Below are 56738 nucleotides of genomic sequence, written 5' to 3' on the forward strand. Positions count from 1 at the left end.
CACGTCGCAGGCGGCGGCCAGCTCGCGCGGGGTCGCGCAAGCGCGGACGTCGCCGGCCAGCGCCGCGACCCGCTCCGGCGAGCGGTCGTGGGCGTGAACGGTCAGGCCCGCGGCGGCCAGCCGCTCGGCGATCGCGCCGCCGAGCGCGCCGACCCCGAGCACCCCGCAGACCGGCGCCGCGCTCATGCCGCGGCCCCGACGCCGTGGAGGCCGGCCGCGAACGCCGCGCCCCGCTCGCCCTCGTGGACCGCGAACGCGCCATAGGCGTCGACGTCGAGCACGAACCCGTCGGGGACGACGATCGTGGTGCTCGGCAGCTCGACGATCGCCGGGCCAGTCAGCCGCGCGCCCGAGGGCAGCGCGGCGCCGTCGTGGACCGGAGTCGGGACCAGCGCACGCGCCGCCGCCGACCAGACCGGCCGCGTGTCGAGCAGCGCCGCCTCGACGCTGCCGGTGTCCGGGCCGGCCTCGGTCAGGCCGGGCTTCTCGGTCCGGCCGATCGCGACCAGGCGGACGGCCAGCAGCTCGACCGGCTGCTCGGGCGAGCTGTGGCCGAAGAGCGCGTCGTGCTCCTCGTGGAACGCGGCGGCGACCGCCTGGCGATCGACCGGCAGGTCGATCGGGACGGTCAGCTCGTGCCACTGCCCGACGTAGCGCAGGTCGAGCGCTCCCCGCACCTCGGCGCGGTCGGCCGGCACGCCCTCGCGGGCCAGCGTGTCGCGGCCCGCGCGCTCCATCTCGTCGATCAGCGCCGCGATCCGGGACTCGTCGGCCATCGCCAGCGGCGTCTTGTACGCGCGCACGCCGTCATGCTTGAAGTCCGACATCAGCATCCCGGCGGCGCAGAAGATCGACGACTCGCGAGGGACCAGCAGCGCCGGGATCTCCAGCTCGCGGGCGATCGCGGCGGCGTGCAGCGGGCCGGCGCCGCCGGCGACCACCAGCGGGAAGTCGCGGGGGTCGAGCCCGCGGCGGACGCTGATGTCGCGGACGCCGGTCGCCATCGTCACGTTGACCAGGTCGTAGACGCCGGCCGCGGCCTGCTCGACGCTCAGCCCCAACCGCTCGGCCAGCGGCGCGAAGGCGTCGACCGCGGCCTGGCGGTCGAGCGTCATCCCGCCGTGGCGGAACGACGACTCGCCGAGGAAGCCGAGCACCAGGTCGGCGTCGGTGACGGTCGGCGCGCTGCCGCCGCGGCCGTAGCAGGCCGGTCCCGGCTGGGCCCCGGCGCTCTGCGGCCCGACGTGCAGCAGCCCGCCCTCGTCGAGCCAGGCGATCGAGCCGCCGCCGGCGCCGATCGTGTGGATGTCGATCGTCGGCAGCGCCAGCCGCCAGCGGTCGACGGTGCCGTCGTTCATCAGCAGCGGCTCCCCGTCCTTGACCAGCGCGGCGTCGAAGCTGGTCCCGCCCATGTCGACGGTGATGCACTCGCGCAGCCCGTGCGGAGCCAGCTGCCAGAGGCCGGCGGTCGGGCCGGAGGCAGGACCGGAGAGCAGCGACAGCGCCGCCCGCTCGCTGATCTCGGCCGGGGTCGCGACGCCGCCGTTGGACTGCATGATCAGCAGCGTGCCGCCGAACCGCAGCTCGGCCAGGCGGCCGGTCAGCGCGTCGAGGTAGCGCGAGATGATCGGCCCGACGTAGGCGTTCAGCACCGTCGTGCTGGTGCGGTCGTAGTAGCGGACCTGGGGCAGCAGGTCGCTCGACGCGGTCACGTAGGCGTCGGGCAGCAGCTCGCGCAGCAGGTCGCGGGTCCGCCGCTCGTGGGCCGGGTCGGCGGGGGAGTGCATGAACGAGATCGCCACCGCCTCGACGCCCTCCTCGCGGAAGGTCGCGGCCGCGGTCGCCACGTCGTCCTCGACCAGCGGCGCCAGCTCGCGGCCGGCGTGGTCGGTGCGCTGGCCGACCGGCAGCCGCAGGTAGCGCGGCACCAGCGGGGTCGGCGGCTGGAGCCGGTTGTCGTAGGGCTCCTCGCGGGTGCCGTCGCGCAGCGCCAGCACGTCGCGGAAGCCCTCGGTCACCAGCAGGCCGGTGCGTGCGCCGCGGTGGGTCAGGACCGCGTTGGTGGTGACCGTCGTGCCGTGGACGATCAGGTCCAGGCGGGCGACGAACGCCTCCAGGTCCAGGCCCAGCTGCTCGGCGATCTCGGCCAGGCCGGTCACGAACCCGCGCGAGGGGTCGTCGGGGGTCGAGCTGGTCTTGTGGACCAGCCGGGTGCCCTCGCCCAGCAGCAGGAAGTCGGTGAACGTGCCTCCGACGTCGATCCCGATCCGGTAGCTCATGCGCGCTCCTCCTGCCGCAGGCGGCGGGTCGTCTGCTCGTCGATCGTGCGGCCGTCCGCGGCGATCGCCACGCCGTAGTCGCGGCGGGCCGCCTCGGCGCTCAGCAGGCCGTCGCGGACCTCGGCCAGCACCAGCTCGGGCGGGCGCTGGCGAGCGTCGCCGTAGCCGCCGCCACCGCCGTTGCGCGAGACGCAGACGGTGCCGGCCGGGATCCCCTCGACGATCTCCTTCGACCCCCACGCCTTGGTCGTCCCGTCGGGGAAGCGCAGGGTCAGCTCGTTGAGGCCGCCCTCGCCGCCGCCGAAGAGCCCGTGCGGCGGATCGGCGCCCTCGCTGGCGACGTCGTCGCCGATCGTCGTGCCGGCCTCGTCGACGCCGAGGAAGGTCCAGCTCGAGCGGGTGCCGTAGCCGCCGCGCCACTCGCCGTGGCCGGCCGAGTCGGGCAGGTACTCGTAGTAGTGCATCAGGTGCGGCGTCGACAGCTCGAACATCTCCATGTCGGGCGAGCGCATCGAGCCGGGCGTGCCGCTGAAGCCGAGGGCGTCGTAGCCGTCGGCGCCGCGCATCGCGCCCGGGCCGCCGCGCTGGAAGATCGTCAGCGAGACCGACGGCTCGTCCGTCCGCGGGTCGACCCCGTTCAGCGCCGTGCACAGGAACTGGTTCCAGCCGGCGGTGACCCGGTCGGGCAGGGCATCGGAGAGGGCGAGCATGATCGCCTCGACCACCTCGTCGCACATCTGGTTGCCGAAGATCGTCGAGGCCGGGAACCGCGGGTCGATCAGCGAGCCCTTGCGGAAGACGGTCCGGATCGGGGCGAAGACGCCGTGGTTGGCCGGGATCGAGAGCCCGCCGGCGGTGACGAGCATCAGGAACGCGATCCGGATCGCGCCGATCGCCGACGCGGCGGGCATGTTGGTGAAGCCGGGGGCCTGGTCGTCGGTCGCGCTGAAGTCGAACGTGATGTCCGAGCCGGCGACGGTGATCTCGACCGCCACGCGGTAGCGCGCGGTCGGGTCGAGCCCGTCGGACACCATCCAGCTCTCGCCGCGGTAGACGCCGTCGGGCCAGCGCTCGATCTCGGCCCGGACCTGGCGCTCGGACGCCTCGATCACGTAGTCCATGTGGGCGTCGAAGGTCTCGGCGCCGTAGCGGTCGAGCAGGTCGACGATCCGCCGCCGGCCGATCGTGCAGGCCCCGATCATCGCCTTGATGTCCTCGGCGACGATGTCGAGCCGGATGTTCGCCCGCACCAGATCCCAGACGTCGCGGCGCAGCTCGCCGCGGTCGTGCAGCTTCAGCGGCGGGATCCGGAAGGCCTCCTGCCAGACGTCGCGGGCCCGCGGGTCGTAGCCGCCGGCCGTCATCCCGCCGATGTCGGCGACGTGGCCCTTGCTCGCCGTCCACGCGACGAGCTGGTCGCGCCAGAAGATCGGCACGAAGACGCCGACGTCGGCGTTCTGGTTGCCGCCGCTGTAGACGTCGTTGTGGAGGATCACGTCGCCGTCGTGGACGTCGCCGGCGAAGTACTCGATGATCCGCTGCAGCGGCGGCTGGGCGCCGTTGGCGATGATCGACGCGTACTCGGTCTGGGCCAGGGTGCGCCCGTCGCGATCGAAGACGACGGTCACCAGGTCGCCGATCTCGTTGAAGATCGGCGAGCGGGAGGACCGCATCAGCACGGTCGCCATCTCGTGGGAGATCGCCTGGACCCGTCGCTGCAGGACCGAGGCGAGGATCGGATCGGGGGTCGTCATGCGACGCTCCAGATGTCGCGGGAGAGCGAGGACACCGCGGTCGTGGCGTCGGCGCCGACGACCAGCGAATCGGCCATGTAGCCGACGGCCCGGTCCTCCGCGTCGACCACGTACGGGTGCAGGGCGAGGGTCATCCCCTCGGCGATGGTCATGGCGCCGGTGGCCCGGTCCTCGACGACGTCGAGGCCGATCCACGGCTCCTCCAGCACGTCCTGGCCCAGGCCGTGGCCGGACCAGTAGGCGCAGCGCGCGCCGTGCTCGGCGACGGCGGCCTCGATCGCGCGCTGGGCGGCGGGGGGGTCGGCGCCGGGCCGCAGCGCGACCGTGCCGGCGTCCATCCCGGCGACGACGGCGGCGTTCATCCGCTGCTGCAGCTCGCTCGGCGGGCCGATCGTCACCATCCGCGACAGCTCCATCCAGTAGCCGAGCGGACCGACGATCTCGAACGAGAAGATCTGCAGGTCGCCGGGCGCCAGGAGCCGGTCGACCGCCTGCCCGAAGTGGCCCTCGACGGTGCCGTCGCCGCGGTCGCGGCCGTACATCGTCAGGAACAGCAGGTCCTCGCCGCCCTCGGCCAGCGCGACCCGGGCGACCTCGGCCCCGATCGTCCGCTCGCTGACGCCGGGGCCGGCGACCTCGAGCAGCCGTGCGAAGCACCGCTCGGCGATCCTCGTCGACTCGACCACGCCGGCCCGCTCCTCGTCGGACTTGATCGCGCGGACGCGCTCGAAGGCGGGGCCGGCGTCGACGATCTCGGCGTCGGGGTGGGCGGCGGCGATCGCCAGGTAGTCCTCGATCTTCATCACCTGGCCGAGGCCGACGACGCCGATCCGGCGCGGGGCGGGGCCGCGGCCCAGCTCCTCCAGCAGCCCGTCGGCGACCCGCCGGGCGTAGCGGACGGCGACGTCGCCGCGGCCGCGCGGGTTCATCGTCAGGTTGACCGGGAGGACGAGCACGGGGTCGCACCCGGGGGCGATGACGGCGTAGCCGTAGCGGTGGGCGAGGTTGTAGTCGCCGACCCAGCGCAGCGTGCCCTTGTGGCCGCGGTAGTCGTTGGCCGCGAGCACCAGGGCGTCGAGGCCCTCGTCGTCCAGGAGCTGGTGCAGCAACCCGACGCGACGCTGATGCTCGGCGGTAGAGAGTCCTGCCATGCACGCCATCGGACCACAGCCGTCGAGCGTTCGTCAACGCAAGATATTTGTTGTTTGACACTATGGCGCGCTGTCATGCAGAGTATGGCCAGCGTGCTGTTCGAGCATCCGGTCCTCTCCGCACCGCAGCAGCTCCGGGCATGCCTGGAGGAGCTGGTCCTCGACGGCACGCTCGCCGCCGGCGACGCGCTGCCCCGCGTCGACGTGATCGCCGAGCAGTTCGGCGTCTCCGCCCCGACCGCCCAGATCGCTCTTCGCGCGCTTCGCGACGACGGCGCGCTCTCGGTCACCCGCGGCCGCCACGGGGGCTACCGCGTGACCGGCGACGCGATCGCCGTCGCGCGCGAGCGCCACCAGCGGGCCGCCGCCCGCGGCGCCGGGCCGCCGACCGACTACGCCACGCTGCTGGAGCTGCGCCGCTCGCAGGAGGTGCTGACGGCGCGCTTCGCCGCCAGCCGCCGGACCGCGCACGAGCTGGGCAGCCTGGCCTCGGCGCTGCCGGCGCCGGACGGGCTGCCGGAGAGCGTCGAGGAGGCGTTCGACCTGGACCTGCGCTTCCACCGGCTGCTGGCCGAGTGCACCCACGACGCCTTCCTCGTCCGCGCCACGCGCGAGACGGTCAAGGCGATGCGGGGGCTCGGCCGGGCGACCTCGGCGCTCGGGCCGGCCGACGTCGTGGTCGCACTCGACGGAGTCGTCGACGCGGTCGACCGGCGCGACCCCGCGGCCGCCGCCCACGCGATGCGGCGCCACCTGCGCCGCTCCTCCGACTTCTTCGCCGCCGACGGGGCCGTGGCCCGATGAGCGACCGCCCCGACGGCCCGTCGGCGCCCGCCGGCAGCCGGCGGGTGGCGATCGTGACCGGAGCCGCCCGGGGCACCGGCGAGGCGATCGCCCGCGAGCTGGCGCGGCGCGGCGACCACGTCGTCGTCGCCGACCTGGCCGGGCAGCGAGCGCGGGCCGTCGCCGACGAGATCGGCGGCAGCGCGGCGGTCCTCGACGTCCGCGACTGGGACGCGGTGCGGTCGCTGGTCGACGCGACCGTCGCCGAGCACGGGGCGCTCGACGTGCTGGTCAACAACGCGGCCCGCTCGGTCGCGCGCTCGCTCTGGGAGATCGAGCGCGAGGAGTGGGACGACGTCCTGGGCGTCAACCTGGGCGGGGTCTTCGCCGGCTGCCGGGCCGCGGCGCCGCACATGCGCGACCGGGGCCGCGGCCGGATCGTCAACGTCTCGTCGATCGCGGGCCAGCAGGGCGGCGTCAATGGCGGCGCGCACTATGCGGCGTCGAAGGCGGGGATCGGCGTCCTGACCAAGGTCGTCGCCGCCGAGCTGGCGCCCCACGGCGTGACCGTCAACGCGGTCGCGCCGGCCGCGATCGCCGGCCCGGTGATGGACGCGCTCGGCCCCGAGCGGCAGGCGGTGATCGCCGCCTCGATCCCGGTCGGCCGGCTGGGGCGCCCGGAGGAGGTCGCCGCCGCGGTCGCCTACCTGGCCTCCGACGAGGCCGGCTTCGTCACCGGCGCCACCCTCGACCTCAACGGCGGCCTGCTGATGCGCTGAGCGCGCGTCGTCGCCGCCCGTTCCCCGGAGACCCATGATCGAGCCGACCCCCGATCGCCGCGCCCGCGGGATCGCCATGTACGCCCGCCAGTTCGGCGTCCCCGAGGACGAGGTCCACGACCACATGGCGCGGATGCTCGGCGCGCGGATGGCCGAGGAGGCCCAGCACGCCAGCGGCGGCGCCTGGAGCGGCGACGGGCTGACGATGCGCGAGCGCAGCCTGGTCGTGATCTCCAGCCTGGTCACCCAGGGCGGGGTCGAAGGGCGGCTGCGCGGCCACCTGCGGTGGGCGGGCGAGAACGGCCTGGCGCCCGAGGACCTGGAGGCGGCGATCGTGCTGCTGGCCGGCTACGTCGGCTACCCGCGCGCGTCGACCGCGATGGAGCTGCTGCGGGCCGAGCTGGGGCCGATCGAGGGTGACGCCGGGCCGTCCGGCCCCTCGACGCCAATCCGCTGACGACCCGAGACCCCGACCCGGAGCCGAACGTGCCCCCGAACGATCCCCACGCCCACACCGCCAGCATCGCCGTCGACGCGTCGCCGGACGACGCCTTCGCGTTCATGGCCTCCGGCCGGCTCCAGACCCACTGGGCGCTCGGCAGCTGGGATCGCGAGCACGTCGAGGGGGACGTCTACCGCGGCACGTCGCTGTGGGACGGCAGCGACCTGTACGTCCGCGTCACCGGCCACCCCGAGCTGCGGCTGGTCGACTACGCGGTCGGCCCGGACCCGGACGCGCTGCGGCGGGTGGTCGAGGCGCGGGTCGTCGATCGCGCCGAGCTCGGCCACGACGACGGCGGGTCGGTGATCACCCTCACCGTCTGGCGCACGCGCGACGAGCGGCCAGACAGCTGGGCCCGCACCTTCCACGCCTTCCAGACCGAGGTCCACCTGATCCGCGGCCGGCTGGACTCGAGCAGCGCGCTGGCCGTCGGGCGCCGGGCGCGGGAGGCCAGCGACCATGGCGCGTGAGGTCGACGCCGTCGTCGTCGGCAGCGGCCACAACGGGCTCGTCGCCGCCGCCTACCTGGCGCGCGCGGGCTGGTCGGTCGAGGTCCTGGAGCAGGCCGACCGCGCCGGCGGCGCGGTCGCCACCGAGGAGCTGACCGTCCCCGGCTACCGCCACGACACGTTCTCCAGCTGGCACCCGCTGTTCCAGGGGTCGCAGGCGTGGGCCGAGCTGGGGGACGAGCTGCGGGCCCACGGACTCGACTACGTCAACGCCGACGACGCGGTCACCGCCAGCGTGCTGCCCGACGGCAGCGCCGTGGTCGGCCACCGCGACCCGGAGCGGACCGCGGCCGGCTTCGGCGACCGCGACGGCGCCGCGTACCTGGCGGAGCTGGCCGACCTGGGCCGGCACATCGAGTCGATCGGCGGCCTGCTCGGCGTCGAGCTGCACGGCCTCGGCGCGCTGCGCCAGGCGGCCGGCCTGCGGCGGGCGATGGGCGGCCGGGCGTTCGCGGCGCTCGGGTCGCGGGTCGCCGCCAGCTCGCGCGCGTGGCTGGAGTCGACCTTCGAGGGCCGCGCGGTCGGCGACCTGCTGGCGCCGTGGGGGCTGCACACCGGCCTGACGCCGGACGACGCCGGCGGCGCGTTCTCGCTGCTGGCCCTGGCCGGCGGCCTCCACGCCGGCGGCTTGCCGGTCGTCCGTGGCGGCTCGGTCGGGTTCGTCGACGCGTTCGTCGGGCTGATCGCGGCCCACGGCGGCACCGTCCGCACCGGCACCGCGGTCGAGGAGATCGTCGTCCGCGGGGGTCGCGCGGTCGCCGTCCGCGCCGGCGGCGAGGAGATCGCCGCCCGCCGGGCCGTGATCGCCAACGTCACCCCGACCCAGCTCTACGGCTCGCTGCTGGCGGCGGGCAGCGCGCCGCGGCAGGCGACCGACGAGGCGGCCCGCTTCCGCTACGGCCGCCGCGCCGGCACCCAGATCCACCTGGCCCTCGACGCTCCGCCCCGCTGGCGCGGCGACGCCCGCCTGGCGCGGGCGCCGCTGATCCACCTGACGTCGGGCGTCGACGGGGTCACCCGCGCCTGCGTCGACGCGGCGCTCGGGCTGCTGCCGGCCGAGCCGACGATCGTCTGCGGCCAGCCGACGGTGATCGACCCCAGCCGCGCGCCCGCCGGCGGGGCGATCATCTGGATCCAGCTGCAGGAGGTGCCCTACCGGCCGACCGGCGACGCCGCCGGCACGATCGACGTCGGTGAGGGCAGCTGGACGCCGGAGCTGGAGGCGGCCTACGCCGACCGGATCGTCGAGCGGCTGGGCGTCCACGTCGAGGGGCTCCAGGAGTCGATCGTCGGCCGGGCGATCCTCAGCCCGCGCGAGCTGGAGCGCCGCAACCCGAACCTGGTCCGCGGCGACATCTACGCCGGCGCGACCGACCTCGACCAGTCCTACCTGTGGCGACCGCTGCCGAGCTTCGGCTCGCACGCCACGCCCGTGGCGGGCCTGTACCAGTGCGGGGCGAGCACCTATCCCGGCCCGGGCCTGAACGCCGCCTCGGGCCGGATCGTGGCCCGGGCGCTGCTGGCCCCGACCGCCCGCGAGCGGCTGCGGTCGCGGCTGCGGCGCGGACGCGGCTGAACCTGCGGGAGCGTGCCCGGCCACGGCGGCCCGGCACGCCGCCGGCGCTCAGTGCGCCGGCGCCTTCGGCAGCTTCGCCTCCAGCTCGTGGCCGTGCTCGTCGGCCAGCGCCGCGTCGCGCAGCGCGGCCAGCCGCTCGGCGGCGCCGTCCTGGCCGGCCAGCTCGTCGGCGGCGTCCATCAGCCGGGCGAAGCTCTCGCTGCCGTGCTCGTAGGTCGCGCCGTAGCCCTTCAGCACCCGCTGGCACTCGACGATCTCGCGCGCCAGCTCGCCGTCGGCCGGCGCGACGCCCAGCGCCCGCTCGATCCAGCGGTCGATCGCCTCCTGCTCGCGCACGAAGCGCAGCGTCCGCGGGCGCAGCGGCCGCATCCGGGCCAGCAGCGACAGCTGCGTGTAGCCGAGGATCGACGTGGTGTTCAGGATCATGCCCTGGCGGGTGGCCGCCTGGACGGTCCGGCGCACGATCCGCGACCGCCGCAGCCGCTTGGCCATCCCCGCGGGCATCGAGTCGGTCAGCTCGTCGAACTGCGGGTGCAGGTACTCGCGCACCTGGAGCAGCTGGTCCGGCTTGGCCTTGGCCTCCTGGCGGATCCGGTCCATCCGCGCCCGGCGGGTCTTCTGCTGGGCGACCTGGATGATGTCCTGGAAGCACATCCAGAGCGCGACGTGGCGGGCCGCCTCGCAGGTCAGCCGGGCCTCGCCCTCGCGGTCGGGGTCGACCGCGGCGAATCGCCGCACCCGCTCCAGGTAGCGCTCGGCGTACGAGGCGTCCTGGTAGACGGCGGTCCGCACCAGGCCGTGCAGCGTCATCGAGCGGGCCGCCTCGGGCAGCTCGCGAACCTGCTCGGCCAGCGGTCGCAGGCCAGGTCCGACGAGCGACCCCGGGTCCTCTGCGGCAATCCGCCGCCGCTCCTCCTCGCGATGCCCCTTGCGCGCCTCGACGGCCCGCGAGGGCCGCGCCGGTCCCGCGTCGGACGCCCCCGACCAGCTGCTCATCGGCAGCTCGACCGGGGCGGGCGCGGGTGCGGCGGGGGGCTCGGTGGCCGCGTCGTAGCCGGCGGCGAAGGCGGCCAGCGAGGACTCGACGCCCTTGCCGAAGGCGCGGATCGGCGCCTCGAACGCCTCGCGCGTGAACGGCAGCGCGCCGCAGCCGGCGACGGCGCCGAAGAGCGAGGCGCTGATCACGCTGCCCGCGTCCTCGGCCATCTGCATGAAGTCCGCGGCCACCAGCCGCTTCGACGCGCGGCCGGCGGCGGCCAGCAACTCTGCGTCGTCGACCCGGCCGTCGCCCATCGCCATCTTCTCGTCGATCGAGTAGACGCGGCTGGTCGAGGTGATCAGCGTGGTCCGGTCGGCGGTCGAGAACCCGCGCTGGATCGCGCGGCCGCTCTCCATCAGCTCCGACGCGACGACCACGTCGACCTCGCCGGGGGTGGGGAAGATGCTCATCACCGGCTCGCGGCGGACGCCGCCGGTCGCGGCGTCGCCCTCGGCCGGCGGGAACAGCTCGACGTAGTAGACGGTGGCCCCGGTGCGCTGCGCGACGCCGGCGACCGAGGTGTTCTGGGCGTACCAGCCGCCCTGCTCGGCGACCGCGACGACCCAGTCCGCCAGCACGCCGCCGCCCTCGCCGCCGAGGGCGAGGATCGCGAGCGTCAGCGGACGCCGCCCTTCCGACCAGCTCGACATCAGGCGGCGACCTCGAATCGCGCGGCGCGGCGCTCCAGCCCGCGGGAGAGGGCGCGCATCCACCACGAGCGGATCCGCACCAGGACCTTGTCGCGCGCTGTCGGGTTGTGCACGACGTCGGTCCGGTAGAACGACGGGCAGAGGACGGCCGCGTGGGCGTTGTTGCCGCAGACGCCGCAGCCGACGCAGCTGTCGAGCACCTTCGCGACCGGGTCGGTCCGCATCGGGTCGGGGTTCGACGCGATCGTCAGCGACGGGCAGCCGGAGATCCGGATGCAGGCGTGATCGCCGGTGCAGGTCTCGGCGTCGACGCCGAAGCGCTCGCGCACGACCCGCTTGCCGTCCTTCAGCGCCTTGCGCATCTCGGGCTTCACGCGCCGCTGACGGTTCAGCTGGCACTCGCTCTGCATCACGAGCACCTTCGGGCCGGCGTCCTTGGCCTCGAACGCCTCGACGAACGTGTCGCGGACCTGGGTGACGTCGAAGGTGTTGTCGATCGTCTTCGCCCACTCGACGCCGATCCCGCGAACGGCCTTCTCGATCGGGTGCTGGGTCGAGCGCAGCGGCGTGTCGGCGTGCGAGGAGAGCACGTCCTGGCCGCCGGTGGCGGCGCTGTAGTCGTTGTCGACCACGACCAGCACCTGGTCGTTCTTGTTGAAGACCGCGTTGCCGACGCCGCTGGTCAGGCCGTTGTGCCAGAAGCCGCCGTCGCCCATGATCGCGACGGTCGAGCGGTCGGCGCCCGACGCGTTGAGCGCGGAGGCGCCGGCCGAGCCGAGGCCGTAGCCCATCGTCGTCGCGCCGAGGTCGAAGGGCGCGTTGATCGCGAACAGGTGGCAGCCGATGTCGGCGCTGACGTGGTGCTGGCCGGTCTCGCGCTCGGCGAGCTTCATGCCGCTGAAGATCGGGCGCTCGGGGCAGCCGGTGCAGAGGCCCGGGGGCCGGGGGAGGATGGCCGCCGGATCGACCGGCGACGCGAACGGGCTGGCCGGGTCGTCGCGGTCCAGCAGCAGGGCGGGCTCGTGGACGACCAGGTCGGGCTGGTAGCGCTGGAGGAACGCGGCGATCCCCTTCGTCATCGCCGCCGACGTGTACTCGCCGGCGACCGGCAGCAGGTCCTTGCCGTGCAGCGCGGTGTCGACCCCGGCGCGGCGCAGGATCGCGTTGAGGTTCTGCTCCAGGTAGTCGGGCTGGCCCTCCTCCAGCAGCAGCACCGCGCGCTTGCCGGAGCAGAACGCGACGATCTCGTCGTCGACCACCGGGTACGTCACGTTCATGACGTAGAGCGGCACCTGGGTGTTGCCGAACGGGTCGGAGCAGCCGAGCAGCTCCATCGAGCGGTTGAGCGTGTTGTACAGCCCGCCCTGGGTGATGATCCCGATGTCGCTGGCGCCGTCGTTGATGACCTCGTTCAGGCCCCGCTCCTTGATGAAGCGGACGGCGGCCGGCCAACGGTCGTTGACCTTCTCCTGCTCGTGCTGGAAGCTCGCCGGCGGCAGCACGACCCGGCTGACGTCGCGGGCCGGGTTCTCGATCGCGTCCTTGACGGTCATCGGCGGCCGCCGGTTGTCCTTGGCGGTGAACGCGCCGTGCAGGTGGCAGGAGCGCAGCCGCAGGTCGAGCATCACCGGGGTGTTGCTGGCCTCCGACAGCTCGAAGCCGGCCTCGACCGCGTCGACGATCGCCGTGATGTTCGGCCGCGGGTCGAGCAGCCACATCTGCGACTTCATGGCGAACGCGTGCGAGCGCTCCTGCATGATGCTCGAGCCCTCGCCGTAGTCCTCGCCGAGGATCACGAGCGCGCCGCCCTTGACGCCGCCGCTGGCCAGGTTCGCCAGCGCGTCGGAGGCGACGTTCAGGCCGACCGTCGACTTGAAGGTCACCGCGCCGCGCAGCGGATAGTGGACCGACGCGGCCAGCATCGCGGCGGCGGTCGCCTCGGACGCGCTGTTCTCGAAGTAGACGCCCAGCTCGTCGAGGATCTCGCGCGCGTCGCCGAGCACGTCCATCAGGTGCGAGATCGGGGCGCCCTGGTACCCGCCGACGTACGCGACGCCGGACTGGAGCAGGGCCTTGGTCACGGCGAGGATGCCCTCGACGTGCAACTCGGTGCCGGCGCCGTGGCGCAGCTGCTGCACCTCGGCGGTGAAGGATCGCTCGGCCATCTCCGCTTCGCCCCTTGTGGTGGAACCTCGGTCCGGCGACGCCGGACCCGGACGCGTGGCGCGCAGCGGGGAGCGCCACGGCCACGAAGCAGCCTACCGCCGCGCCGGCGATCTGTCTACATAGGAGCGAGGTGATATGTCTAGCGAGGTGATTCGGGCGCTTCGCGATCGAGCACGAGCCGCTCCTGCTGCGCGACGCCGTGGAAGTGCGCGTCGGCCGCCTCGGCCAGTCCCTCGTAGAGCGCGTCGAACAGCGCGACGACGTCCTCCCGGAGCTCGCCGACGGCGTCGACCTCCGGCGGGAGCTCCGGGTCCAGGGCGGGGAAGAACCGGAAGCGGTGCAGCATCGCCGTGCGGATCAGGAACGCCTCCCGCGGGGTCAGGGCGGCCTGCTGCTCGGCGGCCCGGAAGGGCGCGTATGCATCGATGAACGCGCGGTACTGCCGGTCGACCGCGTCGAGGTCCCAGGCCTGGGCGACGATCGCCGTGGGGGAGAGCCCGCGCGACAGCCGTCCGACGAAGACCGACGCGAAGGACTCGATGCCGAGCGACCGCAGGAGCGCCGTCGCCTCGGGCTCCCGATCGCGAGCGGCGATCCAGGTGCTGTCCTGGACCGAGCCGAAGCCCAGGAATCGCAGGCGCGAGGCCAGTCGCGAGCGCGCGACGCGCTCGGCCTCGGGCATCGCGTGCCAGACGATCGTCCAGAGGTCGTTCGCGCGGGCCGCGCGGCCGAAGCCGAAGATCCGCCGGTCGCCGTCGCTCAGCAGCTCGTCGGCGCGGTTGGTCAGCGAGTAGAAGGCCAGCCGTCCCTGCTTGTGCCGCGCGAGCAGCCCGCGGCCCGCGAGCCGGGCCAACGCGGCCCGGGCGGCTTCGATCGAGAAGCCGAACTCGGTCAGCAGCTCGACCGCGCCGCCGGACCAGACGGTGGCGCGTGGATCCCGCAGGTGGGCTCCGAGGATGGTGAGGACGAGATCCTGCGGCTGGAGCGGGGCGCCGTCGGCGGCCACCGGACGCTGATCCTGCGCGCCGCGAGTCGCGCGACGGCGGGCGGGCGACGGGTGGTGGGAGTCGGGGGACGGCATCGTTGGCACCGCGCAGCCTAGAGCGCAGGTGGCCGGCGCGCACGGCGCGCGACCCCGGTCGCGGCGGGTCCCGGCCGTCGCGTCGGCGGACGAGCCGTCGACTAGGGACGCCGGCGTGCGTCGTCGGCCGGGCGAACCGCGATCGTGACGCGCGAGATCGCGCACGGCCGGCCCTCGTCGTCCTGCAGCTCGACGTCCCAGACCCAGGTGGTCCGGCCGCGGTGGCGCGGCTCCGCGCTGCCCAGGATCCGCCCGCCGGCGACGGGTCGCAGGAAGCTCGTGGCGTTCGACAGCCCGAGCGCGAACGCGCCGCGTGAGGCCACGGCCTGGTTGGTGCCGAACGAGGCGAGCGCCTCGGCGATGCTGCAGTACACGCCGCCGTGGACGACGCCGGTCGGCTGCAGGTGGTGGGCGGCCACGTCGAGCGCGCCGCGGGTCCGCTCGGCCGAGCACTCGAGGATCCGCAGGCCGTAGAACTCGTCGAAGGCCGACGCGTTCGCCAGCGCGTCGTCGTAGGCGGCGCCGCTGCTCATCGATCCCCACCCGCTGCGTCGTTCGCCGTCAACGCTTTGCATACTTTCGCGCTGGCATGCCTACTGTCAAGCGACGCGCGAGGCGGCCTGGAGGCGGTGGTCCCGGTCGGTGGGTGTCGTACGCTGCTGGCGTACTTCGACGCGCGGCCAGGGTCGGGTCGGTGGCCCCGTGCTCGCGGTGTCCGTACTCCGATCCCCCCCCGAGGCAACGATGTCCCGATCTGCCGTCTCCGCCCGCCCTGACGACCGGCGGCGTCTCGTCAATCGCGTCCGCGGCCCGCGCCTGCGGGTCGTCGTGGCGGTGGCCACGGCGCTGGCTGCCGGGCCCGCGGCGACCGCGTCCGCGGCCGGCCCGTCGGTCCAGGTGAGCGCGACGCCGATCGCCAAGCCGCTGGCGACGAAGGCGACGAAGGCGACGGTGGCGGTCAGGAACGCCGGCAAGGGCACGATCCGCGGTCTGACGCTGACCGTGTCCCCGGCGAAGGGCGTGACGGTCACGGTCTCGGGCGCCGAGAAGGGCAGGCGGAGCCGCAAGCTGCGGTCGCTCAGGGCGGGCAGGACCGTGCGGATCGGCGTCGCGGTGCGCCGTACGAGCAAGGGCCCCAAGAGCGGCAGCCTGGGTCTGAAGGTGGTCCGCAAGGGCAGGACGGTGGCGAGGGGCAAGCTGGCCTTCGGCGTCAAGCCGGGGCAGTCGACCGACCCGAACTCGCTGGCCGGCCGCTACTTCTGGGGCTCGACGTACACGGTCTCCGGGATCCAGCAGCACACGCTGTACTTCACCGGGTCGAACCTGGTGTTCACTTCGGACGCCGAGAGCGCGTGGCCGACGTGCACCGCGGTGACCGACACGTGCAAGTCGTACTCCTACGACGCGGCGAAGAAGCAGCTGACGATCGACGGCCAGCCCGCCACCCTCGAGGGCCGCAAGCTGACGCTCGACGGCGACGCCTACCTGGAGTTCGGCTACCCGCCGGCGGGGGCGCGCTGGGACACCCAGGTCACCTACTCGAACTCGAGCGGGATCTGCCCGCTGTCCTGCAGCTACTACACGGAGAACCTGACCTTCCGTCCCGACGGCACGTTCATCCGCGACGCGGTCGCGTCCGGCAGCGGCCCGATCGTCGACTGGGCGTCGATCCCGCCGAACAGCAAGGGCACCTACGAGGTTCGCGCCGACCACACCCTGCGCCTGGCGTTCGCCGATGGCAGCGAGCGGATCGAGACGATCGGGCTGTACCTGAACGACGACGGCAGCCTCCAGGCCGCCGGCGAGGGCATGGTCCTCGGCGGCGACGGCTACTTCGACATCCGCGACAAGTAGCAGCGGCGGGGCGGCGAGCCGGTTTCAGGCATGCACGCCAGGAGCGCCCGAGCCGTGGAGGGGACGTGGTGGATGCCGTCCCTCAGGGCGGGTTGCGGCTAGTCGTCGCGCTCGAGCACCTGCACCCGGCGGCGCAGGTGCGCCGCCCACCCCGCCAGCAGGCCGGCGCCGCCCAGGCCGGCGATCCACAGCCAGGTCGCCGGCAGCCGGACGCCGTCTTGCGCGGTCGCCTGCTGTGCGAGGACCGGTGCTGCGCCCCCACCGGTCGGAGCGATCGCGCCGTCCGGCGTCTGCTGCCCGGCCGCCTCGCCCGTCGAGACGCCGCTCGTCTCGGTCGCGTCGCTGGCATCGGTCGCCCCTGCCCCGCCGCCACTGGCTCCCGCGGCGGAGCTCCCGAACGGGTTGTCGGAGCCGGGAGCGGTCGCCGGCGGGGTGGTGGAGGTCGTCGTGCCCGTCGGGCTATCGGTCCTGTCCCTCGACGGAGCCGACGGGCGAGGGCGCTGCGTGCCGCCTCCGCCGCTCGTCGCAGGGGCCGTCGGCGTCGGGGCGCCGGGCGCCACGATCGGGATCGTCGCGATGACGTTCGGCTCGCCGGACTGCACGGAGCAGGCCCAGGCGAAGCTCCAGGTCACCGTCCAGTGGACCGTGGCCCGGGCCACGTACGCGACCGTCGCCGGCGTGCCGCTGAGCGGGTTGCGCGTGAAGCCGTTGCCGGGAAGCCGGATCGTGACGGCGCCGCGGGCGTCGGCCGGGATCCGGATCGTGGGGAAGGTCACCGGGCCGCTCGGCACCAGCGGGACGCGCGCCGGCTGGCGTCCCGTCGACCAGCGGTCGGCGGGGTGCAGGAACGTCCGGTCGCCGACGGTGACCTTCGCGTTCATCGTGTCGGAGATCGCGTCGACCCACTTGACGTCGAACTGGGCGGCGCCCGCGCTGTACTCGTCCGGCACCCGAACGTCGACCGTGCCCCGCAGCGACAGCGACGCGCCGGGCGCCACCGACGTCGGGACGTTCAGGGTCATGCCCAGCCCGAGCGGCTCGTTCCGGATCGCCTCGCCGTTGCTGGCGACGCACTGGTAAGTCTGCTGGGCGCGCCGGGCCACCGTCTCGGCCTGGGCGCCGGCCGGGCTCGCGGCCAGCAGCGCGGCCGCCAGCGCGCAGGTCGGGCCGACCCGACGAACGGCGCTCGACGGACGCAGGGTGGTGGTGCACCGGGTCATCGCGGATCCCCCTCGATCTTCGCTTCCTGCAGGCGCCGCCAACCGCCGAGCACCTGCCGGCCCATCGTCGTCAGCAGCGCCGCCAGCAGGACCCCGAGCACCCACGCCGGCACGACGACGTCGCCGTCGCCGCGCGTCGCGGCGGGCACCGGCGCCCAGACGGTCGCGCTCGCGGTCTCGGCGTCGGTGAACGGGTCCGGCTCGCCGGCGACGTCGCCGCTCGTCCCCGGGCCCGAGCCCGTCTCGGCGTCGGCGGTCAGCTCCGCGCCGCCGTCGGTTGCGCCGCCCGCGTCGCCGCTGTCCGTGCCGCCCGACGTCGCCGGCGCCGGTGCGCTGCGCGTGGTGGTCCCCGGACGCTCGGGCGTCGTGGCCGTGGTCGTGGTCGCGGGCGTCGTGGCGGCGGCCGGCGGCGGCGCGGGAGCCGCGACGATCGGGATCCGGGCGACGATCGCCTTCGGCGCCCCGGCCGCGCGGCAGGCCAGCGGCGTGTCGCGGAGCAGGCCGCCGTCGAAGCGGACGGTGCCGGTGAACGCGGCGTCATCGCCGCCGCCGTCGCTGGCCGCCGTCCCGTCGCGGGGCAGCAGGATCTCGACGTCGCCGGTCGCGTCCGACGGCAGGACGATCGGCGGCAGGGTGAGCGCGGCCGCGAGCACGAGCGGCTCGCCGAGCCCGGGGATCGACGCCGGCTCGGCGCGCACGTCGCGCAGGACGACGATCCGCTCGACGATCCCTCCGGGCGTCGCGACCCGCACGGGCAGCCCGATCGTTCCGGGCGCCAGCTGGGCACTGCGCGAGAGCGTCAGCAGCCCGGCCAGGGCGGGCGCGCCCGAGGTGAGCGTCAGCTGCAGCCGGCCGCTGGCGGTGAGCGTCCCGCCGGGCACGACCGTGGCCGCCGTGCGCAGGCGGACCGCCAGCTCGCCGGTGCTCGGGGCGAGCCCGCCGAGGGTCGAGCAGGCGTAGTCGCCGGCGCGGGACCACTCGGCGTCCTCCGCCGGCGCGGCGGCTGGGCCGGCCAGCGTCGCGGCCGCGACGCCGGCGACCGACAGCAGGGTGCTCACGGGGCGGGTGCGGATCATCCTTCGGCCAGGGCGCGGGCTGGCGACACGCGCGCGGCCCGATCGAGGGGCAGGAGCGTCGCGGCGCGGACCACGAGCAGCACGGCGACCACCAGGACGACGATCGGCGGCACCGGCCATGCGTGGACGGCCGGCACGTCGAGCGCGGCGGCGACCCGGTCGACGAGCAGGACCGCCAGGGCCGTGCCGAGCAGCACGCCGATCGCCGTGCCGACGACGGTGACCGCGACGACCCGGCGCAGCAGCAGCGAGCGCAGCCGCCGCCGGTCCAGGCCGATCGCTCGCAGCGTGACGTGCTCACGACGCTGCTCGGCGACGGAGAGCGCGAACGTCGTCGCGGCGCCGATGATCGCCACCAGGATCGCGAGCGCCAGCAGGGCCGTGGCCGCCGTCCGCGCGGTCTCGATCGCGTGGGTGATGCGCGCGTCGGTCAGGGCCGGGCCGTCGATCGGCAACGGGCCGCCGAGGACCGCCAGGCCGGCGACCTCGGCGAGCGCCGCGGTCCGCTGCGGGCCGGTCCCGAGGCGGATCCAGGCGACGTGGACCTCGGTGCGCCGCGCCACCTGCCTCAGCAGCGCGGGGGTCACCAGGCTCGTCGCCGGCAGGTCGCGGACGTACTCCACCCGGAGGCCGTCGACCCGGCCGTGGGGGCCGCGCAGGCTCACGCGCGCGCCGGGGGGATAGGGCGGGTACCCGGTCCGGGGCAGCAGCACGACGTCGTCGCGCAACCGGTGGACCGCGGCGTCCGCCGGGAAGACCGCGTCGAGGGCGCGCCGGCTGACCCCGGCCACGCCGCCGGCCACCCGCACTCGTCGCCGGGCGCCCGTTCCGACGACGATCGCCTCGGGGCTGGAGCGCACGCCGACCGTCGCCTGCACGCCGTCGACCTGCCGCAGCGACCGCCGCAGCTCCGGCGCGACGACCTCCTGGCCCGACGGGGCGCCGAGCGTCAGGTCCGGCTGCGCGGTGCGGGCCAGCCGCGCCGAGGCCGTCTCGGCGATCGAGGCCGAGCCGAGCCAGGTGGCGCTGACGAGCGCCACCGCCACGACGACCGCCAGCGCCTCGGCCGCGGCGCGGGACGGCTGGTGGGCGATCGTCCGGGCGTTCAGGCGCCGCAGGACGCGACGGCCGGTCGCGCGCCGGGTGCCCACGGCCGCCACCGCACGCATCGCCGGGGCGATCGACCCCAGCGCGCCCGCGGTCAGCAGCACCGTCGCGACGATCATCCCCGGCCAGCCGTCGAGCGCCAGCGCGGCGACGATCCCGGCCGCGAGCAATGACGGCCCGACGAGCGACCCGACCGGGGTGGGGCGCCGCCCGGGCGCCTCCCGCAGGGCGTCGGCGGGCCGGATCCGGGCGACCCAGAGGGCAGGAACGGTCGCCGCGATCGCGGCCAGCAGGAGGGCCGCCCCGACGGCCGCGGCCAGCGCTCCCGGGTGGACGGTGAACGCCGCGCCGTCGATCCGGGGCAGACCGGGGATCGACGCCGTCGCCGGCAGGCCGAGGCGGGCGAGCAGCACGCCGGCCGCCGCGCCGACGATCGCCGCGACCGCGGCCAGGGCCAGCACCTCGGCGACGATCAACGCCACGGCGACCGCCCGCGGGGCCCCGAGCGCCCGTAGCAGCGCGAGCGTCCGCCGGCGCGAGCCGAGCGCGACGGTGCTGGTCGTCCCGAGCACGAGGCCGGCGATCAGGAGCCCGACCGCGGCGAACGACGCGGCGACCGAGCTCAGCGCGACCGCCCGGTCGGCGTTGACACCGAGCGACGCGCTCCGCAGGCTCGACGCGGTCTCGGGCCAGCCGACCGGGGCGCGCGCGTTGACGACGTCGACGAGCCGGTCCGGGCTCGTGCCGGGCGTGGCTCGCAGCAGCACGGCGGTCGGCCCGACGGTGCCGGCCAGCGACTGGGCGACCGCCGGCGTCACCACGCCGTAGGGCGAGCGGCCGACCTGGAGCGACCCGCGGACGTCGAGCACCCCGACGACGGTGAAGAGCGCCCGGCCGACGCCGGGCCGGCCCAGCGCGAGCCGGTCTCCGAGGCGGATCCGCAGCTCGTCCAGCGTGTCGCGCGTGACCGCGATCTCGCTGCCGCTGACCGGGGAGCGGCCCGCCTCGAGCTGCTGCCAGACGAACGAGGGATCGTCGGCCAGGCTCTCGACGGTGATCCCGCGAACGCGGTCGCCGACCTGGACGGCGGCCTCCGCCTGGACGAAGGCGGCGGCGCGCTCCACGCCCGGCAGCCCGCGCAGCCGTGCCAGCTGCTCCGGCGCGATGCCGGTGCCGGCGGCGCCGGTGGCGCCGCCGGAGGACGTCGCGCCGCCGGCCGAGTCGGAGACGGCGCTCGTGCGGACGACGACGTCGGCGCCGCGACGGCCGGGCGAGGAGCCCGCCGGCCCGGCGTACTCGACGCCGGCGCCGTCCTCGATCGAGGTCCTCGCGCTGTCCCCGAGCACGAGCGCCGCGGTCAGCAGCGCCGCGCCCAGCGCGATCGTGACGCCGGTGGCCAGCGTCCGTCCGCGGTGCGCCCGCAGCTCGGCCCGCCAGAGCCCGAGCAGCGCCCGCCAGCGCGCGCGTGGCCGTCGACGCAGCCCGGGGCGTGTCGGGCCGTCGCTCACGTGGCGACGCTCGGCAGCTGCATCGTCGGGGCCTCGGAGGAGGAGCCGCCGTGGGCGACCAGCCGGCCGCGGTCCATCCGCAGGACGTCGTCCGCCCAGCCGGCGACCCGCGGGTCGTGGGTCACGACGACGAGCGTGTGGCCGTGCTCGTCGGCCAGCGAGCGGAAGAGTCGCAGCAGCGCCTGGGAGGCGTCGTCGTCGAGGGCGCCGGTCGGCTCGTCCGCGAAGACGACGTCCGGCTCGGCGATCACCGCGCGGGCGACGGCGACCCGCTGCTGCTGGCCGCCGGAGAGCTGGGCCGGCAGGTGGTCGAGGCGGTCGGCGATCCCCAGCTGCTCGGCGACCTGCTCGAGCCGCTCGGCGGGCGCCTCGTAGCCGTCGAGCTCGACCGGCAGCGTGATGTTGTCGCGGGCGCTGAGGCTCGGCACCAGGTTGAACGACTGGAAGACGAAGCCGATCCGGCGCCGTCGCAGGGCCGCCAGGCGGCGGTCGCCCAGGCGCGTGACCTCGACTCCGCCGATCCAGGCCCGGCCGCGGTCGGGCCGGTCGAGGGCGGCGAGCAGCTGCAGCAGGGTCGACTTGCCCGACCCGGAGGGCCCGGTGATCGCCGTGATCGCGCCAGCCCGGGCGGCCAGCGAGACGTCGTCGACGGCGACCACCGGCTCGCGCCCGCGCGGCGCGCGGAAGCTGCGCGTCAGGCCCTCGGCACGGACGGGTGGTTGGGCGTCTCCTTCGGCGCGACGAGAAGTTCGGGTCACCTTACTTTTGGAGTGTACCGCCGGTATGATCGCCGCGTTGCCGAGCACTGCTCGCCCGTCGGGCGAGCTCGACGAGAGGCGGGAGCCCGGATGGCGCGGGGTTGGAGCGGGGCGTTGATGTCGATGTCGGGGGCCGGCGAGTGGGAGCTCGAGGTCCGCTCGATCACCGACGTGACGCCGCACTACCGACGGATCGCGTTCCACGCGCCGGGCTTCTACGACGGCGCGATCGAGATCGAGTTCTCGGCCGCGTCGTGGATCCGCCTCTGGGTCCCCGACGAGTCCGACCCCGGCCGCGAGCATCAGCGCGGCTACACCGTCGTCGAGAGCGACCCCGAGCAGGACGAACTGACGCTGGAGTTCGTCCTCCACCAGCCGGCCGGCCCGGCCTGCACGTGGGCGCGCAACGCGACCGTCGGCGCGCGCGTGATCGCGACGCGCTTCGGGATCCAGCAGTTCACCCCGCCCGACCCGCCGGCCGCCGGCTACCTGCTGGTCGGCGACCCCGCCGGCATCCCCGGCATCAACGGGATCCTCGAGGTCCTGCCGCCGGACGTGCCGGTCGACGTCTACCTGGAGCACGTCTACCCCGACGACCGCGAGATCCCGATCGTCGCCCATCCCCGGCGCCGCCTGACCTGGGTGCCGCGGACGGGCGAGGCGGGAGCGCTCGCCGACGCGCTGACCGAGCGCGACTACGACGGCTGGTTCGGCTGGGTCACCTGCGAGCGCGACGCGGTCCGCGCCGTCCGCGAGCGTCTGAAGGAGTGGGGCTTCCCCCGCGGGGCGGTCAAGTCGCAGGCCTACTGGACGCTGGGCAAGGGCGCCGTCAAGGAGGGCGACGTCGCCCCGGAGCTGCCGCCGCCGGCCGCGGCGCCGATCACGATCGAGCCGGAGCCCGTCGTCGCGGCGATCGGCGACGGCGAGCCGGCCCCCGCGTCGATGGACGTCGACAAGCGGGCCGCGGGCTGGGCGGGCACGGCCGGCCGGCGGCTGCTGGAGCCGATCCGGCCGCTGCTGGTGGCCGCCGCGGTCGTGCAGGCGATCGTCTCGCTGCTGCAGATCGCGCCCTACGTCGTGCTGGCCGAGGTCTGCAGCCGGATCCTCGCGGGCGACACCGACGACCTCGGCGGACTGGCCTGGACGGCCGTCGCGCTGATGGGCGCCGGCAGCCTGCTGGCGATCGCGCTGGTCGCCGCGATGCACGTGCTGGACGCGGAGCTCGGCCACCGGATCCGACGGCGGCTCGTGACGCACCTCGGCCGCCTGCCGCTGGGCTGGTTCGACGATCGCAGCTCCGGGATCGTGCGCAAGGCCGTCCAGGACGACGCCGCGCAGCTGCACTACCTCGTGACCCACGCGGTCCTCGACGCGGTCGCCGCGGTCGTCGCGCCGATCGCGGTGCTCCTCTACCTGTTCGTCGTGCACCCGGGTCTGGCCGCGGTGCTGCTGCTGCCGCTGCTGGCCCTCTACGTGCTGATGCTGCGCGTGCTGGCGATGGCCGGCGACGGCCGTCCGGTGTTCGAGCGCTACCGGGAGCGGGTCAGCGCCGAGTCCGTCGCCCTGACCGACGGCGCGGCCGTGATGCGGATCTACGACTTCGGCCCTGCGAGCCGGTTCCGGCGGCTGCTCGCCGACCGGATGCGGTTCTTCGACCAGTGGCAGGGACCGCTGACCGAGCCGAAGGCGCGCCAGGACCTGGTGGTCCGCCCGACGACGTCGATGCTCCTGATCGCCGGCGTCGGCGGCGCGTTCGTGATCGCCGGCTGGATGCAGCCGCACGAGCTGGTGGTCTTCCTCTTCGTCGGCGTCACGTTCGGCGCCCAGCTGCTGGCGGTCTCCTACGGCCTGATGGCGGTCTACGAGAGCCAGAAGGCGGCCGGCCGGATCGGCCTGCTGCTCGAGGAGGACGAGCTGCCGGTCGCCGAGCCGGAGGCCGCGAGCGCGCCGCCGCCGGCACCGGCGCCCGCGGACGGCCCGCCCGGCCGCGTGCGGTTCGAGGGCGTGACCTTCGGCTACCGCGCCGACCGGCCGATCGTGCGCGACCTCGACCTGGCGCTGGAGCCCGGGACGCTGACCGCGATCGTCGGCGCCAGCGGCGCCGGCAAGTCGACGCTGGCCTCGCTGCTGGCCCGGTTCTACGACGTCGACGCGGGGCGGATCACGATCGACGGCGACGACCTGCGCGCGCTGCCGCCCGCCGAGCTGCACCGCCGGGTCGGCTTCGTGCTGCAGGGCAACTCGGCGGTCCGCGCGAGCCTGCGCGACAACATCGCCCTCGGCCGGCCCGACGCCGCGCCGGACGAGGTCGAGCGCGCCGCCCGCGCCGCCCAGATCCACGAGCGGATCGCCCGCGACCCGCGCGGCTACGACGCGGTCCTCGGCGAGGACACCTGGCTCTCGGGCGGCGAGCTGCAGCGGCTGGCGGTCGCCCGGACGCTGCTGGCCGACCCGCCGGTGCTCGTGCTCGACGAGGCGACCGCGTTCGCCGACCCCGAGTCCGAGCACCTCGTCCAGCAGGCGATCAACGCCCTCGCCGCCGACCGCACGGTGCTGGCGATCGCCCACCGGCTGCCGACGATCGTGCACGCCGATCGGATCGTCGTGCTCGAGGACGGCGGGATCCTGGAGCAGGGGACGCATGCCGAGCTGCTGGCCGCGAGGGGCCGCTACCACGAGCTCTGGGCCGCCTGGTCGGCGAGCCACGCGCCCGCGGTCGCGACCGCCCGGGACGGAGCGGCGGCATGATCGGCACGCTGCTGCGCTTCGTCGACGACCGCGCGCTGCTGCGGCGGTTCCGCCTGCTGATGGCGGCCAGCGCCGCCGTCCGCGCCGCGACGGTGCTGACGCTGTTCCCGCTGCTGCGGGAGTTGCTCTCCGACGAGCCCTCCGGCGCCTGGCCGTGGATCGGCCTGCTGGCGGTGCTCGTGCTCGCGAGCTGGGTGGTCGACGTCCGCTATGCGCGGGCGAGCTTCGCGATCGGCTTCATGCTGCTGCGGTCGGTCGAGCAGCGCGTCCTGCACCGCTTCGAGCGGCTGGCGATCCCGGACGTCACGCCGGCGATCGCGTCCGCCACCCAGCGGGCGCTGACCGCCGCCGGGCAGGAGCTCTGCAGCGGGTTCGCCTACGTGATCGCGCCGCTGCTGGCCACGCTCGTCGCGACGGTGCTGATCGGCATCGGGCTGGCGGTCGTGTCGCCGTGGCTCGGGCTGGTCGCGCTGGTCAGCCTCGTCGCCCTGAGCCTGGCGATGGCGGTCTCCGGGACGTTGATCCGGCGGGCCGAGGGCGCCTACGACGCCGCCTCGAGCGATGTCGGCGAGCGGATCGTCGAGTTCGCGCAGGCCCAGCGGGCGCTGCGCGCGAGCGGTCGCCCCGTCGACGAGGACTCGGCGCTCGGCCGGGCGCTCGGCCGGCAGCGGCGTGCGACCCGGCGGCTGCTCGGGATGGCGCTGCCCGGCACCCTGCTCTTCGCGCTGGCCGGCCAGGCCGCGCTGGCCGGCCTGGCGGTCGTCGCCATCGCGCTCTCGCGCGACGGATCGCTGAGCGGCCCCGAGGTCGTGGCGCTGGTCGTCGTCTCGGTCCGCTTCCTGGAGCCGTTCTTCACCGCGGCGGGCCTGAGCGCGACGCTCGAGGTCACGCGCGGGTCGCTGCAGCGGGTCGAGCAGCTGCTGGCGACGTCGCCGCTTCCCGAGCCCGCCGGAGAGGAAGCGCCCGCCGCGGTGCCCGGCGCGCCGACGCTGGAGCTGCGCGCGGTCGACTTCGCCTATCCGAGCGGCCCGCCGGTCCTGCGCGGGATCGACCTCGTCGCGCAGCGCGGGCGGACGGTGGCCGTCGTCGGGCCGTCCGGGTCGGGCAAGAGCACGCTGCTGTCGCTCGCCGCGCGGCTCGTCGACCCGCAAGCCGGCGAGGTGCTGCTCGACGGGGCACCGGCGCGGGCCTATCCGCTCGAGGCGCTGAGCGCGCGCGTCGGCGCGGTGCTGCAGGACGTCTACCTGCTGGACGCGCCGCTGCTGGAGAACATCCGCCTGGCCCGGCCCGAGGCGAGCGACGACGAGGTGCGGGCGGCCGGCGCCGCGGCGCAGCTCGAGGAGGTCGTCGAGCGGCTGCCCGACGGCTGGCGCACGCGGGTCGGCGAGGGCGGGGCGCTGCTCTCGGGCGGCGAGCGCCAGCGGGTGAGCATCGCCCGCGCCCTGCTCAAGCGCGCGCCGCTGCTGCTGCTCGACGAGGCGACCTCGGCCGTCGACGCCCTGACCGAGCGGGCGCTCGTGGACGCGCTGCAGGCGGACGCGGCCGAGCGTGCGACGGTCGTGGTGGCCCACCGGCTGGGCACGATCGCCGACGCCGACGAGATCCTGTTCGTCGACGGCGGCACCGTCGTCGAGCGGGGAACCCACGCCGAGCTGCTGGCCGCCGACGGTCGGTTCGCCGCCTACTGGCGCCAGCGCGAGTCGGCCGCGAGCTGGACGCTGAGCGGCGACGGTCCGGCGCGCGTCGGCGCGTCCGCCCGTTGCTGAGGTCGACGTGGGCGAAGTCCAGTCTGCCAGCCCCTGAGTCGGCGCAGATCCAGCCGTCGTCGGTGGGCACGTCGGCGCCGGCGGCCCCGCCGACGGCTGCCGCTCGGTACCTGTCGGTTCACACAGTTCGCGTTGCCGTCGCGGCGCCCATGCGCCAGATTGCTGATCGACGTCTGGATGCACGCGGGGAGGCCGAGCCACGCCGATGTCGCTCCACGGCGACGGGAGTGGCGAGAGCGGGCGCGCGTCCTCGCAGACGAACCACCACCTCGACCCGACGGAGACCAAGACGTGCTCGAGACCGGGCTCCAGGACAAGATCTGCCTCGTCACCGGCGCGGCAAGCGGCATCGGTCGTGCCTGTGCGGAGATTCTCGAAGGCGAAGGGGCGACGCTCGTCCTCACCGACCGCGACTCCGCGGGCGTCGAGGCCGTCTGCCCCGGCGCGACGACCGCGCTTCGCCGGGCGGGGGACCTGAGCGACCCGGCGTTCGTCACGTCGCTCGCCGCGGATCTGGAGCACCGGTTCGGGAGGCTGGACGTCGCGGTCCACATGGCCGGGGTCTACACCACGACGTCCTGGGACGAGGTGGGCGACGACGAGTGGCGGTCCGTCCTCGACGTGAACCTGCACGGCAGCTTCCTCGTCGCCCAGGCGGCGATGCGCCTGATGGGCCGGGAAGGGGGACGGATCGTCCTCTGCGGCTCGTACGCGGCCCGGACCGGCGGGCTCCGGGCGAGCGCCGCGTACGCCGCGGCGAAGTCCGGGGTCATCGGCCTGACGCGGCATCTGGCGCTGCACGGCGGCCCCCTGGGGATCCGCGTCAACGCGATCCACCCGGGGATGATCGAGACGCCGATGCTCTCCGTCCTCGACGACGAGGCGCGCGAGGACGGCCGGAGCCGCTCGCCGATGGGCCGGCTGGCGACGGCGGAGGAGGCGGCGCGGATGGCCGTCGTCCTGGTGTCCGACCTCGCCAGCTGGGTGCAGGGCGTGCAGCTCGACGTCAACGGCGGAATGCACATGGCGTGACCGGTTCGCGCGGTGACGCCGCGCGGCCGGGCGCCGACGAGCGAGAGGAGACGTCATGAGCGAGGAGCGACAGGTGGTCGCGGTCACCGGCGCGACCAGCGGCATCGGCAGGGCGCTCGCGACGCACCTGGCCCAGGAGGGATGGGTCGTCGAGCTCGCGCGGCTGGAGGACTACGGCGACGGCGAGCTCGAGTCGATCCTCGTGACGAACGGCGAGCCCGGCGAGATCGCTCAGGCGGTCGCGTTCCTGCTCGGTCCGACGTCGTCGTACGCGACGGGCACGGCGCTCTCCGTCGACGGGGGCGTGATGACGGGTGTCTGACGCAGGCGGGACCCCGCGGCCGCCCGCGGCGGCCGCGCCCTCGTCTCGCCGGATCGTGGAGCTCCGCGCGTTCGGGGAGCCCGAGGTCATGTCGTGGGCGACGGGCGAGCTGCCGGACCCGGACCCGGACGAGGTGGTCGTCGACGTCGCCGCGATCGGCGTGAACTTCGGCGACACGATGGTGCGACGCGGCGAGTACCGCCGCGACCAGCCACTGAGCTTCGTCCCCGGCTTCGAGGTCGCCGGACGCGTCCGCGCGGGGCCGGCGGACGGCCCGCCGGTCGGGACCCCCGTCGTCGCGTTCCTCGAGGACGGCGGCGGCTACGCCGACACCGTCGTGGTGCCGGCGAGCCACGTCTTCCCCGTCGTCGACGGGATCCCGCTCGAGGTCGCCGCGGGGCTCTTCACCCAGGGCGTGACGGCCTGGTACGCGGCCACGCGCTACGGCCCGGTCGGGCCGGAGGGCGCCGTGCTCGTCCACGGCAGCGCCGGTGGTCTCGGCGCGCTCTGCGTCCAGCTCTACCGCGAGCGCGGTGCGCGGGTCATCGCGACGGCGTCGACCGCGGCGAAGCTCGACGTCGCCCGGCGGCATGGAGCGGCGGCGACCACGCTGGCCGACCCCGCGACGCTCACGAACGAGGTCCGGCGACTCACCGACGGCCGCGGCGTCGACGTCGTCGTCGACGGCGTCGGCGGGGCGCTGTTCGCCCCGAGCATGCGCGCGCTGGCGATGAACGGCCGCTACGTGGTCGTCGGGTCCGCCAGCCAGGAGCCCGCGAACGTCGACGTCCGCGGGCTGATGCCCCGCGGCCAGAGCATCGTCGGATTCGTCGTGGCGCGCGTCGCCGAGCTGGACCCGCGCGAGCCGGCGGCGGCCTTCGCCGCCGTCCAGGCGGCGTGGCTCGAGGGGCGGATCGCGCCGGAGATCCGCATGCTCCCGGCGGCCGACGTCGTCGCCGCCCATCGCGCGCTGGAGGCCCGGACGACCACGGGCAAGCTCGTGCTCGTGCTGTGAGCCCCGGCGGCACGTCGTTCGCGACCGGTGTCCGCTCGGACGTGCCGCCGGCCGTCGCCGCCGCGCGCCGACGAGCTCTCCGCCCCGACCGACCTGGCGGTTCCAACAGCAGCGCTTGGCACCACGTGCTCGGCGGGCGAGAGTACGCGCACCGTGGCTCGGCGGCTCCGCCCGTTCCGCCACGACGTCGAAGGCGACGCCGGGCGCGTCAGACGTCACCCGACTCGAGAGAGAGAACCGCATGAGCACCGTTGCACCGGAAACCTCGAGGGACCAGGGCCTCACGACCCTGATCGGCGTCGACGTCGGCGGCACGCACACCGACATCGCGGTATCGACCCCGACCGGCCTGGTCCGGGGCAAGGCCCTGACGTCGCACGACGAGTACAGCCGGGGGATCCTCGAGGCGATCGCGGTCGCCGGGGAACGGCTCGACCTGAGCCTCGCCGAGACGCTCGGCCAGACCGAGCAGATCGTGCTGTCGACGACGGTCGTCACCAACGCGCTGACGGAGCTCCGCGGCGCGAAGGTCGGCGTGCTCATCACCCAGGGCTTCAAGGACACCTTCCGACTCGCCGGCGGCGCCCGGCAGCCGGTGATGGACGACCAGGCGCACCGCAACCCGCCGGACCTCGTGCCGCGCTCCTGCATCGTCGAGATCCCGGAGCGCGTCCTCTCCGACGGGACCGCGGCCGTGGCGCTCGACGAGGACGCCGTCCGGATGGCGGTGCGGCAACTTCGTGACGAGGGCGTCGACGCGATCGCCGTCTGCTTCCTCTGGTCCTTCAAGGTCCCCGGCCACGAGCAGCGCGCGCGGGAGATCATCGAGGACGAGTGGCCCGAGGTCTTCACCTCGCTCTCCAGCGAGGTCTATCCCGTCATCCGCGAGCACGAGCGCTTCTTCAGCGCCGTCTTCAACTGCTTCTGCCAGCCCGCGGCGAGCATCCTGCTCGACACGCTCCGCGATCGCCTGGACAGCGAGGGCTTCGCCGGCGAGCTGACGATGTTCTCGGGCGCCGGCGGCGTCATCCCGGTGGAGACCGCGCGTCGCCTGCCCGTCCTGCTGCTGGCATCCGGGCCGGCCGGTGGTGTCGCGGGCGCGATCCACCTGGCCGAGAGGATGGGCCACGAGAACATCATCGTGACCGACATGGGCGGCACGAGCTACGACCTGTCGCTGGTCGAGGACCGCCGCGCCGCCATCACCCCGCGGATCTCGGTCGCCGGCCTCGACACCGGCATCAGCATCGTCGACGTCCTGTCCGTCGGGGCCGGCGGCGGCTCGATCGTCTGGATCGACGAGCGCGGCGTCCCGCAGGTCGGACCGCACAGCGCCGGGTCGATGCCCGGACCGGCGTGCTACGGCCGCGGCGGCGAGCGGCCGACCGTGACGGACGCGGCCGTCGTCGCCGGCCTGATCGATCCGGCCGGGTACCTGAACGGCCGCATGAGCCTCGACCGCGAGGCGGCGGTGCGGGTGGTCGGCGCGTTCGGCGCGAAGCTCGGCTGGACGCCGAACCAGGCCGCCAACGCCATCCTCGACCTCACGGTGACGAACATGGCCAACGCGACGCGCTCGGTCAGCGTCGAGCGTGGGTACGACCCGCGCGAGTTCGCGATGTTCGCCTACGGCGGGACGCTGCCGCTCTTCGCCCCCCGGATCTGCGACGCGCTCGACATCACGCGGGTCGTGCTGCCGGCCAACAGCTCCGTGTTCTGCGCCTTCGGGCTGCTGACCGCCGACTTCGTCCGGCGCTACTCGACCTCGGTCGACGTCACGCTCGGCGCGGACGTCGACCCCACGGCCATCAACGAGATCCGCCGGGGCCTCGTCGAGCAGGCCCGGACCGAGCTCGCGCAGGTCGGTCTCGACCCCGATCGCGCCGAGCTGGAGTGGGAAGCCGGCGTCCGCTTCGCCGGACAGGTGTGGGAGATCACGGTCCCGCTCGCCGACGAGGACCTGACGACCGCGTCGATGACGGCGATGGCCGCCGGGTTCCCGGCGACGTACGAGCGCTCCTACGGCGAGGGCACGGCGTGGGAAGGCTCCGAGGTCCTGCTCGCGAACCTGACCCTCCGCACCCGCGTCCCGCGACGCAACCCCACGCTCGCGACCCCGCCGCCGGGCGACCCGGACGTCGAGGCGGCGCTGAAGGGGCGTCGCCGGGCACTGCTCCCCGGCGCCGACGAGCAGACCGAGATCCCGGTCTACGACGGCAACCGCTTCGCCGAGGGGCTGACGGTCAGCGGGCCGGCGATCGTCGACGAGCACGACACGACGCTCTTCATCCCGCCGTCGTGGTCGTGCACCCGCGACCACATGTCGAACTACAACCTGAAGAAGGAGGGCTGATGTCCACCGACACCGCGCCGGCGACGGGCACCGTCGCCCCCGCCACCCCGGACTACGACGTCCTCGGGGTCGAGGTTCACCGGAAGGCGATGGACGAGATCGCCCGCGAGATCGGCATCACGCTCGTCCGGACCTCGGGCTCGCCGGTGGTCACCGAGGCCAAGGACCTCAGCTGCGCGATCCTCGACGAATCCAGCGAGCTCGTCGGCTTCTCGGGCTTCGTCGGATTCCACGTCTCGACCTCCGCGCTGGGCGTCGAGGCCGTGCTGCGCAACTACGACCTGGCGGACATCCGCCCGGGGGACGCGTTCATCGCGAACGACCCGCACTCGTCCGGGGCGATCCACCAGGGCGACGTCGGCGTGATCATGCCCTACTTCCACGACGACGAGCTGATCGGCTGGGGGTACGTCAACGCGCACCTGCTGGACGTCGGCGGCTCCTCGGTCTCGGGGTTCGCCCCCGAGGCGCGCGAGAGCTTCGCCGAGGCGCTCGCGTTCCCGGCCGTCCGCTTCGTACGCGACGGCAAGCTCAGCCATGACTGGGCGCTGTTCATCGCCAACAGCGTCCGGGTCCCGGTCCCGGTCCTCAACGACCTGCGCTCCATGATCGCGGCGCTGAACGCCGGCAAGCGGCGGCTGGATGCGGTGATCGCGTCTCACGGGCTGCAGACGCACCGGGAGTACTGCCGCATCAACAAGGCCCTCTCCGAGCAGCTGATCCGCTCGCGCATCGCCGAGCTGCCCGACGGCGAGTACGTGTCGAAGGAGTGGATCGAGTACGACGGCCACGGCACCGCCGACCTCTACGAGCTCGGCGTCGCGATGACCGTCCGCGGCGACGAGATCGACCTGCGCTTCCACGGCGTCGACCAGGTGCCGGCCTACGTCAACGGGGCCCGGCCGTCGGTCCTCGGCAACGCGATGAACGCCCTGCAGACGGTGTTCATCCCCGACGTGCCGGTGAACGCCGCGCTCTGGCGGGCGATCCACTTCGACCTCGGCCCGGCCGGCTCGATCGTCAACTCGGTCCCGCCGGCCCCGGTCTCGCAGTCGCACATGGAGTGCGGGATGCGGATCACGCGCCTGATGTCCGACGTGCTCGCCCAGGCGATGGCCCTGTCCCCGTCCGACCGCCTGCGCAGCCGGGTGGCCGGGCAGCCCAACAACGGCATCGCCACGTGCACGCTGACGGGCGCGGACCGGCGCACCGGGCAGCCGATCGTCATCTTCCCGATCGCGCCGACCGTCGGTCTCGGTGGCCCCGCGCAGTCCGTGTCCGACGGCGTGGACACGTACTCCGGGCAGTTCAACATCGGCACCCGGATGGCGGCCGTCGAGGTCGACGAGGCAGCCGGCCCGATGGTGACCCTCTGGCGCCGGATCGAGGCATCCAACGGCGGCGCGGGCCAGATGCGCGGTGGGCAGGGCATGACCAGCGCGCTCGCCATGCGCGGGATCGACTCGATGACGGGCACGGCCTTCAACAGCTGCGCCGAGGTCCCCCCGCGGGGCTCCGGCGGCGGGCAGCCGGGGGCCGGATCCGACTACCACGTGGTGCGCGGCAGCGAGGTCAACGACCTGCTCGATCGCGGTGCCATGCCGACGGTCGAGACGCTCGGCGGGAGCACGCAGCGGATGCCGTCGAAGACCGGGACGCTGACGTTGCGTGAGGGCGACGTCTTCGTGGTCGCCAGCGGCGGCGGGGGCGGCCTGGGCGATCCGCTGCTCCGCGACCCCGCCGCCGTGGCCAAGGACGTCGCCGACGGCTACACCGACGAGGCGGCGGCGCGGGAGGTCTACGGCGTCGTCCTGGACGGCGCCGGCGCGGACGAGGCGGCCACCGACGCGCAGCGCCTGAGGATCCGGACCGCGCGGATCGGGGCCGTCCCGCCGCGCGAGATCCGCGACGCCGCCCGGCGCGAGATCGGCGTCGCGGTGCGAGTCGTGGCCGGCCGCTGGACGTGCGGGTGCTGCGGCGAGGACCTCGGCGACGTGGACGACAACTACCGCGCGGCGTGCGTGGCGACGAGCGGCAGCGCCGCGTCGACGCTGGGGGCCCGCGGGACGCGCCTGCGGTCGCGCACGGTGGGGCCGGACGTCCTGCTCACCGAGTACTTCTGCCGGGGGTGCGGCCTGAGCGTCCGCGCGGACGTCGGGGTCGAGGGCGACGAGGTCGTCCCCGCGCCGCGCCTGACCGCCGAGGGGCGCCGGCTCGCGGATCGCGCCGCGACCTGACCGAGACCCGCCCGCGACATCGGCGTGCTCCGGCACCGCGGCCCTCGAGGGCCGCGGTGCTTCGGCGCGCGTTCGGGCGCCGTTCGCGCTGTCGGTTTCGGGAGTTTCGCCGACCACCGCTCGTCCGGTCTGATGACTCCAGTCCTGAGGCGTCGGTCCAACCGGCCTGACGCGCACCAGGGTCCAAGCGTCAGAGGAGAGAACACGATGAGCAATCGAGGATGGCGAGCACTCGCACTGGTGCTCTGCTCGAGCGCCGCCTTCGGGGTCACCGCGTGCGGCTCGAGCGACAGCGGCTCGGGCGGAGGGGCAACGACGTCGGGCGGCGCGGGCTCCGCCGTTCCCGCGGCGGCCGCCGCGGCCGCCGAGAAGGCGACCACCCCGGCCACCAAGATCGCGGTCGTCCAGGCCGGCCTGAAGCCGTTCAGCCCCAAGCCGGGCGCCAAGATCGTGAACATCTCGTGCGACGTCTCGATCACGGGCTGCAACGCGATCTCCAACGGCGTCAAGGCCGGGGTCCAGGCCCTCGGCTACGAGTACACCCGGTGCGACGCCGGCAAGACGCCCGACCGGGCGACCAGTTGCTTCACGAACGCCGTCAACGCGAAGCCGGACGCCATCATCGTCAACGCCGTCGGCACCAGCGTGGCGGCCGACGGCTACGCGGCGGCGAAGAAGGCGGGGATCCCGGTCGTCGGCCTGTTCACCGGGGACGGGCCGGGGGCCGGGGGCGCGGCCGTCCAGGTCGGAGCCGGCGGCTGCGTCGAGCAGGGCAAGCTGATGGCCGACTCGATCGCCGTCCAGTCCAAGGGCAAGGCGGACATCCTCTTCGCGACCGAGAGCTCGATCGGGTGCAGCGTCGCGCGCACCGAGGGCTTCAAGGCCGAGCTGCCCAAGGCCTGCCCCGAGTGCAAGGTCAAGGAGCTGAAGTTCAACTCGGCGACCATGCAGCAGTCGCTGCCGCAGCAGCTGCAGGCCGAGCTGAACCAGAACCCCGACCTCACGTGGATCGTGGGCGTCTTCGACAGCGCGGCGGCGATCGCCAACACGCAGGTCGCGCAGGCCGGCAAGCAGGACCAGATCAGCGTCGGCGGGATGGACGCGGACCCCGCGAACATCGAGGTGATGCTCAAGAAGGGCATCCAGAAGCTCGACGTCGCGTTCGCGTTCGGCGAGACGCCGTGGGCCGCGGCCGACGCCGCCGCGCGCATCTACTCCGGCGAGGACGTCCCCGACAGCGTCCCGGCGAACATCTTCGTCGTCAACCAGGACAACACCGACAAGCTGCCGCCGACCAAGGTCTGGGACGGGCCGACGGACTACCAGGACCAGTTCAAGGCGCTCTGGAGCAAGTGACCGTCGGTCGGCGGGGAGCGGTCCGCCGACCGCGCCCCGCCGACCGGTCGACGAGGAGCAACTGACATGACACCGACGACCGCGCTCCGCCCCGGCCTGCAGGCCACGGGCATCAGCAAGTCGTTCAACGGCAACCGGGTGCTCCAGGACCTCGAGCTCGAGATCCCGGCGGGCACCGTCCACGCGCTGCTCGGACACAACGGCTCGGGCAAGTCCACCTTCATCAAGATCCTGGCCGGCTACCACGAGCCGGACGCCGGCAGCGGGAGCATCACCGTGGCCGACCACGAGCTCGTCTTCGGCGACCCGGAGTCGACTCGCGCGGCGGGCGTGACGTTCGTGCACCAGACCCTCGGGGTGATCCCGTCGCTCTCGGTGCTCGAGAACCTCCGCCTCGGGCAGCCCTGGAGGACGAACGCCGTCGGGAAGATCGGCTGGCGCGCCGAGCGCGGCATGGCCCGGGAGCGCCTGGCCGAGTTCGGACTCGACGTCTCCCCGGACGCGCTGATCGGCAACCTCAACACCGTCGAGCAGACCGAGGTGGCGATCGTCCGCGCGCTGAGCGCCGGGGACGACACCCGCGTGCTCGTGCTCGACGAGCCGACCGCGGCCCTGACCGATCACGAGGTCGGGAAGCTGTTTCGCCTGATCGAGCGCGTCAAGCAGCGCGGCGTGTCGATCATCTACGTCAGCCACCGGCTCGAGGAGATCCCGCAGATCGCCGACGCGCTCACCGTGCTGCGCGACGGCCGGACGGTCGGGCGCGGGCCGGTGGCCGAGTTCCCGTGGGGGCGCTTGGTCGACCTGATCGCCGGGGAGCACCACGACGACGCCGGCGGGGACGCGGCCGCGCCGCGGGCCCCGGCCGCCGCTCGGGACGCCGCTCCGATCCTGCGACTCGACGGGCTCCGCGGCGGCGACCTGCGGGACGGCACCCTCGACGGTCGGCCGGGCGAGATCGTCGGGGCGGTGGGGCTGCTGGGAAGCGGCGTCATCGACCTCGCCCGCGTCCTCACCGGCCGGCTGCCGGTCGAGGGCGGAAGCGCCGAGCTCGACGGCCGGCCCGCCGACCTCTCCGACTTCGCGGGGCTCGCGCGCCGGGGCCTCGCCGCGGTCGTCGGACAGCGCGCCGATCGGGTGGCGATGAGCCTGAGCGTCCAGGAGAACGTGTCACTGGGCGTGCTCGGTCGCTTCTTCTCCCACGGGGTCCTCAGCCGCCGGGCGGTGACGGCGTTCGCGACGGCGGTGATCGCCGATCACGAGGTGCGCTGCGCCGGGCCCGACGTCGTGATGTCGAGCCTCAGCGGCGGCAACCAGCAGAAGGCCGCGATCGCCAAGGTCCTCGCCACCGGACCCCGGGTGCTCGTGCTCGAGGAGCCGTGCCACGGCGTCGACGAGCGTGGCCGCCGCGAGATCCGGGAGCTGCTGCGTCGCGCCGCGGACGGCGGCGCGCTGGTGCTGGTCGTCGACTCGGACCTGGACGAGGTCGTGGGGCTCTGCACGAAGGTCGTCGTCTTCCGGGACGGGACCGCGGTGGAGACCTTCGCGGGGGAGGGTATGAACAGGCAGGCGGTACTGAACGCCTGCTACGGAACGGACGAACAGGAGCAGGGCCGATGAGCACCACGACCGTCGACGTCGGGAGCCTCCCGGCCGACGAGCCCCCCGCGAAGGACCGCAACGCCGGCCGCCCCGGGGTCGGGCAACGGTACGCCGGGGTCTTCGTCCTGATCGCGATCCTGGCGCTGTTCACCGCGCTGGAGCCGGCGAAGTTCATGAGCTACGACAACGTCGTCGGCGTCCTGGGCAACAGCGCGATCCTCGGCATCCTGGCCGTGGGGCTGCTCGCCCCGCTCGCCGCCGGGGTCTTCGACATCTCGATCGGCGGCACGATGACCCTCGCGGTCGTCGCCGTCGCGTACCTCTTCCAGAGCACCGGCGGGAGCTTCCCGGTGCCGCTCGCGATCCTCGTCGTGTTCGTCGGCGCCGTCGGCGTCGGCCTCGTCAACTCGTGGCTCGTCGTCAACCGGGGCGTCGAGCCGTTCATCGCGACGATCGGGACCGGCTCCGTGATGGTCGGCATGTCGCAGCTGCTCGCCAACGGCACCACGATCACGAACGACATCCCGTCGACCTTCACCGACTTCGGGCGCTGGAGCGTCGGCCGGATCCCCGTCGGCGTGTTCATCCTGCTCGGGCTCTGCCTCGTGGCCTGGTACGTCCTGCAGTACACGCCCTTCGGGCGGCACCTCTACGCCACCGGGGCATCGCGCGAGGCCACCCGCCTGACAGGCATCCGCACCACCCGGGTCCTGAAGGTCGCCTTCGTCGTCTCGGCGCTCGCGGCGGCGATCGCCGGCGTGACCTTCGCGGCCCGGCTGGGCTCCGGGCCCCCGGACATCGGCCAGGGCTTCCTGATCGGCGCCTACTCGGTCGCCTTCCTGGGCTCGACGATCATCCAGCCGGGCCGGTTCAACGTCGGCGGCCTGATCGTCGCCCTGCTGATCATCTCGTTCGGGGTCAACGGGCTCCAGATCTCGGGCCTGCCGTTCTGGGTCGTCGAGACCTTCCAGGGGATGGCGCTGCTGGTCGCCGTGCTCCTCGGACGCCGGAAGGCGAGCCAGACCCCCTGACGGGGCCCGGAGCCCGGCGGCCGCCGCCGCGATGCGACTGTCGGTTCCGGGCGTCGCCACGCGGCGGCACCGGGACTAGCATCGGGTGCGCAGCCCCTCGCGTCCTCGGGTGCGAGGTCTGCGACGCCCGGACGCCCGCGGGCGGGCCGCGTCCGCTCACCATCCGACCTGAGGACTGCAGTGCGTCACCACACCATCGGGCACCGCACGATCGGTGCGCTCCTCGACGAGCGGGCAGACGAACGACCCGACGGGACGTTCCTCGTCTTCGAGGCTGCGGACGGCACGATCTCGGAGCTGACGTACGGCGACGTCCGGGACCGCGTCCGACGCTGCGCCCGGGGCTTCGCGGACCTCGGCGTCCGCCGCGACGACTGCGTGGTCGTCCAGCTGCGCAACAGCCCCGAGATCCTCGTCGCCTTCTTCGCGCTCGCGCACCTCGGGGCGATCTTCGTCCCCTCGAACACGGCCAACACGGCCGGCGAGCTCGGGCACGTCTTCGCGACGACCGGCGCGCGGTTCGCGGTCGCCGAGCCCGCGTCGCTCGACGCCGTCCGGGCCGCCGCGCCGGAGGGCAGCACGCTCGTGGTCGCGCGCGGAACGCCCCCCGAGGGCGCGGTCGCCTTCTCCGCGGTCGAGAGCGCCGAGGGCCCGCCGCCCGAGCGCGCCACGGACGAGCGGCGGACCGTCGAGCTGATCTTCACCTCGGGCACCACGAGCCTGCCGAAGGCCGTGATGCTCACGCACGCCAACTGCCTGCGCTCCGGCCTCGACGCCGTGAACGCCCTCTGGCTCGACGCGGGCGAGCGCTGCCTCACGGCGCTGCCGCTCTTCCACGTCAACGCCCAGGCGATGTCCCTGTTCGCCGCCCTGACCGTCGGCGGCACGCTGATCCTCCTCGAGGAGTTCCGCGCCTCGAAGTACTGGGACCAGGTCCGGGCCCACCGCGCCACGCAGACCGCGCTCGTCGCGATGCAGCTCCGGGTCCTGCTCGCGCAGCCCCCGAGCCCGTCGGACGGCGAGCACGCGCTCCGCCGCGTCTTCTACGCGATCAACGTCTCGGACGAGGAGAAGGACGCCTTCGAGCGCCGGTTCGGCATCACGCTGATCAACGGCTACGGCTGCTCGGAGGCGATGACCCTGATCGCGGCGTCGCCGGTGGTCGGCCCGAGGAGGTGGCCCTCCGTCGGGCTGCCGGCCCCGGGGCGCGTGGTCCGGATCGTCGACGACGAGGGGCAGGACGCCGCCCCGGGCGACGTCGGCGAGATCGTCGTGCGCGGCGACGTCGGCGTGACGATCATGGCCGGGTACTACGGGGACCCGGCCGCGACCTCCGCCGCGGTCCGCGACGGGTGGCTGCACACCGGGGACAAGGCGTACGCGGACCCCGACGGCTACCTCTTCTTCTTCGACCGCAAGAAGGACATGATCAAGCGGGCCGGCGAGAACGTCTCGGCGACCGAGGTCGAGAACGTCCTGAACGGGCATCCCGAGGTCGACGAGGTCGCGGTGGTCGGCGTGCCCGATCCCGTCCGCGACCAGGCCGTGGCCGCCGTCGTCGTCCGCGTCGCGGGGGCGACGTGCGGCCCCGACGAGCTCGCCGCCTACTGCCGCGAGCGCCTCGCGCGGTTCAAGGTGCCCACGGTCTTCGAGTTTCGGGCGGCGCTGCCGAGGACGTCGGTCGGCAAGCTCAAGAAGGCCGAGCTGCGCGACCAGCTGGCGATGACCCGCGACGGACGGAACGACTGATGTTCAACGCGATGGACACCGGCGACCTGCTGGTCGCCCTGGCGGACGTGCTCCGGGACGCGGGCCGGATCGACCGCCCGCTCAGCGGCTTCGAGCGCAGCCAGCTGCTCTCGGCCTCGTCGATCGCCCGCAACCTCGCGGCTGAGGAGCGCGGCACCGCCGCCACGCTGCAGGCCGCCAACGACGCGGTGGCCGCTGCCGTGGCCGCGGCGGCGGCGGAGATCCACCCCGCCCCGTTCCGTCAGGCCCGCGACGGCCGGGAGCTCGGGGAGCAGCTCGGCGCGCTGCTCGAGGGCCTGCGCCGCGACGAGCGGACCGAGGCGCAGCGGCTCCGGACGCGGCTCCAGGGCGTCCTGCGCCGGCTGGCGGACGACGAGGTCGCGGCGCTCGCCGCGGGGGCCGGACGATGACGTCGGCGCCGGCGGGCGCGACGCCGATCGACGAGCGCCTCGCGGCCTCGGCGCTCGCCGTGATGCGCGAGGCCGGGGCCGTCGGCGCGGACGCGACCGCCACCACGCTTCGGCAGCTCCACGGCGGATGGTCCCGGCACTCCTACGTCCTGGACGTGGCGGATCCCGAACGTGGCCAGCTCGCGTGCATCGTGCGGGTCCGGCCCGCGGGCGCGGTCCTCGACACCGACCTGGTGCAGGAGTACCGCACCTTCGCGGCGCTCCAGGACCTGCCGGTGCCGACGCCGGCGGTCTTCGGGCTCCACGCCGACGGGGACACCCCGTTCGGAGGGCCGTTCTTCGTCATGAGTCGCCTGGAGGGCGAGTCTCCGAACGTGTGGAACGCGCGCGAGCGCCGCGTGCTCGAGGAGGACTGGGCCGCTGGCCGCCGCATCGCGGACGACCTCGCGCGGCACCTGGCCACGATCCACGGGCTCACGGGCGAGGCGGCCGAGGCGATCGTGCCGGCCCGGTCGTTCGCGCAGACCGTCGAGCACTGGCGCGGCGTCTGGGAGGAGCAGCGCCTGGTCCGCGACCCGATCGTCGACGAGGCGTTCCACTGGGTCGCGTCACGGACGCCGGATCCGGTCCGCCCGCGACTCGTGCACGGCGACTACCGGATCGGCAACTGCCTGGTCGACCGGGGACGTCTCTCCGGGATCCTGGACTGGGAGCTGGCGCACGTCGGCGATCCGCGGTTCGACCTGGGCTACCTCGCGCTGCCCTACTCGTCCGGCAAGCTCTTCGCTCCGGGCTCCGAGCTGCTCGGCGGCGTCGCGGACCGCGACTGGTTCCTCGCCCGCTACGCGGACCTCACCGGCGACGAGGTCGACCTCGAAGTCGTGCGGACCTTCTCGGTGATCGCGGCGCTGATGCTCACGGCCATCACCGCGACCGGGATCCGGGTCTTCCGGGACGGCGGATCCACCGACGTCCGGATGCTCTGGAGCCGCTTCATCATGCCCGGGCTGCGCCAGGACATGGCCGACCTCATGGGGTGGCGCTGATATCCGACCGAGCGGTCGGATCTGATCCTGTCTCTACCGACAGTCGCGGTAGAAGCCGTGGAGATCGAGCACTAGGTTCTCCCTACCACTCGGTAGATGGGTTCTATGGTGACTTCGATCGACGATCAACTCGACGCCCTCGGGGCGAGCACGGATCCGGCGCTTGGGCGCTACGCGACGATGCAGCTGTGCCGTCGCTTCGAGGAGACGGTCCACGACCAGTTCCACAGCGAGCAGGGGGTCCCCGGCCCGTTGCACCTGGCGATCGGGCAGGAGGCCGTCGCGGTGGGGGCGTGCCACGACCTGAGGACGACCGACGTGATCACGTCGACCCATCGCGGGCATCACCACTGCATCGCGAAGGGCGCGCGCACGGACCGGATGATGGCCGAGCTCCTCGGCCGTCGTCCGGGCTACTCGCACGGCCGGGGCGGATCGATGCACATCGCGATCCCCGAGATCGGACTGCTCGGCACCAACGGCATCGTCGGCGGGGGCATCCCGATCGCCACGGGCGCCGCCTACGGCCTGCAGGTGCAGAAGCGCGACGACGTCGTCATCTGCTTCTTCGGGGAGGGGGCCGCCGCCGAGGGCGTGCTCGCCGAGGCGCTGAACGTCGCGTCGCTGTGGAAGCTGCCGATCGTCTTCCTCTGCGAGAACAACCAGTACGTCGAGCTCGCCGCCCAGGACCTGCACGTCGCGGGCGAGATCTGGCGCCGGGGCACCGGCTACGCCGTCCCCGGCGTGCACGTCGACGGCAACGACGTCGACGCGGTGACCGCGGCGGTCGGGGAGGCCGTGGAGCGGGCGCGCACCGGCGGCGGGCCGACGATCATCGAGGCGCTGACCTTCCGCTGGTTCGGGCACTACGCCGGCGACAAGGCCGCGTTCCGGACCGACGAGGAGGTCGAGCTCGGTCGCGCCGGCGACCCGATCGTCCGGGCCCGCAAGGCGCTCGACCCCGTCGTCGTCGCCGAGGTCGATCGCGTCGTGGAGGACGAGATCGCCTCCGCGCTGCGGTTCGCGCTCTCCAGCCCGGTCTCCGGGCCGGACGTCCTGTCCCTCAACCACCTGGCCTCCGTATGAGCACCGAGATCGCGACGAAGTCCACCAAGTACTGGCAGGGCATCAGCCAGGCCCTCACCGAGGAGATGGACCGCGACGAGCGAGTCGTCCTGGTGGGCGAGGACGTCGGCCGCGCAGGCGGTCCCTACGGCCTGACCCGCGGCCTGCAGGACCGCTTCGGCGCGGACCGCGTCCGCGACACGCCGATCAGCGAGGCCGTGCTGATGGGTCTGGGCGTCGGAAGCGGTGCCGTCGGCCTGCGCCCGATCGTCGAGGTCATGTTCTTCGACTTCGCGATGCTGATGATGGATCAGCTGATCAACCAGGGCGCGAAGTACCGCTACTTCACCGGCCACCCGCTGCCGCTGACCGTCCGCGCCATGTGCGGCGCCGGCGGGCACAACGGGGCCCAGCACTCGCAGAACATCGAGGCCTGGTTCTGCGGCGTCCCCGGCCTGAAGGTCGCGATGTCGTCGAACGCCCGCGACGCCAAGGGCCTGCTGAAGTCCGCGGTCCGCGACGACGACCCGACGCTGATCATCGAGACGCAGGGCCTCCTCCGCGACCGCTTCGACGTCCCGGTCGTCGACGACCTGCTGATCCCCCTCGGGGTCGCCGACGTCCGGCGCACGGGAACGGACGTCACCGTCGTCGCGACCGGTCGGATGGTCCCCCGCGCGGTCGAGGCCGCGGAGGGGCTCGCCGACGAGATCTCCGTCGAGGTCGTCGACCCCAGGACGATCTCGCCGCTGGACACCGCGACGATCCTGGAGTCGGTCGCGAAGACCGGCCGGCTCGTGGTCGCGCAGGAGGCGCTCAGCCCCTGCAGCGTCGCCGCCGAGGTCTGCTCGCTGGCGGCCGAGCACTGCTTCGCCGAGCTCAAGGCTCCGCCCGTACGGGTGACGCCGGACTTCACGAACGTCCCGACGCCGCTGCCGCTGGTGGAGGCGCGCGTCCCGCAGGCCGACACGATCGCCGCGGCGATCCGAACCACCCTCGCGTAGGAAGGCACCGTGATGGAGATCACCGTCGAGAACGGCACCGCCGACGACGAGATCGAGATCCTCGAGATCGCGGTCGAGGTCGGACAGGAGGTGGCCGAGGGCGACCTGCTCGTCGAGGTCGCCACCGACAAGGCGAACATGGAGATCGTCGCGCCGAAGGCCGGGCGCGTCGCCGAGATCCGGGTGGCCGACGGCGACGACGCTCCGGGCAACGCCGTGCTCCTCGTCCTCGAGGACCTCTAGCGATGCCGGGCCCCGCCGAGACGGGCCGGGGGGAGCCGCGGATCGAGAAGCTCTCGCTCATGCGGCGCGCCATGGTCCGCCAGATGGACCAGGCCGCGGTCATCCCGTGCTTCTACCTGCGCCGCACCGCCGACGTGACGGCGATCGTGGACGAGCGTCGGCGCGTCCGCGCCGCCGGCGACCGACCGCCGTCCGTCAACGACTACCTGGTGCGTGCCGCCGCGCTCGCGCTGCGCGCGCACCCCGAGGTCAACGCGTCCTTCGACGACGGGTTCATCCACCAGCACCCCCGGGTCAACGTCGGCGTCGCGATCGCCGTGCCGGGCGGCCTGGTCGTCCCGGCCGTCTACGACGCCGACGGGCAGGACCCGACGCAGATCAGCGCCGCGGTCCGCGAGCTCGCCGACCTGGCGTCCCGCCGCAAGCTCGGCCGGGAGGTCCTCTCGGACGCCACGTTCTCGATCTCCAACCTCGGGATGTTCGGCGTCGAGGACTTCGACGCCGTCCTCAACCCGCCCCAGGCGGCCATCCTGTCGGTCGGCGCCGTGGCGGAGCACGACGGCCGCAGCACGGTCCGCCTGGCCCTGGGCTGCGACCACCGGGTCCTCACGGGCGCGGAGGGCGCCGAGTTCCTGGGGGCCCTCGTCGAGCGCCTGGGCGATCTCGCCGCGCTCGGGACCGTCGAGCACGCGGGAGCGAGCGCATGAGCGCCGCGGGCACCCGTACCGAGCTCGTCGCCGACGCGCGGACGGCGCTGGAGTCGGTCCAGGACGGGGCGACCGTGGGGATCGGCGGCATCCTGACCAACGGGCGGCCGATGACCCTCGTTCGCGAGCTCGCGCGCCGCGGGCTGCGCGACCTGACGGTCGTCGCGCCCGTCGCCGCCCTCGATGTCGACCTGCTGATCGCCACCGGTTGCGTGCGGCGCGTCGTGACCTCGTACGTGGGGTGCGAGGGGATCGCCGGCGTGGCGCCGCTGTTCCGGAGCGCCGCAGAGTCCGGCGCGATCGAGGTCTGGGAGCTGGACGAGGCGCATTGCGGCCTGGCGCTCAGGGCGGCCGCGCAGCGGCTCCCGTTCCTCCCCTGGCGCGGCGGGGTCGGGACCGATCTGCCGATCCACAATCCGCGGCTCGTGCCGTTCGCCGATCCGATCGGCGGGGAGTCGCTGCTCGCGATCCCCGCGTTGCCGCTGGACCTGGCGCTGATCCACGGGCACCGAGCCGACCGGTTCGGCAACGTCCAGTTCTCGGGTCCGACCCACATGGACCCCGTGATGGCCTCCGCGGCCGCGCGGGTCGTGGTGCAGGTCGAGGAGCTCGTCGGCAACGACGTGATCCGCCGCGACCCGGCCGCGACCCACCGCTGGCGCACGACCTCGGTGGTCCCCGCCCGCTGGGGCACCCACCCGTACGCGGCGACGACCATCGAGGCGGACGTCGAGCATCTCACGGCCTTCGCCGCCGCCGGCAAGCGCGCCGCCCGCGGCGACCGCGACGGCCTCGAGCAGTACCTCGATGCCCACGTGCGGGGGCCCGCCGACCACGCGCAGTACCTCGACCACATCGGCCTGCGCCGGATTCTGGAGCTGAACCCGTGAGCGTCACCGCGACCCCCGACGAGCTCCAGGCCGTCCTGCTGGCCCGGGACTTCCGCGCCGACGACCGCGTGGTCCAGATCGGGGCGAACCTGCCGACGGCTCGCGCCGGGGCCCTGATGGCGGGCCTGAGCACCCACCCGGACCTGCGCGTCGTCATCGGGCTGTCCGTCGACAACCTCGCCACGGCGGCGAGCCTCCCGGCGGTTCGCGAGCTGTCGTTCCACGCGCGCAGCGCCTTCGAGGGCGAGGCCGTCATGGACCAGGGCACGGTCTTCGACGACGTCGCCAGTCCCGACGTCTTCTTCGTCGGGGGCCTGCAGGTCGACCGTCGCGGCAACGTCAACCTCGTCGGCATCCCGGACGGCGACGGGGGCTGGAAGGTCCACGGCCCCGGAGCCGTGGCGCTGGCGACGATGAGCACGAACTGCCGCGGCTACTACATCCTCATGCCCGCGCACTCGCCCCGGGTCTTCGTCGAGCGCGTCGCGTCGATCACGGCGCTCGGCGACCGCACCCGACGGGCCGAGCTGGGGCTGCCCGGGGGCGGCCCGCGCCTGCTGCTCTCGCCGCTGGGCGTCTTCGACTTCAACGACCACGGCGACATGCGCGTGGTCAGCCTGCATCCGGGCGTCTCGCTCGACGACGTCCAGGCCGCCACCGGCTTCGCGCTCGACGTGCCCGAGGCCGTGCCCACCACCGCGATGCCGTCCCCGTCCGAGCTCGACCTGCTCCGCGAGCGGGTCGACCCGGGCGGCCTCCTGCGAGCGACATGACGTCCCGCGACGTCGACCAGAAAGAGCACATGACAGACACGCTGTCGAACATCGCCTTCGACGATCTCGTCGAGGACGACCGCAAGGGCCCGTACGTCGAGCAGATCACCGCGGACCTCGCCGGCCGGCTCGCCGGGCCGATCGGGCAGCCGCACGACGTGGCGCTCGCGCCGCCCGCGGTCTTCCCGGTGATCTTCCTGAAGGCCCTCCGGGCGTCGATGGGCGGCATCCCCGCCGGATCGGTCCTGGCCAAGCAGGAGCTCCGGTTCGGTGAGCCCGTGCCGGTCGGCGAGTCGGTGCGCACCACCACGTGGATCGGCGAGAAGTACGTGCGGCGCGAGCGGCCGTACGTCGTGATCCGCTTCGACGTCCGCCGCGCCGACGGCGCGTTGGCCGTCAGCGGCAGCAAGACCATCATGTGGCCCACGGGCCCGGGAGACCAGGCATGACCGACCGTCGATTCCCCGGCATCAGCGACGTCGTCACCCAGGAGAGCATCAACGCGTACGCGGAGCTCTCCGGCGACTACAACCCGCTGCACGTCGACCTCGAGATCGCTGCGGCCTCGGAGTTCGGCGGGACGATCGCGCACGGCCCGATCTCGTTCCAGTCGCTGTTCCGCTCCCTCACCGAGGGGCTCGACGTCGAGGCGCTCCCGGCAGGGAGCTCGGTCAGCGTGACCTATCGCGCTCCGGTGCGCCCGGGCGATGCCGTCACCGCGCGGATCGTGCGCCCCGCGGACGAGTCCGCGGCGGACGGCGCGCTCGCGGCGTCCTGCGTGAACCAGGACGGCGTGACCGTCCTGTCGGGCAGCGTGCTGCTCCCGCCGGCCTGAGCCCGCCGGCCCGGGGAAGGGGACGGGCACGGCCCCCGGGGCGCCCTACCGGTCGGTCGGCGCCGAGTTTGGGGTGCCTCGATCCTCGGGATCCGTGGCCCGAACTCGGCCGACGGGCCTCCGCCCGGCGCGCGGGGGATGATCGGCCCGTCGTCTCGCGATGACCCCGAACTTCCCTGTTTTGCAGGGGATTCCTGGAGCTTCGGCCGATCGCTGGCATGTGCCCCACGGGCCCCTCCGGAAGCAATGCCACACAGTGACGCCGGGTCTGTACTATGCGCGCAATCCGTCCGACCGGACGGTAGGGAGGAGTACAGCATGCGGACCATGATCGTTGATGACCACGACCTCGTCAGGCACGGGATCCGGTCGGTGCTCGCGGGTGACTCGCGCGTTCGCGTCGTCGCCGAGGCGTCGACGGGCGGATTGGCGCTGCGCCAGGCGGCGGCGGCGCAGCTCGATCTCGCGCTCGTGGACCTCCGGCTGCCGGACATGCGGGGCGAGGACGTCGTGCGCGGCATCCTCGAAGTCCGCCCGCAGGCCGCGATCGTCGTCGTGAGCGCCTATCTGAGCGAGGACACGGTCCGCGGCGCCCTCCAGGCGGGCGCCATCGGCTACGTGACCAAGACGGCGGGACTCACCGAGCTGCGCACCGTCATCGACCGCGTCGTGCGCGGCGAGCGAGGCAGCGCCGAGGTCACCGGGCACCAGATCGTCGAGCGCCTGCACTCGCTGGGTTCGGAGATGAGCGGGCGCCCGAGCCTGACCCCCCAGCAGGAGCGCGTCCTGGAGCTCGCCGCGGCCGGATGGACCTACCAGCAGGTAGGCGCGAAGCTCTTCATCACCGAGTCGACGGTGCGATTCCACGTGCAGAAGATGAAGCGCAAGTTCGCCGCGCGGACGAAGACGGAGCTGATCGCGACCGCGATCCGGGCCGGAGTCCTCGCGCCGGCGGCCGAGGCAGGCCCGGTCTGCCTCGAGCGGGCGTCCTGACGCCGACGAGCGGCGACGACGGTGCGCGCGACGGACGGCAGCCGAGGGACGGCGGTGGGCGGGAGAGACGAGCCCGTCTCCTTCGGGGCGTCGCTCGCGTCGCTCGCGCTGCGGCTCGTCGCGCTTCGTGCCGGCAGCGCGACGCCGCCGCAGTGCGACCACGCGCTCGCCGCGCTCGCCGGTGCGGCGGACTTCGCGCGCCTCGACGTGATCCTCGACGGGTTCGTCCTGTCGGCCAGCGCGAGCGGGCGGCGGCGGATGGCGTCCGTCCCGGTCGAGGACGGGGTCGTGCGCGCGCCCGTCCTCGACGTCGCCCAGGCACCGATCGGCCTCGTGCTCGCACGACCGCGCGAGCGGGGCAACGAGGGCGTCGGGGCGCTCGTGCGCGAGATCGCGGAGACCTGCGCACGGGCCTGGCAGCTCGACCTGGTCGCTCGCGTCGCGCAGCGGTGGGCCGACGCGATCCACGACGGCCCGGTCCAGGCGCTCTCCGCCGCCGTCCTGCATCTCGGCCACGCCCGCGAGCAGCAGGAGGCGGGCGGCGACGCGACCGCGACCCTGGCGACGGGGCTGGCGCTGGTCGATCGCGGCCTGGGCGAACTGCGGCTCGCGATCCAGGAGCCGTACGCGGACGAGTTCGCGGGCGCGTCGAGCGGTGCGGACGACGACCTGGCGGCGGTCGCGGCCGCCGCGGCCTCCCCCTGGGGCCTTCCGGTGACCTTCGACGCCTCGGACGCCGCCGTCCAGCGCTACCGGGACGCGGACCCGCGAGCCCGCGACCTCCTCGTCCGGGCGACGCGGGAGGGCGTGGCCAACGCGGCCAAGCACGCGCCGGCGGGCGGCGCCGAAGTGGTCCTCCGCTCGCCGGGGCGGGGCACCCTCGAGGTCGCGGTGCGCGACTTCGGAGCCACCGGAGCTCCCACCGCGGCCGCCCTGGCGAGCGGTCACGGCCTGGCGGCCCTCCGGCGTTCGGCGGCCCAGCTCGGCGGCGCTGCGCGTCTCGATCGGGCGGACGGCGCCGGCGGGCTGCTCGTGGTGCGGGTGCCGGTCAGCCCGGCCTGACCTCGAGCCCGCGGAGCGCGATCTCCGCGAACATGTCCCCGATCTCGTCGGCCCCCATCTCGCCGCCGGTCTGGAACCAGGTGTAGCCCCAGTTGGCCATGGCGAGGACCGCCTTCGCGGCGATCTTCGGAGGCATGTCCACGAACGCCCCGGAGCGCGTGCCGTCGTTGATCACTCCCTGGACCATGCGCTCGTAGAAGTCGCGCTTGAGCACGATCTCGCTCCAGCGTTCGCCGCTGAGGGCGCGGTGCTCCGCCAGGAAGACGGTCACGCCGTCCTGGTGGCGGCCGACGAAGTCCATCGCGCCCCGGACGATGTCGCGGAGCTTCTCGCTCGGCGGCTTCGACGACGAGAACACGACCATCGTCTCGGCGATCAGCTCGTCCACCATCTGCTCGTGGATGGCGAACAGCAGGTCCTCCTTCCGGCGGACGTGGTGGTACAGGCTCGGCTTGCGCATCCCGAGCTCCGAGGCCACGTCCGTCATCGACGCTCCGTGGTACCCGAGCTCGCTGAAGACCTTCGTCGCGGCGGCGATGATGTCCGCGCGGACCGCCTGTGGTTCGCCTGTGGTGGTGGGCCGCGAGGGCTGCGTCTTGGGCATCGGAGTCCTCGAGAGATGACGATCGGCGGGCGGCACGGGCCGCGATCGGACGGCGTCACGGACCGATCGGTAGGCGACTCGATGCTAGCGGAGCGCATCTCGGCTCCACGCGATGCTGGCGGAACCGCGAGTCCGGCGGGTGCACCATCCTGCAGATGGGATTCTGGAGGGGTCGGCTGCACCGACCGGCACCCGGTTCCGGGCACCGAACCAACGAGAGGACTGCGATGGATCCCGACGTCGCGCGCATGCTCGCCGAGCGCGCCTGTGAACGACTGATCATCGAGTACGCGCGCCGCGTCGACTTCGGTGAGGCCTCGCGGATCGCGGAGCTGTTCGTGGCCGACGGCGTGTGGACCGGGGTCGACCTCCGCCTCGACGGACGGGACGCCATCCGCGAGTGGTTCACGGAGCGCGAGGCGCTCGACCGCCGCGTCTCCCGGCACGTGCACACGAACATCGCCGTCGAGCTGGAGGTCGGAGGCGACCGCGCTCTAGCCGAGTCGTACCTCGTCAACTACCGTCACGACCGCCGGGGCGCGGACCGGGCGATGCCGGCTCCCGGCGACATCCCGAAGTACGTCGGCGAGTGCCGCGACACGTTCGTGCGCACCGACGAGGGATGGCGCTTCGCGAGCCGGGACGTCGCCGTCGCCTTCGTGCGCCCGCGTCGCCCCGTCGCGTGAGCGTTGCTCCCTGGGCGTCGGCGGCGAGGGCGGGTGCTGGCGGAAGCGACAGAACCGCCCGGCGCCTACTGCCCGGAAGGTACGGTCGCGGTATGAACGGCCGGAGCCAGTGATGGATGCGTCATACCCCCTGCTCTGCGCCTGCGAGCGCTTCGGCGACCGGCCCGCGATCGTCGATCGGAACGGAACGGTCAGCTTCAGGGAGCTGGAGCGGCGGATCGCGGGACTGTCGGCGGGACTCCGTCGCGCGGGGCACGGCGGCCGCACCGTGGGGATGCTGCTCGACAACCGGTCCGAGGTCGTCGAGGTGTACATGGCGCTGGCCCGGGCCGGCTGCATCGCGGTCCCGATCAACACCCGCCTCACGGCCGACGAGCAGGCGTTCGTCGTCGACGACGCCGGCGTCGAGCTGCTGGTCGCCGACGACCAGCAGCTCGACCGGGCCCGGGAGCTGGCCGCCGGGGCCGACCTCGACGTCCTCCCGCTCGCCGGCGGGTCCGGGTCGAGCATCCACGCGCTGCGGGAGACCGCTCCGGACCCCGTGCCGTCGGACCGCTCCGGACGCGACGACGACGTCGCGACGATCATCTACACGTCGGGGACCTCCGGCTTCCCGAAGGGCGTCGCGCGAACGCACCGGGCCAACGTCTGGAACGTCGTCAACTCGGCACTGGGCTCGCCGCGGCGGCCCGGAGAGGTCGAGGTCTTCAACCTGCCGACGTTCGGGATCGGGTTCTTCCACTTCCTGGTCCCCGCGCTGCTCGGCGGGGCGACCGTGGTCCTCGACGGAGCGTTCGATCCGGCGCGGGCATGGGAGCTCCTGGAGCGCCACCGGGCCACGCGCACCTTCCTGGCGCCGACGATGATCGCCGCGATGCTGGCCGTCGACGGGCACGAGCACCGCGACCTGACCGCCCTGGAGCTGATCTACACGGCCTACGCCTTCCCCGAGCGCGTGCGTCGGGCCGCCCTCGAGCGGTTCGGCTCGCGCTTCGCGTTCATGTACGGATTGACCGAGGCGCAGCTGACGTGCAGCGCGCCCGAGCACTTCGAGTCCGACCCCACTGACGTCGGGACGACGATGGGCGTCTCGCGCGTGGCCGTCCTCGATCCCGCGGGACGCCCGCTCCCCGACGGCGAGGTCGGCGAGATCGGGTTCGCGGGCCCGAGCGTGATGGCGCATTACCACGGCAGGCCGGACGCGACCGCCGAGGCCGTTCGCGCTGGGTGGGTGCTCACGGGCGACCTCGGCCGCCGGGACGAGGACGGGCGGCTGCACTTCGTCGGCCGGAGCAAGGAGATGATCAAGACCGGCGGGTTCAGCGTCGACCCCGTCGAGGTCGAGAACGCGATCCTCGCGCTGGACGGCGTCGTCGAGGCGGCGGTCGTGGGCGTCGAGGACGAGTACTGGGGCGAGGCGATCGTGGCCTTCGTCGTCGGCGACGTCCGCCCCGAGGCGGTGACCGGCGTGTGCCGGGAGCGGCTCGCCCGGTTCAAGGTGCCCAAGCGCGTCGTCGGCGTCGACGCGCTCCCCAAGAACGCAACGGGCAAGATCGAGCGCGGGCGCCTGCGCGCGGCGGTTCGGAGCGCGGGTGACGAGCCCCTCACGCCGGTCGCGTGAGGGGGCGGCTTCCCGCGCGGGCGCGGGCGCTCGCGCGGCTACGACCCGCGAAGCTCGCCGATCAGCTCGTCCGACGTCATGACCCGTGCGAGGTACGGAAACAGCGTGTCCATGGTCATCTGGCTGTACTCGCCGAGCATGCGGTCGGTGCAGTCCGAGAGAACGATCGCACCGTAGTCCCGCTCGTTCGCGCCGCGAACGGTGAGCGAGACACCGAAGTCCGTGGCGAGCCCGGCGACGATCAGGATCTGGCGCCCCGTGTTGCGGATGAGCGGCTCGAACTCCGTGCACGGCCACGGGTCCACCCTCGCGTTGTCGACCTCCCACTCGGGTCGCCCGGGTTCAGGCGCGATCTCGCTGAGCGTCTCGGCCCCCCACTGTCCGCGAACCGCCATGTTCTCCTCGGGGCAGCGAAGCACCCGACCGGTTCCCCGCACGTAGCCCCCGCGTCGGATCTTCAGCTCAGGGTGGCCCGGGCGAAACGTCTCGTTGTGGTAGATGATCGGGACGTCCAGGGCCCGGCAGGCGTCGATCGTCCTCTTGATCCGCTGCAGCGTGTCCTCGAACGGCAGCGTGTCCTTCGTGAAGTCGTACCCACGACCCTCGGGGTGCCAGAAGTCGTTCTGCATGTGGGTCAACACGAGGATGACGTCATCGACGGGGACGCGGTCGAACTCGTACTCCATGGGCTTGGGCCTTTCGCTCGATCTGGGTTCGACGGCCCTGTTTGTACGCGTTGGAGGGGCCTCCGGCTACGCGCGAAAGCGACAGCGCTGCGGGAAGCGAGCCCGCCCCGGCGCACCGCGGCCCTGGCGCCGCGGAAGTCCCGGGGCTCCTCGCCCCGTCGGCTCGCCGGCCGCGTCGAACTGGCCGATCAGCCCCGAGCGATGCCGCGGCGGCTGCGCTAGAGGATCCCGTCTCGTGCGGCGGCGTAGATGGTCGGCACGGTCGGCCGGAAGCCGAGCTGGTGGGCGAGCGTGGCGTCCATGCGGCCGGCCCAGGGGTTGGCGAGGGGTTCTGCGGAGCCGTCGATCGGGTCGCCGGCGAGCTCGGCCATCTGGAAGACGGTCACGGGCGCGTCGTCGGCGATGTTGACGGTCCGGCCGTCGATCGTGCCGGAGAGGGCGAGGTCGACGGCGGCCTTGACGTCGCGATGGTGGGCCACGGAGTAGGTGTGGGCGGGGTGCAGGCCGAAGCGCGGCGCCATCGCCGGCATCATCGCGAGGTGCCCGTCACCGTCGCCGTAGACGAACGGCAGGCGCAGGATCGCCCAGGTCAGGCCGCTGTCGCGGAGGAGCCGTTCGGCGGCGATCTTGCTGGCCGGGTAGGCGGCGGTGGGGGAGCACTCGTCGCTCTCGCGGCCGGGGCGCGGGGCGTCATGGTCGTAGACGTTCCCGGTGCTGGCCATGATGAGGCGGGCGCCGGCCGCGTGGGCCCGGACGGCGGCGATCAGGTTGCGCGTGCCGTCGCGGTTGGCCCGCCAGATCGCGTCCTCGTCCTCGGTGCGGAACAGGGCGGCCAGGTGGACGACGGCGTCGACGCCCTCGACGGCGGCGGAAAGCGCGTCGGGGTCGGCGAGGTCGCCGCGGACGGCGGTCGCGCCGGGCGGGAGCTCGGCGTCGCCGCGGACGAGCGCGCGGCAGTCGTGGCCGGCGTCGAGGAGGCGGGGGAGGAGGCGCGAGCCGACGAGGCCGGTGGCGCCGGTGAGGAGGATGGAGGTCATGCCTGTCCTTGTGCTGATCGTCAGTAAGACTGATGATCACGATAGCAGTAGGATCTCGGTGTGCCGACCGAAGGCGATCTCGGACCGCAGCTCAGCGTCCGGCTGACGTACCTGCTCAAGCGCGCGCAGCTCGGGCTCGACGGCTTGCACGAGGAGCTGTTGGGCCCACTGGGCGTCAACCACCGCGAGCTTGCGGTCCTCCTGCTCCTGGATGCGCGCGAGCCGGAGTCCCAGCAGCAGGTGGCCGGCCGGCTCGGCGTCGACCGGACGACGATGGTCGCCCTGATCGACGGGTTGGAGGGCAAGGGCCTCGTGGCGCGTCGTCCGGACGCTGCCGACCGGCGCCGCAACGTCATCGCGCTCACCGGCGCCGGCCGCAAGACGCTGCGCCGGGCGACGCGCGCCAGCGACGAGGCCGAAGGCCGCCTCCTCGACGGTCTGGACGAGGTCGAGGCCGCGCAGCTCCGGGCACTGCTCGGCCGCATCGCCCGCCCGGGCGAGCAGCGCTGAGCCCGCCCGTCGCCGGTCTCGATCCGGGACGGCCCTGGAACGCGGGAACCCCCGCTCTCGCGGGGGTTCCGTGTCCTATGGAGCCTGCGGGGATCGAACCCGCGACCTCCTGCTTGCAAAGCAGGCGCTCTCCCAGCTGAGCTAAGGCCCCAGACGGCGAAGGCTAGCGCGGGGGCGGGGTGGGTGGCGGGCCGGTGGACGGGCGATCGGCTGGGGGAGTCAGTCGTCGACCGCCGTCCGCTCCAGCAGCTCGCGGACGGGCGGCGGCATCACGGCCAGGACGTCGGCGATCTCGCCGGGCGAGACGTGGTGGCGCAGGACGGCGAACGAGGCGGCGGTGGCGCTCGAGGCTTCGGAAGGGCCGCCGAGGCGCGCGTGCTGGGTGATCTCGCTCAGGAAGCCGTGGGCGTCGTGGTAGTGGTGCGGCGTCCGGCTCGGCACCCAGTTCTCGTAGTAGAAGCCGCGGATCAGCTCCGGCAGCTGCGAGGCGAGCTGCGCGGCCTCCTCGACGCTCAGGCGATCGCGCAGGGTCTGCAGGAAGGCCCGCAGGACGCGCAGCGCGTAGCGGCGGTCCTCGACTCCCAGCGCCTCGGCCGTCTCGGAGATCCACTGCTCGGCGGACTGGACGCTGCGCTGCAGGACGGGGGTCTCGGTGTGCGACATGGGTGGCTCCTCGGGTAGATCGGCTCGGGCGGCGCGGCGCTCACCAGTTGAGCAGCGCCGCGACCGAGCCCCGCGCCGCGAGCGCCTCGCGCTCGTGGTGCACGACGACGGTCGGCGCCGCCCGTCGGGCGGTCGCGTCGAGCAGGTGCGCGACGGCGTCGACCGCGACCAGCGGCGTGTCGTCGTCGGGGCAGGTGGGACGGGCGTCGGCGGTCATCCAGCCGCAGGTCGGGCAGCGGCGGGCGGTCAGCTCGGCGTCCTCGGCGACCAGCAGCAGCGTCACGCGTCCCTCGGCCAGGACCGCCAGCACCTCGTCGAGTCCCGCGGCCGCGCGACCGCCGGTCGCCAGGCCGTCGCCGACCCGCGCCAGCAGCTCGCGCTCGCGATCGCGCTCGGCGGCCTCGACCACCGGGGCGACGGCGGCGGTCAGCTCGTCGATCGTGGCGTGCTCGAGGTCGCGGGCGACGGTCCCGGCGAGCACGGCGGCGAGATCGCCGTGGAGGCTCGCCCGGACGTTCGGCAGCAGCTCGTCGGAGGCGACGATCACCAGCTCGCCGAACGGGCTCCGCCGGTGCGCGCGCAGCAGCCGCTCCGCGACGCCGCGGACGTGGGCGTCGACCTGCTCCTCGATGCCGCGCTGGTACCGGGCCTGCGACCAACCGCCCTGGGCGTGGCGTCCGTGGACGTCGTCCTCGATCCGGGCGAACTCGACCAGGCGGGTCGGCCCGCCGCGGAGCAGGCGCGCGCCGCGGCGGCTGACGACGGCGACGCCCCAGCCCTCGTCGGTCGTGGCGCCGACGAGCGGCTCGATCCACGGGACGCTGTCGACGACGACCATCGGCGGCACCCCGTGCGGCAGCCGCAGGACCTCCAGCAGCCCGGCCGCGGCGCACGAGAACGCGGCCAGCCCGTGCCCCGCTCCGGAGCCGGCGGCCTCGTCGCGCAGCCGCTCGGCGAGCGGCTCGATGTCCTCGGCGGACGCGTGCTGGCGGGCCGACACCAGCAGCGCGTTGATCTCGCGCTCGCGGGCGGTCGGCGTCGGGAAGTGGCCGGGGTCGAGGTCGACGTAGACGCTGAGGATCGGCGCTCCGCCGGTCTCGAGGCGGAGCAGGTGGTCGATCTGCGGGCTGGTGGTCGCGGTCATGAACTGCCTCGTGTCGGGGCTCGGCGGATGGCTCGCCGAACGTAGAACGCCGGTCGCGCGACCGAATCCGGGGATCGCCCCATGCGCGCGCGGAGGACTACGGCGATCGTCGTGACGTCCGGCCAGGCACAGGGCCGCCGCCTGTGCCCACCACACACCCGCGGCGCGCCCGGCCCGGCGTAGGCTGACGGCCGTGAGCGATCTGCCCCGCATCGATCCGTCGCGCAACCTCACCCGCCCGGCTCGCGCCTACGCGGCGGTCCTGCGCACCCCTCCCGGCCGCTGGCTGGCGATCAACGTGGCGTCGAAGGTCGACCCGTGGCTGATGCGGACGTCGCGCGGCAAGGTCGGGATGGGCCTGATGCTGCCCTCGGCGCTGCTGACGACCAAGGGCGCCAAGAGCGGCCAGGAGCGCGTCAACCCGGTCCTCTACTTCCACGACGGCGACGACGTGATCGTGATCGCGTCGAGCTTCGGGCGCGACAAGCACCCCGCCTGGTACCACAACCTCAAGGCCCACCCCGACGTCCGGATCGCCAAGGACGGCGGCGGCGCGCCGCGGACCGCGGTCGAGGTCACCGACGCCGACGAGATCGCGCGGCTGTGGTCGCAGGCCGACCGGATCTACCCGCCGTACGCCAACTACCGCCAGCGGACCGACGCGGTCGGCCGGCGGATCCCGATCGTCCGGCTGATCGCCGGCTGACGCCCCCCGGAGCAGCCTCGCGCGCCGACTCCTCCTCGGGCGCGTGAGCGAAACGGTGGCCGGCGCTCTCTCCCCAGCCCGCCGGCCACCGTGCTCTGCCGGGGCCGGACGAGCCGGCCCCGCAGTCTGGGTCAGGCGGGCGTGACGCCCGCCAGCAGCTCGCCCGCGACGCGGTCGGCCGCGCCGTGGTCGCCGCCCAGCAGCCGCCGCGACAGCTGCGCGCGACGGAAGTACAGCGGGGCGTCGTGCTCCCACGTCGCGCCGATCCCGCCGTGGACCGAGATCGTCTCGCGGGTCGCGTAGTCGAGCGCGTGGCCGGCGCCCGAGCGGGCCGCGGCCGCGGCCAGCGCCAGCTGCTCCGGCGCGTGCTCCGACGCCCAGGCCGCGTAGATCAGCAGCGACTTGGCGTTCTCCTGCAGCCGCAGGACCTCGACCAGGTGGTGCTTGACCGCCTGGTACGAGCCGATCGCCCGGCCGAACGTGTGGCGCTCCTTGGCGTAGGCGACCGCGATCGGCAGCAGCCGCTCGACGATTCCGACGGCCTCGCCGGCCAGCAGCGCCTGGGCGATGTGCCAGGCGCGGCCGATCGCGTCGGCGTCGGCGTCGACGCGGCGGCCGACGGCGGCGGCCAGGCGCACGTGGCCGAGCGGCCGGGTCGCGTCGTAGCGCGTCACGTCCTCGACGGTCAGCCCGGCGGCGCCGGCCTCGACCAGGACCGCGGTCGGGGTGCCGGCGACGTCGGCGATCACCAGCAGCCGGTCGGCGTTCGGGGCGTCGGGCACCCACGCGACCTCGCCGTCGAGCGTCACCTGGTCGCCGTCGAGGACGCCGGTCGGCAGGCCGCCGCGGCGCACGCCGGATCGGGCCTCGACCGTCCAGCGGTCGTCGAGGTCGGTCGGCGGCGCGGCCGGCACCCACGCCACCCGCAGCTCACCGCCGGCGGCGGCCGCGGAGTCGGCGTCGCCGGCGGCGTCGAGGATCGTCGCGGCGGGCAGCACGGACACCAGCGGCACCGGCGCCAGCACGGCGCCGGCCTCCTGGGCGACCAGG

General features: G+C 74.1%; 51 protein-coding genes and 1 tRNA gene (1 of these 52 running past the window's edge). 33 read left to right on the forward strand and 19 right to left on the reverse strand.

Annotated features, from left to right (window positions below; all coding sequences use genetic code 11):
* The 4 genes from PAI11_RS00490 to PAI11_RS00505 all read right to left on the reverse strand — a co-directional run.
* On the reverse strand, positions 1-186 hold a 186-nt coding region (locus PAI11_RS00490; RefSeq protein ID WP_040597438.1), incomplete at its 3' end, for an NAD(P)-binding domain-containing protein.
* Positions 183-2279, reverse strand: coding sequence for a hydantoinase/oxoprolinase family protein (locus PAI11_RS00495; RefSeq protein WP_007569710.1), 2097 nt, complete (start codon positions 2277-2279; stop codon positions 183-185). The genes PAI11_RS00490 and PAI11_RS00495, both read right to left, overlap by 4 nt.
* The gene (locus PAI11_RS00500; RefSeq protein ID WP_007569712.1) at positions 2276-4033 is read right to left on the reverse strand and encodes a hydantoinase B/oxoprolinase family protein; all 1758 of its coding nucleotides are present in this window, start codon (positions 4031-4033) and stop codon (positions 2276-2278) included. The genes PAI11_RS00495 and PAI11_RS00500 overlap by 4 nt, the downstream gene beginning before the upstream one ends.
* Positions 4030-5184, reverse strand: a complete 1155-nt coding sequence (locus PAI11_RS00505; protein ID WP_170320667.1) for a M24 family metallopeptidase — start codon at positions 5182-5184, stop codon at positions 4030-4032. Before PAI11_RS00505 ends, PAI11_RS00500 begins: the two co-directional genes overlap by 4 nt.
* Before the next feature lie 84 nt (positions 5185-5268).
* Between PAI11_RS00505 and PAI11_RS00510 the strand changes: the two genes are divergently transcribed.
* The 5 genes from PAI11_RS00510 to PAI11_RS00530 are packed head-to-tail and all read left to right on the forward strand — an operon-like array spanning position 5269 to position 9333.
* The gene (locus PAI11_RS00510; RefSeq protein WP_040597441.1) at positions 5269-5988 is read left to right on the forward strand and encodes a FadR/GntR family transcriptional regulator; all 720 of its coding nucleotides are present in this window, start codon (positions 5269-5271) and stop codon (positions 5986-5988) included.
* Complete coding sequence (locus PAI11_RS00515; RefSeq protein ID WP_007569718.1) at positions 5985-6746, forward strand: SDR family NAD(P)-dependent oxidoreductase; 762 nt, start codon at positions 5985-5987, stop codon at positions 6744-6746. The genes PAI11_RS00510 and PAI11_RS00515 overlap by 4 nt, the downstream gene beginning before the upstream one ends.
* A gap of 34 nt (positions 6747-6780) precedes the next feature.
* Positions 6781-7203 (forward strand): carboxymuconolactone decarboxylase family protein, encoded by a 423-nt coding sequence (locus PAI11_RS23685; protein WP_007569727.1) that lies wholly within the window; start codon positions 6781-6783, stop codon positions 7201-7203.
* Between the two features lie 29 nt (positions 7204-7232).
* Positions 7233-7718 carry a hypothetical protein gene (locus PAI11_RS00525; RefSeq protein ID WP_007569733.1) on the forward strand — a complete coding sequence of 162 codons (486 nt, stop codon included), beginning with the start codon at positions 7233-7235 and terminating at the stop codon, positions 7716-7718.
* Entirely contained in the window at positions 7708-9333 is a 1626-nt protein-coding gene (locus tag PAI11_RS00530; RefSeq protein ID WP_007569734.1) for a phytoene desaturase family protein, read from the forward strand. The genes PAI11_RS00525 and PAI11_RS00530 overlap by 11 nt, the downstream gene beginning before the upstream one ends.
* 48 nt (positions 9334-9381) lie before the next feature.
* Here the strand turns inward: PAI11_RS00530 and PAI11_RS00535 are convergent, their stop codons facing one another.
* The 4 genes from PAI11_RS00535 to PAI11_RS00550 all read right to left on the reverse strand — a co-directional run bounded on the left by PAI11_RS00535 (position 9382) and on the right by PAI11_RS00550 (position 14802).
* A complete protein-coding gene (locus PAI11_RS00535; RefSeq protein WP_007569735.1) occupies positions 9382-11022 on the reverse strand; it encodes an indolepyruvate oxidoreductase subunit beta family protein in 1641 nt (546 codons plus the stop codon).
* Positions 11022-13187, reverse strand: coding sequence for a thiamine pyrophosphate-dependent enzyme (locus PAI11_RS00540; protein WP_040597443.1), 2166 nt, complete (start codon positions 13185-13187; stop codon positions 11022-11024). Before PAI11_RS00540 ends, PAI11_RS00535 begins: the two co-directional genes overlap by 1 nt.
* Before the next feature lie 140 nt (positions 13188-13327).
* The gene (locus tag PAI11_RS00545; RefSeq protein WP_007569738.1) at positions 13328-14194 is read right to left on the reverse strand and encodes a PaaX family transcriptional regulator; all 867 of its coding nucleotides are present in this window, start codon (positions 14192-14194) and stop codon (positions 13328-13330) included.
* Positions 14195-14370: 176 nt separating this feature from the next.
* A complete protein-coding gene (locus PAI11_RS00550; RefSeq protein WP_007569740.1) occupies positions 14371-14802 on the reverse strand; it encodes a PaaI family thioesterase in 432 nt (143 codons plus the stop codon).
* A gap of 211 nt (positions 14803-15013) precedes the next feature.
* Here PAI11_RS00550 and PAI11_RS00555 point away from each other — a divergent pair, with 211 nt between their 5' ends.
* Complete coding sequence (locus PAI11_RS00555) at positions 15014-16123, forward strand: hypothetical protein (RefSeq protein WP_138974024.1); 1110 nt, start codon at positions 15014-15016, stop codon at positions 16121-16123.
* Positions 16124-16221: 98 nt separating this feature from the next.
* On the opposite strand, the gene PAI11_RS00560 is transcribed toward PAI11_RS00555, so the two are convergent.
* The 4 genes from PAI11_RS00560 to PAI11_RS25725 are packed head-to-tail and all read right to left on the reverse strand — an operon-like array spanning position 16222 to position 21792.
* Complete coding sequence (locus PAI11_RS00560; protein ID WP_007569745.1) at positions 16222-17343, reverse strand: hypothetical protein; 1122 nt, start codon at positions 17341-17343, stop codon at positions 16222-16224.
* Positions 17340-18401, reverse strand: coding sequence for a hypothetical protein (locus tag PAI11_RS00565; protein ID WP_007569746.1), 1062 nt, complete (start codon positions 18399-18401; stop codon positions 17340-17342). Before PAI11_RS00565 ends, PAI11_RS00560 begins: the two co-directional genes overlap by 4 nt.
* A gap of 14 nt (positions 18402-18415) precedes the next feature.
* On the reverse strand, positions 18416-21034 hold the full coding sequence (locus PAI11_RS00570; protein WP_007569747.1) for an FtsX-like permease family protein: 2619 nt from the start codon (positions 21032-21034) through the stop codon (positions 18416-18418).
* Positions 21031-21792: an ABC transporter ATP-binding protein gene (locus PAI11_RS25725; protein ID WP_170320666.1), complete on the reverse strand. Its 762-nt coding sequence runs from the start codon at positions 21790-21792 to the stop codon at positions 21031-21033. Before PAI11_RS25725 ends, PAI11_RS00570 begins: the two co-directional genes overlap by 4 nt.
* 117 nt (positions 21793-21909) lie before the next feature.
* Here PAI11_RS25725 and PAI11_RS00580 point away from each other — a divergent pair, with 117 nt between their 5' ends.
* From PAI11_RS00580 to PAI11_RS00690, 23 genes are all read left to right on the forward strand, one after another.
* Entirely contained in the window at positions 21910-24540 is a 2631-nt protein-coding gene (locus PAI11_RS00580) for an ABC transporter ATP-binding protein/permease (RefSeq protein WP_007569749.1), read from the forward strand.
* Positions 24537-26306, forward strand: a complete 1770-nt coding sequence (locus PAI11_RS00585) for an ABC transporter ATP-binding protein (RefSeq protein ID WP_007569750.1) — start codon at positions 24537-24539, stop codon at positions 26304-26306. The genes PAI11_RS00580 and PAI11_RS00585 overlap by 4 nt, the downstream gene beginning before the upstream one ends.
* Positions 26307-26597: 291 nt before the next feature.
* The gene (locus PAI11_RS00590; RefSeq protein ID WP_040597449.1) at positions 26598-27338 is read left to right on the forward strand and encodes an SDR family NAD(P)-dependent oxidoreductase; all 741 of its coding nucleotides are present in this window, start codon (positions 26598-26600) and stop codon (positions 27336-27338) included.
* Between the two features lie 55 nt (positions 27339-27393).
* On the forward strand, positions 27394-27660 hold the full coding sequence (locus PAI11_RS00595) for an SDR family oxidoreductase (RefSeq protein ID WP_007569753.1): 267 nt from the start codon (positions 27394-27396) through the stop codon (positions 27658-27660).
* A 55-nt stretch (positions 27661-27715) separates the two neighbouring features.
* Positions 27716-28675 carry a quinone oxidoreductase family protein gene (locus PAI11_RS00600; RefSeq protein WP_007569755.1) on the forward strand — a complete coding sequence of 320 codons (960 nt, stop codon included), beginning with the start codon at positions 27716-27718 and terminating at the stop codon, positions 28673-28675.
* A 241-nt stretch (positions 28676-28916) separates the two neighbouring features.
* The gene (locus PAI11_RS00605; protein WP_007569757.1) at positions 28917-31028 is read left to right on the forward strand and encodes a hydantoinase/oxoprolinase family protein; all 2112 of its coding nucleotides are present in this window, start codon (positions 28917-28919) and stop codon (positions 31026-31028) included.
* Positions 31028-33265, forward strand: a complete 2238-nt coding sequence (locus tag PAI11_RS00610; protein WP_007569759.1) for a hydantoinase B/oxoprolinase family protein — start codon at positions 31028-31030, stop codon at positions 33263-33265. Before PAI11_RS00605 ends, PAI11_RS00610 begins: the two co-directional genes overlap by 1 nt.
* 207 nt (positions 33266-33472) lie before the next feature.
* Positions 33473-34621 (forward strand): sugar ABC transporter substrate-binding protein, encoded by a 1149-nt coding sequence (locus tag PAI11_RS00615; RefSeq protein ID WP_138974025.1) that lies wholly within the window; start codon positions 33473-33475, stop codon positions 34619-34621.
* A 66-nt stretch (positions 34622-34687) separates the two neighbouring features.
* Positions 34688-36241 (forward strand): sugar ABC transporter ATP-binding protein, encoded by a 1554-nt coding sequence (locus PAI11_RS00620; RefSeq protein ID WP_007569763.1) that lies wholly within the window; start codon positions 34688-34690, stop codon positions 36239-36241.
* Positions 36238-37254 (forward strand): ABC transporter permease, encoded by a 1017-nt coding sequence (locus PAI11_RS00625; protein WP_007569771.1) that lies wholly within the window; start codon positions 36238-36240, stop codon positions 37252-37254. Before PAI11_RS00620 ends, PAI11_RS00625 begins: the two co-directional genes overlap by 4 nt.
* 180 nt (positions 37255-37434) lie before the next feature.
* Positions 37435-39003: an AMP-binding protein gene (locus tag PAI11_RS00630; RefSeq protein WP_007569773.1), complete on the forward strand. Its 1569-nt coding sequence runs from the start codon at positions 37435-37437 to the stop codon at positions 39001-39003.
* Positions 39003-39413, forward strand: a complete 411-nt coding sequence (locus PAI11_RS00635; RefSeq protein ID WP_007569775.1) for a hypothetical protein — start codon at positions 39003-39005, stop codon at positions 39411-39413. Before PAI11_RS00630 ends, PAI11_RS00635 begins: the two co-directional genes overlap by 1 nt.
* A complete protein-coding gene (locus PAI11_RS00640; protein WP_081488172.1) occupies positions 39410-40459 on the forward strand; it encodes a phosphotransferase family protein in 1050 nt (349 codons plus the stop codon). The genes PAI11_RS00635 and PAI11_RS00640 overlap by 4 nt, the downstream gene beginning before the upstream one ends.
* Before the next feature lie 105 nt (positions 40460-40564).
* On the forward strand, positions 40565-41545 hold the full coding sequence (locus PAI11_RS00645; protein WP_007569778.1) for a thiamine pyrophosphate-dependent dehydrogenase E1 component subunit alpha: 981 nt from the start codon (positions 40565-40567) through the stop codon (positions 41543-41545).
* Positions 41542-42528 carry an alpha-ketoacid dehydrogenase subunit beta gene (locus PAI11_RS00650; RefSeq protein ID WP_007569780.1) on the forward strand — a complete coding sequence of 329 codons (987 nt, stop codon included), beginning with the start codon at positions 41542-41544 and terminating at the stop codon, positions 42526-42528. The genes PAI11_RS00645 and PAI11_RS00650 overlap by 4 nt, the downstream gene beginning before the upstream one ends.
* Before the next feature lie 12 nt (positions 42529-42540).
* Complete coding sequence (locus PAI11_RS00655) at positions 42541-42771, forward strand: biotin/lipoyl-containing protein (protein WP_007569781.1); 231 nt, start codon at positions 42541-42543, stop codon at positions 42769-42771.
* Positions 42772-42773: 2 nt separating this feature from the next.
* Complete coding sequence (locus tag PAI11_RS00660) at positions 42774-43478, forward strand: 2-oxo acid dehydrogenase subunit E2 (protein ID WP_007569782.1); 705 nt, start codon at positions 42774-42776, stop codon at positions 43476-43478.
* Positions 43475-44368, forward strand: a complete 894-nt coding sequence (locus PAI11_RS00665; protein ID WP_050897045.1) for a CoA transferase subunit A — start codon at positions 43475-43477, stop codon at positions 44366-44368. The genes PAI11_RS00660 and PAI11_RS00665 overlap by 4 nt, the downstream gene beginning before the upstream one ends.
* Positions 44365-45141 carry a hypothetical protein gene (locus PAI11_RS23690; protein WP_007569784.1) on the forward strand — a complete coding sequence of 259 codons (777 nt, stop codon included), beginning with the start codon at positions 44365-44367 and terminating at the stop codon, positions 45139-45141. Before PAI11_RS00665 ends, PAI11_RS23690 begins: the two co-directional genes overlap by 4 nt.
* Positions 45142-45170: 29 nt before the next feature.
* The gene (locus tag PAI11_RS00675) at positions 45171-45590 is read left to right on the forward strand and encodes a MaoC family dehydratase (RefSeq protein ID WP_040597453.1); all 420 of its coding nucleotides are present in this window, start codon (positions 45171-45173) and stop codon (positions 45588-45590) included.
* Complete coding sequence (locus PAI11_RS00680; RefSeq protein ID WP_050897046.1) at positions 45587-45976, forward strand: MaoC family dehydratase; 390 nt, start codon at positions 45587-45589, stop codon at positions 45974-45976. The genes PAI11_RS00675 and PAI11_RS00680 overlap by 4 nt, the downstream gene beginning before the upstream one ends.
* A gap of 327 nt (positions 45977-46303) precedes the next feature.
* Positions 46304-46969: a response regulator gene (locus PAI11_RS00685; protein WP_040597455.1), complete on the forward strand. Its 666-nt coding sequence runs from the start codon at positions 46304-46306 to the stop codon at positions 46967-46969.
* A 54-nt stretch (positions 46970-47023) separates the two neighbouring features.
* Entirely contained in the window at positions 47024-48031 is a 1008-nt protein-coding gene (locus PAI11_RS00690) for a sensor histidine kinase (protein WP_007569789.1), read from the forward strand.
* Here the strand turns inward: PAI11_RS00690 and PAI11_RS00695 are convergent.
* Entirely contained in the window at positions 48018-48635 is a 618-nt protein-coding gene (locus PAI11_RS00695; RefSeq protein WP_007569790.1) for a TetR/AcrR family transcriptional regulator, read from the reverse strand. The two genes, PAI11_RS00690 and PAI11_RS00695, sit on opposite strands and share 14 nt — an antisense overlap.
* 227 nt (positions 48636-48862) lie before the next feature.
* Between PAI11_RS00695 and PAI11_RS00700 the strand changes: the two genes are divergently transcribed.
* Both PAI11_RS00700 and PAI11_RS00705 read left to right on the forward strand, forming a co-directional pair.
* Positions 48863-49321 (forward strand): nuclear transport factor 2 family protein, encoded by a 459-nt coding sequence (locus PAI11_RS00700; RefSeq protein ID WP_007569791.1) that lies wholly within the window; start codon positions 48863-48865, stop codon positions 49319-49321.
* 112 nt (positions 49322-49433) lie between these two features.
* Positions 49434-50942: a class I adenylate-forming enzyme family protein gene (locus tag PAI11_RS00705; protein WP_040597457.1), complete on the forward strand. Its 1509-nt coding sequence runs from the start codon at positions 49434-49436 to the stop codon at positions 50940-50942.
* 38 nt (positions 50943-50980) lie between these two features.
* Here the strand turns inward: PAI11_RS00705 and PAI11_RS00710 are convergent, their stop codons facing one another.
* On the reverse strand, positions 50981-51628 hold the full coding sequence (locus PAI11_RS00710; RefSeq protein WP_007569793.1) for a cysteine hydrolase family protein: 648 nt from the start codon (positions 51626-51628) through the stop codon (positions 50981-50983).
* Between the two features lie 218 nt (positions 51629-51846).
* Positions 51847-52665: an NAD-dependent epimerase/dehydratase family protein gene (locus tag PAI11_RS00715; protein ID WP_007569797.1), complete on the reverse strand. Its 819-nt coding sequence runs from the start codon at positions 52663-52665 to the stop codon at positions 51847-51849.
* A gap of 60 nt (positions 52666-52725) precedes the next feature.
* Between PAI11_RS00715 and PAI11_RS00720 the strand changes: the two genes are divergently transcribed.
* On the forward strand, positions 52726-53175 hold the full coding sequence (locus PAI11_RS00720) for a MarR family winged helix-turn-helix transcriptional regulator (protein WP_007569798.1): 450 nt from the start codon (positions 52726-52728) through the stop codon (positions 53173-53175).
* Between the two features lie 78 nt (positions 53176-53253).
* Here the strand turns inward: PAI11_RS00720 and PAI11_RS00725 are convergent.
* From PAI11_RS00725 to PAI11_RS00735, 3 genes are all read right to left on the reverse strand, one after another.
* Positions 53254-53326: transfer RNA gene (locus PAI11_RS00725), tRNA-Ala, on the reverse strand.
* Positions 53327-53394: 68 nt separating this feature from the next.
* Positions 53395-53838 carry a DUF2267 domain-containing protein gene (locus PAI11_RS00730; RefSeq protein ID WP_007569799.1) on the reverse strand — a complete coding sequence of 148 codons (444 nt, stop codon included), beginning with the start codon at positions 53836-53838 and terminating at the stop codon, positions 53395-53397.
* A 40-nt stretch (positions 53839-53878) separates the two neighbouring features.
* Positions 53879-54982, reverse strand: a complete 1104-nt coding sequence (locus tag PAI11_RS00735) for a baeRF10 domain-containing protein (protein ID WP_007569800.1) — start codon at positions 54980-54982, stop codon at positions 53879-53881.
* Between the two features lie 193 nt (positions 54983-55175).
* Here PAI11_RS00735 and PAI11_RS00740 point away from each other — a divergent pair, with 193 nt between their 5' ends.
* A complete protein-coding gene (locus tag PAI11_RS00740; RefSeq protein WP_007569801.1) occupies positions 55176-55688 on the forward strand; it encodes a nitroreductase/quinone reductase family protein in 513 nt (170 codons plus the stop codon).
* A 131-nt stretch (positions 55689-55819) separates the two neighbouring features.
* Here the strand turns inward: PAI11_RS00740 and PAI11_RS00745 are convergent, their stop codons facing one another.
* Positions 55820-56738, reverse strand: partial view of an acyl-CoA dehydrogenase family protein gene (locus PAI11_RS00745; protein WP_007569802.1) — the 3' portion only. The gene runs 227 nt beyond the window's last position; 919 of the gene's 1146 nt are visible here — the last part of the coding sequence; its start codon lies beyond the right edge, outside the window; the stop codon is at positions 55820-55822.

This window comes from Patulibacter medicamentivorans (genome assembly GCF_000240225.1).
Classification (GTDB): Bacteria; Actinomycetota; Thermoleophilia; order Solirubrobacterales; family Solirubrobacteraceae; genus Patulibacter; species Patulibacter medicamentivorans.

Coding starts and splice junctions, on each gene's coding strand:
- PAI11_RS00620 (WP_007569763.1), top strand. CDS start 34,688: ATGACACCGACGACCGCGCTCCGCCCCGGCCTGCAGGCCACGGGCATC.
- PAI11_RS00505 (WP_170320667.1), bottom strand. CDS start 5,184: ATGGCAGGACTCTCTACCGCCGAGCATCAGCGTCGCGTCGGGTTGCTG.
- PAI11_RS00665 (WP_050897045.1), top strand. CDS start 43,475: ATGAGCGCCGCGGGCACCCGTACCGAGCTCGTCGCCGACGCGCGGACG.
- PAI11_RS00625 (WP_007569771.1), top strand. CDS start 36,238: ATGAGCACCACGACCGTCGACGTCGGGAGCCTCCCGGCCGACGAGCCC.
- PAI11_RS00560 (WP_007569745.1), bottom strand. CDS start 17,343: ATGACCCGGTGCACCACCACCCTGCGTCCGTCGAGCGCCGTTCGTCGG.
- PAI11_RS00540 (WP_040597443.1), bottom strand. CDS start 13,187: ATGGCCGAGCGATCCTTCACCGCCGAGGTGCAGCAGCTGCGCCACGGC.
- PAI11_RS00695 (WP_007569790.1), bottom strand. CDS start 48,635: ATGCCCAAGACGCAGCCCTCGCGGCCCACCACCACAGGCGAACCACAG.
- PAI11_RS00675 (WP_040597453.1), top strand. CDS start 45,171: ATGACAGACACGCTGTCGAACATCGCCTTCGACGATCTCGTCGAGGAC.
- PAI11_RS00500 (WP_007569712.1), bottom strand. CDS start 4,033: ATGACGACCCCCGATCCGATCCTCGCCTCGGTCCTGCAGCGACGGGTC.
- PAI11_RS00640 (WP_081488172.1), top strand. CDS start 39,410: ATGACGTCGGCGCCGGCGGGCGCGACGCCGATCGACGAGCGCCTCGCG.
- PAI11_RS00650 (WP_007569780.1), top strand. CDS start 41,542: ATGAGCACCGAGATCGCGACGAAGTCCACCAAGTACTGGCAGGGCATC.
- PAI11_RS00735 (WP_007569800.1), bottom strand. CDS start 54,982: ATGACCGCGACCACCAGCCCGCAGATCGACCACCTGCTCCGCCTCGAG.
- PAI11_RS00710 (WP_007569793.1), bottom strand. CDS start 51,628: ATGGAGTACGAGTTCGACCGCGTCCCCGTCGATGACGTCATCCTCGTG.
- PAI11_RS00660 (WP_007569782.1), top strand. CDS start 42,774: ATGCCGGGCCCCGCCGAGACGGGCCGGGGGGAGCCGCGGATCGAGAAG.
- PAI11_RS00530 (WP_007569734.1), top strand. CDS start 7,708: ATGGCGCGTGAGGTCGACGCCGTCGTCGTCGGCAGCGGCCACAACGGG.
- PAI11_RS00635 (WP_007569775.1), top strand. CDS start 39,003: ATGTTCAACGCGATGGACACCGGCGACCTGCTGGTCGCCCTGGCGGAC.
- PAI11_RS00595 (WP_007569753.1), top strand. CDS start 27,394: ATGAGCGAGGAGCGACAGGTGGTCGCGGTCACCGGCGCGACCAGCGGC.
- PAI11_RS00550 (WP_007569740.1), bottom strand. CDS start 14,802: ATGAGCAGCGGCGCCGCCTACGACGACGCGCTGGCGAACGCGTCGGCC.
- PAI11_RS00730 (WP_007569799.1), bottom strand. CDS start 53,838: ATGTCGCACACCGAGACCCCCGTCCTGCAGCGCAGCGTCCAGTCCGCC.
- PAI11_RS00645 (WP_007569778.1), top strand. CDS start 40,565: ATGGTGACTTCGATCGACGATCAACTCGACGCCCTCGGGGCGAGCACG.
- PAI11_RS00515 (WP_007569718.1), top strand. CDS start 5,985: ATGAGCGACCGCCCCGACGGCCCGTCGGCGCCCGCCGGCAGCCGGCGG.
- PAI11_RS00610 (WP_007569759.1), top strand. CDS start 31,028: ATGTCCACCGACACCGCGCCGGCGACGGGCACCGTCGCCCCCGCCACC.
- PAI11_RS00580 (WP_007569749.1), top strand. CDS start 21,910: ATGTCGATGTCGGGGGCCGGCGAGTGGGAGCTCGAGGTCCGCTCGATC.
- PAI11_RS00535 (WP_007569735.1), bottom strand. CDS start 11,022: ATGTCGAGCTGGTCGGAAGGGCGGCGTCCGCTGACGCTCGCGATCCTC.
- PAI11_RS00685 (WP_040597455.1), top strand. CDS start 46,304: ATGATCGTTGATGACCACGACCTCGTCAGGCACGGGATCCGGTCGGTG.
- PAI11_RS00615 (WP_138974025.1), top strand. CDS start 33,473: ATGAGCAATCGAGGATGGCGAGCACTCGCACTGGTGCTCTGCTCGAGC.
- PAI11_RS23685 (WP_007569727.1), top strand. CDS start 6,781: ATGATCGAGCCGACCCCCGATCGCCGCGCCCGCGGGATCGCCATGTAC.
- PAI11_RS00495 (WP_007569710.1), bottom strand. CDS start 2,279: ATGAGCTACCGGATCGGGATCGACGTCGGAGGCACGTTCACCGACTTC.
- PAI11_RS00715 (WP_007569797.1), bottom strand. CDS start 52,665: ATGACCTCCATCCTCCTCACCGGCGCCACCGGCCTCGTCGGCTCGCGC.
- PAI11_RS00655 (WP_007569781.1), top strand. CDS start 42,541: ATGGAGATCACCGTCGAGAACGGCACCGCCGACGACGAGATCGAGATC.
- PAI11_RS00555 (WP_138974024.1), top strand. CDS start 15,014: ATGTCCCGATCTGCCGTCTCCGCCCGCCCTGACGACCGGCGGCGTCTC.
- PAI11_RS00510 (WP_040597441.1), top strand. CDS start 5,269: ATGGCCAGCGTGCTGTTCGAGCATCCGGTCCTCTCCGCACCGCAGCAG.
- PAI11_RS00605 (WP_007569757.1), top strand. CDS start 28,917: ATGAGCACCGTTGCACCGGAAACCTCGAGGGACCAGGGCCTCACGACC.
- PAI11_RS00585 (WP_007569750.1), top strand. CDS start 24,537: ATGATCGGCACGCTGCTGCGCTTCGTCGACGACCGCGCGCTGCTGCGG.
- PAI11_RS00700 (WP_007569791.1), top strand. CDS start 48,863: ATGGATCCCGACGTCGCGCGCATGCTCGCCGAGCGCGCCTGTGAACGA.
- PAI11_RS00705 (WP_040597457.1), top strand. CDS start 49,434: ATGGATGCGTCATACCCCCTGCTCTGCGCCTGCGAGCGCTTCGGCGAC.
- PAI11_RS00680 (WP_050897046.1), top strand. CDS start 45,587: ATGACCGACCGTCGATTCCCCGGCATCAGCGACGTCGTCACCCAGGAG.